Origin of the sequence: Ferrimonas sediminum, from assembly GCF_900100175.1 — a bacterium.
GTDB classification, from domain to species: Bacteria; Pseudomonadota; Gammaproteobacteria; order Enterobacterales; family Shewanellaceae; genus Ferrimonas; species Ferrimonas sediminum.
On record NZ_FNEM01000002.1, the window covers coordinates 345,052 to 402,722 of the forward strand.

Consider the following 57,671-nt stretch of genomic DNA (forward strand, 5'->3'; position numbering starts at 1 on the left):
TCCCCGGTTCAACGGGTGGAAGGCTAGTGGCGCAGGCCGGTGCCTTTATGAATCAAATAGTAGGCCAGGGAGAAGAATCCGCTGATGAACGTCAGAATCACCGCAAAGGCGGCGCCCAGACCGATGTCGCTGGCCCCCAGGAAGCCGTAACGGAAGGCATTGATCATATAGACTATGGGGTTCAACTTAGAGACGCCCTGCCAGAACTCCGGCAGCAGGCTCATGGAGTAAAAGACCCCGCCCAGGTAGGTCAGCGGCGTCAGCACAAAGGTCGGAATGATGCTGATGTCATCGAAACTGTTGGCAAAGATGGCATTCAGCAGCCCCGCCAGGGAGAACAGCATCGACGACAACACCACCACCGAGATCACCACCAGCGGATGTTGAATCTGCAGGTCGACAAACAGCATCGCCACCACGGTCACGATCATCCCGACGCACAGGCCTCTGGCCATGCCGCCACCGATGTAACCGAGAATGATCAGCACATTGGGCACCGGCGCTACCAGCAACTCCTCGATGTTGCGCTGAAACTTGGCGCTGTAGAAGGAGCTGGCCACATTGGAGTAAGAGTTGGTGATCACCGCCATCATGATCAGCCCGGGCATGATGAACTCCATGTAACTGAAGCCCCCCATCTGACCGATCCGCGACCCCACCAGGTTACCGAAAATCAAAAAATACAGGGTCATGGTGATGGCCGGTGGCACCAGAGTCTGAATCCAGATTCGGGCAAACCGGTTTACTTCTTTACGCAGCAGACTGCTGAAGGCAATGGTATAGGGATGACTCACGCCTGTTCCTCCTTGCGGCCATTTTCCACCAGGGAGACAAACAGTTCCTCCAGCCGGTTGGCCTTGTTTCTCATGGACAGCACCTGCACGCCGTGGTCACTGAGTTGGGCGAACACCGCATTGAGGCTGTCCTTCTTCTCGACGTCTACCTCCAGGGTGTGGCCATCCAGACGACGATGAACAAACCCGGACAGCGTCAGATCCGGGCTGCCAGGCTTCAGGTCCAGGATAAAGGTCTCGACACTCAGCTTGGACAACAACTGCTTCATGGAGGTGCACTCCACCAGTTCGCCCTTGTCGATGATGCCGATGTTGCGACACAGCATCTCCGCCTCTTCCAGATAATGGGTGGTCAGAATGATGGTCACCCCCTGCTGGTTGATGCGGCGTAAAAACTCCCACATGGAGCGGCGAATCTCGATGTCGACCCCGGCGGTGGGCTCATCCAAAATCAGCAGCTTCGGTTCGTGCATCAGCGCCCGGGCAATCATCAGCCGCCGTTTCATGCCTCCGGACAGGGTACGGGCTGTGGCGTCGCGCTTATCCCATAACTCCAGCTGTGACAGGTACACCCGGGCACGCTCGGCCGCCACCGCCCGCGGCACGCCATAGTAGCCGGCCTGATTCATCACAATCTGGTGCACGGTCTCAAACTGGTTGAAGTTGAACTCCTGGGGCACCAGGCCGATCTGGCGCTTGGCGGCCTCCAGCTCCCGGCTCAGGGGATGACCAAACACACTGACTTCGCCAGCACTCTTGTTCACCAGCGAGCTGATGATGCCAATGGTCGTGGACTTACCGGCGCCATTGGGCCCGAGCAGGGCAAAGAAATCCCCGGCTTCCACGGTCAGATTGATCCCCTTGAGGGCTTCCACACCGCCGGCGTAGGTTTTGCGCAGCTCGGTGATCTGCAACGCGCTCTGTGGCTGGGTCATGCTGGTCTCCAAAAAACGTAGCCCGCTATTATAAACCCCTTAGGTCTGGATAAACATGGAAAAATAACCTGCCCGCGGGTAGGGATTCCGGTCCCGTCCCCCGGCGGTCTCACCGGTCTTCGGCCACAAAAAAAGCGCCCGGGGGCGCTTTTCTGAGAGGCGGTGCGAGTTATTCGCCGTCGCTGGGCACAACCTTGGCGATGTAAGGCAGTTGGCGGTAGGACTCGGCGTAGTCCAAGCCGTAACCCACCACGAACTCATCGGGAATCGCCACACCGGTGTATTTCACGTCCACGTCCACCACCCGGCGGGTGGGCTTATCCAGGAAAGAGGCGATGGCCAGGGAGGCGGGCTCGCGGGAGTTCAGCAGCGCCAATACCTTGGACAGGGTACGGCCGGTATCGATGATGTCTTCCACCAGCAGCACATGACGGCCTTTGATGGACTGGGCCAGATCCATGACGATCTTCACGTCACCGCTGGACTCGGTGCTGCTGCCGTAGGAGGAGGCGGTCATAAAGTCCATCTGCACATTGCCATCGAGACGGCGCACCAGATCAGACATCACGATGACAGAGCCTTTCAGCAACCCCACCACCAGCAGCGAATCGACGCCGGCGTAATCACGGTTGATCTGCTCGGCCATGGTATCCAGGGCCTGGTTAATCTCCTGTTCGGAGATCATCACTTCAAGGGTATGCTTCATGGTTATACTCAATTATTTTAATCTGTAGGGTTACCGTAGCCCCAGCGGGGCAACAGTTGATGTTCTATGTTCAGGTGATCCAGTATTCTGGCCACCATAAAATCCACCAAATCGTCGATGGACCGGGGCTGATTATAGAACCCCGGCGCCGCCGGCATGATGGTGGCGCCCACCTGGCTGAGCTTTAACATATGCTCGAGGTGAATGGCATGAAACGGTGTCTCTCTGGGCACCAACAACAGTTGTCCCCGCTCCTTGAGTACCACGTCCGCCGCCCGCTCGATCAGATTGTTGCTCATTCCGGTCGCCACGGCGGCCAGAGTGCCGGTCGAACAGGGGCAGATGATCATCTGCCTGGGTGCCGCCGAGCCCGAGGCCACCGGAGAAAACCACTCCTCCTTGCCAAACACCCTCAGCTGGGCCTCATCGACACCAAAATGCTGGCGAAGCTTATCGGCACAGGCCTTAGGGTTGGCAGGCAACAGGAAATCCTGCTCCTCGGCAAACACCACCCGTGCCGCCGATGACACCATCAGAAACACGGTTCGGCCGGATTTTAGCAGACACTCCAGCAAGCGCAGCCCATAGGGCGCCCCGGAGGCGCCGGTAAAAGCCAAAGTGATAGCTTGATCACAGTTTGTCATTTCGATGCCTCCAGTGCATCCAGCAAGCGGGTATGGATGCCGCCGAAGCCGCCATTGCTCATCACCACGATGGTGTCGCCCGCCCGGGCCTGCGCCACCACCGCCGACACCAACTCCTCCAGCGTATCCGCCAGGCTCACCGGCACCGGTGCACTCGCCATCGACGCCGCCAGATCCCAACTTAACCCGGCCGGTTGATGCACAAAGGCGGCATCGGCGTCCGCCAGTGACGCCGCCAGGGTATGCTGATGAACGCCGGCTTTCATGGTGTTGGATCGTGGCTCCAGCACCGCCAGCACCCGCCCGCCCTGATTGCGGGCCTGCAACGCCTTCAGCGAGGTGGCGATGGCGGTGGGGTGGTGGGCGAAGTCATCGAACACCTGAATGCCCCCGGCCTCTCCTCTCAGCTCCATGCGCCGCTTGGGGCCGGCGAACCGGCTCAGGGAGTCGATGCCGTCGAACGGACGCACACCCACATGGCGGGCTGCCGCCAGCGCTGCCAGCGCATTGCTGATGTTGTGATCCCCGATCAGGGGCCAACGGACCCTGCCCTGCGGTTCTCCGTCGAGGTGAACCTCGAACTCACTGCCATCGTCACGGAGCTTTGTCGCCGACCAGCCCTGGTCACCGATCAATACCTGCTCGCTCCAGCAGCCCTGAGCCACCACCTCGGCCAGATACGGCTCTGACTCGGGCCAGATCACCTGGCCGCTGCCCGGCACCGTGCGCAGCAGGTGATGGAACTGCTTCTGAATATCGGCAATGGAATCGAAGATATCGGCGTGATCGAACTCCAGGTTGTTCATCACCAGAGTCCGGGGGTGGTAGTGAACAAACTTGGATCGCTTGTCGAAAAAGGCGGTATCGTACTCATCCGCTTCCACCACAAAAAACGGCGTCTCCCCCAGGCGGGCCGACACCCCGAATTCACGGGGAACGCCACCGATAAGGAAGCCTGGCGCCAGGCCGTTGTCCTGCAACAGCCAGGCGAGCATGGAGGCGGTGGTGGTCTTGCCGTGGGTGCCCGCCACGGCCAGTACCCAGCGTTGATCCAACACCTGCTCCGCCAGAAACTGCGGGCCACTGGTATAACGCAGGCCTCTGTCCAGCACCGCTTCGACACAGGGGTTGCCCCGACTCATGGCGTTGCCGATAACCACCAGATCCGGCGCCGGCTCGAGCTGCGCCGGGTCAAACCCCTCGATCAACTCGATGCCCTGCTGCTCCAGCTGGGTGCTCATGGGAGGAAATACATTGGCGTCACTGCCGGTGACGGTATGGCCCAGGCTGCGGGCCAGCAGGGCGATGCCACCCATGAAGGTGCCACAGATACCAAGAATATGAACGTGCATCACGGATTCCATAATCAAAACTGCCGTCAGTGTACCAACCCGCCGCCACCAGCCGCAAAACAATCAGTTATAGCAACCAAGATGGAAAAACATCGAAACGTCTAGACGTCTAAATTGACATGACCGAACGGATGGGACACAATGCCGCCATAGACCGCTCGACATGAGGTCGAGTCAGCACCGCACACCAGGATGGCCGTGGGTAACAAGAGTAGTAAAAAACAATGAGTCAGACCGAAACCCTAACCACCCCTGCAATCCGCTCCCGCTCTGCCGTGGCCCTGCTGCCACTGCTGCTGTTCCTGGCCACCTTTGTCGGCGCCGGTGTATATCACCAGAGCCTGGGCACCGAGTTTGCCTTCTATCAGCTGTCGCCGGTGATCGCCATCCTGCCGGCCATCGTGCTGGCATTTGCCCTGGCACGCCAGGCCCTGGACAAGAGCCTCAACCAGTTCATTGCCGGCATTGGCGACAGCAACATCATCGCCATGTGCCTGATCTACTTGTTGGCCGGCGCCTTTGCCGCCGTGGCTAAAGCAACCGGCGGCGTGGATGCCACCGTGGCATTGGGGCTGACCCTGATCCCCGCCTCGCTGCTGCTGCCCGGTTTCTTCCTGATTGCCGGTTTCATCGCCACCTCCATGGGCACCTCCATGGGCACCATCGGCGCCCTGGCCCCGGTGGCGTATGGCATCTGTCAGCAGACCGGTATCGATCCGGCGTTGATGGCCGGTGCGGTGATCTCCGGTGCCATGTTTGGCGACAACCTGTCGATCATCTCCGACACCACCATCGCCGCCACCCGCACCCAGGGCTGCGAGATGAAAGACAAGTTCCGGGAAAACATCCGCATCTCGGCCCCGGCCGCAGCGCTGACCTTTATCCTGTTTGTGGTGGTTGGCTCGGGCCAGAGTGCAGTGGAAGCCCAGTCGTTCGATCTGATTAAGGTGCTGCCCTACCTCACCATTCTGGTACTGGCAGTCGCCGGTGTGAACGTCTTCCTGGTGCTTCCGGCAGGCATTCTTCTGGCCGGTGTCAGTGCCATCGCCGGCGGCGACTACGCGCCGATGCAGCTGGGTAAAGACATCTATGCCGGCTTCAGCAGCATGCAGGAGATCTTCCTGCTGTCGATGCTGGTGGGCGGCCTGGCGGCACTGATGAAGCACCAGGGTGGCCTCAACTGGCTGGCGGACAACGCTGCGGCCCTGATCGCCCGCTTCTCGAAAAAGGCCCAGTCGCCCCGCGCTGCCGAGTTGGGCATGGCCGGCATCGTCTCTGCCACCAACCTCTGTACCGCCAACAACACGGTGTCCATCATCATCACCGGTTCGGTGGCCAAGGATCTGGCTCAGCGTCACGGCGTCAAAAAGCGTCGCGCCGCCTCCATGCTGGACATCTTCTCCTGCATCAACCAGGGCCTGATCCCCTGGGGTGCCCAGGCACTGCTGGCCGGCGCCACCTTTAAGCTGTCCCCCCTGGTGGTGGTCAGCCACGCCTGGTACTGCATGGTGCTGGCAGCGGTAGCCATTGTCATGGTGAGCCTTCGCAAGGCATAATCAAAGTCATTAATCCCGTTGACAAAAACCAGAGCCCGGGCTCTGGTTTTTGCGTGACCTTTGTGGAGAGCACCGTGACCCCTTCAAACCATGGCCTGAAACACTTCGCCATCGCCGCCGCCATCTATCTGGTCAGCTTTTTTGTGGCCTTCGCCCCCTACGCCTTTATCCAGGACCCTGAGCAGGTGGCCAAGATGATGGGCGGAGCCGGAGGCTGGGCCCTGATCGCCGCTACCCTGTTTGCCATGGTGGCCTTCGTCATGAACCTGCTGGGGGTCTGGGCCAGCCTCAAGACTCTGCTTCAGGGGCCCAGCAGCAAAGCCACCTTTGGCCTGCTGTTGAACATGCTGCCTGTGGTGGTGATCCTGTCATTGCTGTACAGCTACCGGGCCATGATGTTTTGATCGGGATCACACTGATCTTCGATTACTAATCCTATAATTGCATTACTAATGCAACTTTAAGGTTTGGCGCTCATGGACACCTTCACCCTGGTCTTTCTGTACGGTTTCATCGGCATGATGTCGCTGCTGGCCCCGTACCTGCTGCTGGTGTTCCTGTTTGCCGGTCATTGGTGGACCCCCTTTATCGGCATCGCCCTGTTTGTCAGCATTCTGACCTTTCTGCCACCGCCGATGGCGCTGGTGTCCTGTCACCTGGCCGTCGCCGGGCTGGTGCTGACCCTGGCGGTCAAACTGTGGCGCCGCTACCGCTCTGCCGGGCCGACGCCGGGCTAAGGCCATAAAAAAACCCACCGTTTCCGGTGGGTTTTTTATTGAGTCCGGGATTACAGCCTCCGCTTCAGGAAATCCTCGATGGTGGCCATCAGGTGCAGTTGCACCGTCTTGCCTCGCATGGAGTGCTTGGAACCGGGGTAGTCTTTCGACTCATACAGTTTGCCCGCATCCTGCAGGCTCTTATACAGCTTGGTACTGTTCTGATACAGCACATTGTCATCGGCCATGCCGTGGTACACAAACAGCTGCCCTTTCAGCTTATCCACATAGGGGAATACCGACGACAGCCGGTAGCCTTCGGCGTTGCTGGCCGGGTGGGCCAGGTAGCGCTCGGTATAGTGGGTGTCGTACAGGCTCCAGTCGGTCACCGGGGCACCGGAGACGCCGGCGGCAAACGACTCAGGCGCAGTAAACAGGCTCATCAGAGTCATGTAGCCCCCGTAACTGTGACCATAGATGCCGATGCGGTCGGGATCGACCCATGGCAGGCTCGTGAGGTACTCAGCCCCCGCCACCTGATCGGCCACCTCCACCTTGCCCAGGCGCTGATAGATTTCGCTCTCGAACGCCAGTCCGCGGGCAGCCGAGCCACGGTTGTCCAGCTGGAAGACCGCAAACCCCTGCTGAACCAGATACTGGGTAAAGTAATCATGGCGACTCCAGCTGTCCCGGACCGTCTGAGCATGGGGCCCGCCATAGACACGTACCACCACCGGATAGCGCTGACCCGGACGAGTCTTCGGCTTGAACAAGCGATAGTGCAGGGTCATGCCGTTGTCCGCCTTGAGAGTACCGTATTGTGGCTGGGTCCAGTCGCTCCAGTAACGCACCAGTGGATGATCGCCCTCGATGGCATTTTCCGCAATCCAGCCGATGGCCTTGCCGTCGGCCTGATGCAGACTCAGCTGCGGCGGTTGCCGGGTGGAGGAGAAGTGATCCAGATACACGGAGCCGTCGTCACTGAATACCGGCTGGTGGAATCCGGCTCTCTGGCTGAGGCGCTGCACCTCGCCGCCGCTCAGTGGGACTCGATACAGGTGCCGCTCCAGCGGCGTATCACGACGACCACTGAAATAGACCCAGCCGCCCGCTTCGTCGATGGCTTCCACCGCATCCACCGCCCAGTTGCCCTCGGTCAGTTGCCGAACCAGATTGCCCTGTTCATCCATCAGATACAGGTGACGGAAACCGCTGCGCTCCGAGCTCCAGATAAATCCGGGTTGAGTACTGAGAAAGTGCAGATCATCGCTGAGGTTGACCCAGCTGCGGCTGGTCTCAGTCAAAAGCAGAGAACGTCTCTGGCTGGCCTTGCGCCACTGCCACAACTGCAGGGTCTGCTGGTCGCGACTCTGCCATTGCCAGGTCACGGCACTGCCGTCGGCATTCCAGTTCACCCTCGGCAGATAACCGCCGTTATCTCTGGCGCCGGGCAACCACTGAATGGCACCACCGTCGAGGCTGACCACGCCGACACGCACGCTGGCGTTGTCTCTGCCGGCATAGGGGTATCGCTGCTCCGTCAGTTTGATGCCATCGGCAAAAATCTCATTGCGAATCACCTGCTCCACCGGAGATTCGTCCACCTGCAGAAACGCGATGGCGGATTCATCCGGCGACCACCAGTAACCGCTCATGCGATCCATCTCCTCCTGGGCCACAAACTCGGACATGCCGTTTTTCAGCGGCCCCTTGCCATCGACGGTCAACGACTGCTCCTGGCCGGTACGCAGATCGATCACCACCAGGTTCTGCTGGCGAATGAAGGAGACGTAGTTACCCTTGGGGGAGAAACGGGCGTCGGTTTCGAACGCCTCGGTCCGGGTCAGTTGTTGCGGCTTGCCACTTTCCAGCCGATACAGCCAGATGTCGCCGCCAATGGGAAATAGCAGCGCCTTGCCCTGGGTATCCCACTGATACTCCAGCAGCCCTTTACCGTAGATGCGCTGACGCTCACGACGCGCCTTCTCCTCTTCCGACAGCTCGCCCTCTTCGAACAGGGTCGAGTCCACCAGGCGAGTGCGCTGACCGCTGCCCAACTGATACTGCCAGAGGTCGTAGCGGTCCAGATCGTCTTCGCGGGGCGCCAGCCAGGTGACTCGCTGGCCATCTGGAGACAACGCCGGTTTGGAGGGTTGGGAACCCGCCAGTGAGGGCTCACTGACGATGCGGGACAGGGTCAGTGGCTCGGCACTGAGCCACGCCGAGCAACACAGCAGCCCGGTAAATAGAATCCGTCTCATTGTTATTATTCCTGATATGACAATGAGAGGGATTGTCGCTAAAGCCGGCGAAAATCACAAACCCGCCCACTGGGGCGGGTCGACACATCGGCTTTAACTGGCTTTAGAGCAGGCGATTTCCAGCTCTGGCTGCTTGTTCTCCAGCAGCTTAGGCTTGTCTTTCACTCGGGAACCGATGAACTGTCCGCCATTGAAGATCTCAATCTTGTCGGTCACAATTTCACCCTCCACGGTGCCGCTGGCGGCAATGGTCAGGCGCTGGCACTCCAGATTACCGGTAATCTTGCCTTCGACCTGAACCTGTTCGGCGGTAACCTGCCCTTCGATGGTGCCGGCACTTTCCACCACAATCAGGCCGGTAGCCGTCAGCTCTCCGATGATGTGACCGTCAACCACGCAATCGCCTTCCACATGAAGACTGCCTTCCAGGCGGGTTGATTGCGCAAAATAGGTTAAACCTGCGCGACTCTTTTTCGTTTTACCAAACACGGTTAATCACCCTCAATTTCTATGCGAATAGCAACGTTCGCGGCGGTAGCATTGACTCACAATCGAGATTCTCAGCCAGTGAGATCTCTTCCCATAGGCGACTCGTTATAATCAAAACTGTTACCCATCTCAAGCGAATAAAATTCACCCGGTGACCGCCATCAACCCTGAGCCCAGGTCGGTTTTGCCATTATCCCTTCGTAGCACTGCAAAAGGGCGGATTTTTCGCTATCATTGGCGGATAATTTACCCTGCCAATCATTCAGATAGGACCCCTGCATGCAGCGCCTTCGCGAAACGCTTAGCCTACAAGGCTTACCCTCCGAGTTACAACAATTGATCCTGACCCTAGCCGACTGTGGCGTAGAGATCAGCCAGCTGGTTCGAGGCGGCGCCCTGGCGGGCGTACTGGGGGTGGCCGACAGTGAAAACGTTCAGGGTGAGACTCAGAAGAAGCTGGACATCATTGCCAACGACCTGATCAAAGACAAGCTCGGTGCCAACCCACTGGTCAAAGGGATCGCCTCCGAGGAGGAAACCGACGTGGTCGCCGCCAACACCGACGGCCAATACCTGGTGTGCTTCGATCCGCTGGACGGCTCCTCCAACATCGACATCAACTCTCTGGTCGGCACCATCTTCTCGGTCCTGCCGGCCCCTCAGGGCGAGGTCAACGAAGCCGCCTTCATGCAGCCAGGCACCAACCAGCCCTGCGCTTGCTACATCCTCTATGGCCCGGCCACAGTGATGGCGCTGACCACCGGCCAGGGCACCCAGATGTACAGCCTGGATCCCGCCAGCAATGAGTTCGTGCTGGTGGATGAGCAGGTCACGGTACCGGCCCAGACCGGCGAATTTGCCATCAATATGTCCAATCAGCGTTTCTGGCAAGCGCCGATGCAAGACTACATCGCCGATCTGATCAGCGGCAAAGAGGGGCCTCGGGGGCGCAACTTCAACATGCGCTGGATCGCCGCCATGGTGGGCGACGTGCACCGGGTGCTGAGCCGGGGCGGCCTGTTTACCTACCCACAGGACACCAAGAACCCCGATAAACCTTTCAAACTTCGTCTGATGTATGAAGCCAACCCCATGAGCTTCCTGGTGGAGCAGGCCGGCGGCAAGGCGTCCACCGGTTACGAGCGCATTATGGCGATTGAGCCAGAACAGATTCACCAGCGGGTGGCGGTGATTCTCGGCTCCGCCGACGAAGTGGACACCTGCCTTGGCTACCACAGCAAAGGCTGATTTTGAGTAAAACGGCTGTTTAAGGAAAAATTATGAGCCTGAATAACGTACCTGCGGGTAACTCTCTTCCGGATGACATCTACGTAATCATCGAGATTCCGGCAAATCATGACCCCATCAAGTACGAGGTCGACAAGGACAGCGGTGCGCTGTTTGTTGACCGTTTTATGAAATCACCGATGTTCTACCCGGCCAACTACGGCTACGTTAACCACACCCTCAGCCTGGACGGTGACCCGGTCGACGTGCTGGTTCCGACCCCCTACCCACTGGCCCCCGGCTCGGTGATCCGCTGCCGTCCGGTCGGGGTGCTGAACATGACTGACGAGTCGGGCGAAGACGCCAAAATCATCGCCGTGCCTCACAGCAAGCTAACGCAGGAATACGATCACATTCAGGACATCGACGATGTCCCGGCCCTGCTAAAAGCGCAGATCACCCAGTTCTTCGAGCGTTACAAAGAGCTGGAGCCCAACAAGTGGGTCAAGGTCGAGGGATGGGCCGACGCCAAGGCCGCTGCTGAAGAGATCCTCTCCTCCGCCAAGCGTTACCAGGATCTGTAACGCCCGGCATCAGCAAAAAGGGGTGGCCAGTGGCCACCCCTTTCTTTTCTCGGCCTCGCTAGTGGTACCTCAACGCCCTCAGCTTCAGCTGGTAGCGCTGTTTCTCATCCACCGGTGCCAATCGAGCAGCCGCCTGCAGTGCATCCTCACTGTCGTTCAGCTGCCCCAGCTGGAAATAGGCCCTAGATAGCCCGAAATGGAACTCGTGATGATAATCAGCGAGCTTCACCGCTTTGCGGTATTGGCTCAGGGCCTTGGAAAAGTCGCCGCGCTGGTAAGCCAGTTCGGCCATGTCGTAGTAGTAAAACGGGTTATTCAACCGCGCCAACTCAATCTTTTTGTGCACCTGGGCCCACTCAGTGAGACGCCCCTGGCTCGCCAGCAACAGCGCCAGGTTATGCAGGGCATGGCTGTCGTCTCCAGCCAGAGTGGCGGCATACTGGTACACCCGCTCTGCCTGGGACTCCAGCCCCTGGCGGCGGTAGAGCACCCCGAGGGCATTCCAGCCGGCGCTCAATTCCGGATCCTGTGTCAATGCCTGTTTCAGATAGTGGTGAGCCAGATCCGGCGCTCCATCGATCATCGCCTCCGCAGCCAGGTTATTGTAAAAACGTGCAATCATCTCAGACTCGCCGATGCGATCGGTGCGATAGCCCCGAATCTGATAGGTGGGCAGAAAATCGATGGTGGTCGATACCGACCCGCTGATCTCCCAGGCACTGGTGCCAATCTTCGGGGTCAGCCGGATGTTGATGTGATCATTGAGCAGTACCACCCCGCCCTGCCGATCCCACACCGGCGGCGATTTCACCATCTGGTACTCCACCCCCAACCCCAACTCCCTGGCCAGAGCCGCAGTCATCACCACCAGGGACATGCAGTTTCCGGCTCGGCGAGCGTAGGTATCCCGCGCCACCAGGGTGGCGCCGTTGTCGTACTCAAAGCCGTGTTTCAGGCTGACCAATTCCGCCAGCATTCGAATTCGCACCGAGGCACTGTTGCCATGGCGGGAAGCACGACTGACAAAGGCTTTCATCTCCGAGTCCAATTGAAACAGCTGCTCGGGCTTCACCACATCGGTCGCCGGGGCAAAGTATTCATTGGCAAACTCGGGCACAGGGACATTCCGTGACGGTGATTGGGCACAGGCCGTCAGCAGTAACAACAGGGCGGGCAAAACGTGTTTTAAACAGCGCATACTCCAAGCCTAGCTTCTGAGTAAAAAGTGTCCAGCCCTGATTGCGGCCGCTTTGCGCCATATCAATGGCACGCCGATGAAACCTTAATGGCAGCCAGTGGCGAGTTTTGTTTGTTCAAACCCCGCCAAGCCCCTAGGATGGTGCCTCTGTCCATTCACCCCATCAGGCACCACCTTGAATCTGTCCCGCCCTCAACTGTTGCTGGTCATGACCTTTGTCATGTCGCTGGTGTTTGCCGTTTGGCAGGTACTGCTGAATAATTTTGTGGTCGAAGCGGCCGCCTTTACCGGCAAAGAGATTGGCATGCTGCAATCCCTGCGGGAGATCCCCGGGTTTCTGGCCTTCACCTCCATCCTGGTGCTGCTGGTGATCAAGGAACAGCGCTTCGCCCTGGCAGCACTGCTGCTGATGTGCATCGGCGTCGCTGCCACCGGCTGGTTTCCGTCGGCACTGGGGCTGTACTGCACCACGGTGTTAATGTCCATCGGCTTTCACTACTACGAAACCTGCAATCAATCACTGACTCTGCAGTGGCTGCCAAAGCACCAGACCGCCCAGTTTCTGGGGCAAGCCCTGTCCGTAAAGGCCGCCGGCGCCCTGCTGGGCTACGGCAGTATCTGGCTGCTGATGACCGCCCTGGACTGGCCCTACGCCTGGGTCTACAGCACCGTCGGCGGCCTCGGAGCCCTACTGGTGGTAGCCGCCTGGTGGGCCTTTCCCCAGTTTCAGCAACACCATCAGCAGCAACGGAAACTGTTGCTGCGGCGACGCTACAGCCTCTACTATCTACTGACGTTCCTCTCCGGTGCCCGGCGGCAGATCTTCATGGTGTTTGCCGCCTTTATGATGGTGGAGAAGTTTGGCTATAGCGTCAGCGAAATCACCGCGCTATTTCTGATTAACTACCTTTTCAACTTGATGTTTGCCAAAAAAATCGGCGGCTGGATTGGCCAGATTGGTGAGCGGCGCACCCTGATCATTGAGTACCTGGGGCTGATCCTGGTGTTTGTCAGCTACGCCGCCGTGGAGCACCCGACCGTGGCCGCCGGCTTGTACGTCGTTGATCACCTGTTTTTTGCCCTGGCCATCGCCGTAAAAACCTATTTCCAGAAGATCGCCGACCCGGACGAAATCGCCTCAACGGCTGGAATCAGCTTTACCATCAATCACATCGCCGCGGTAATCATTCCGGCACTTTTGGGACTGGTGTGGCTACACTCGCCGGCTCTGGTGTTTTATATTGGGGCAGGAATCGCGCTGTGCTCACTGCTGGCGGCGATGAGTCTGCCGGCGCTGCCGGCGCCGGGAAACGAAACCCGCTGGGGTGCCCTCTTTCCGTCACGGTAACGGGTGCTCCATCAACAGTGTGCAAAATTATGACCGACAACCTCATGAGCATGCCCTCAGGGCGCACCGACAACAGCCGCACGGCCCGTCAGCAAGTGGTCTCTCTGGCTCGCCGCATCGGCCTTAGCGGCGACAGCGATACTGCCAAGAACCTGACCCTGAGAACCGAAAAACGCCTGCAGGACTGGCAGGAGCAGCGACAGGCGAACCTTGAGAGCGTGCTGAGACAGGCGATTCCGCTGGCGGGCAGCACCGTCAGTAACAAGGAGTTGGACCCGGACTGGCAGTTTCAGTTTTGCCAGATGGCGGAACAGATTCACAACGACAAGATGCAGAAGCTGTGGGCCCAGATTCTAACAACCGAACTGAGCCTGCCCGGCAGTTTCAGCCTACGGACCCTGGACACCCTCAAAAGCATGACCCAACGGGAAGCGATGCAGTTTGCCCGCGTCGTCAGCCTGTCGACTCAGATCGGCCAGGACCCCAGCCGCAAAGTGATCACTGGCTACCGCCGTGAAGCGGGCTTCGGAGGCTTCAGCTCCGCCAAGCAGGAAAGCCTGAACCTGTCGGGGCAGGGGCTGCCCTACAGTGCCATTTTGACCCTTCGGGATTTGGGATTGCTGTTTGCCACCGAACTGGAAACTGGCCCGCTGGCGGCAAAACAGCCCCTGCTACTGCGATGCCAGACGCACAACATGCGCTTCTCCCCCAAGAGCGGACGCTTACGCCTGAGGTATTACCGCTTCACCCAGGTGGGCGACGAGCTGGGGCAGTTGATCACCGATGCCGCCAACGAAGAGTATTGTCAGGCGCTAACCAAACTGCTGCTCGATGATTTCATCACCGCCTGACGGCGGAGCAAACCAGTGCAAGGTGTCTGACAGTGCCACCACCTCGCCAATCACCAGCGCCGCCGGCGTCTGTACTTCAGGTCGGGTAACCAGCTGCGCCAGCTGAGCCAGGGTACCTGTGAGCAGCTGCTGTTGCGGCTGGCTGGCCCGGCTAACAATGGCCACCGGGGTCGTCGGACTGCGGCCTCCACGCATCAGGCCTTCGGCAATGGCGTCGGCCCGGTTGATGCCCATGTACACCACCAAGGTGTGGTTTTCCATGGCCAGTTCGGGCCAGTTGTTGATCTCCTCCCCGCCCTTACCGTGGCCGGTGACAAAGGTGACCCCCCTGGACAGGGTGCGGTGGGTCAGAGGCATGGCACCATAAGCCGAACAGGCGGACGCCGCCGTCACTCCGGGTACCACGTAATAGTCGATGCCCGCCAACTTCAGCGCCTGCATCTCCTCGCCGCCGCGACCAAACATCAACGGGTCGCCCCCCTTCAGCCTGACTACCGAACGATCGCCTCGGGCTTTTGCCACCAGCAAACGGTTGATCTCCTCCTGGCTCATGCTGTGCTGACCACAGCGCTTGCCCACCGCAATGCACTCGGCCTGAGGGTTGATCAGGTCCAGAATCGGTTGGCTCACCAGAGCATCAAACAACACCACATCAGCCTGCTGCAGCGCCTGCAGCGCCTTAACGGTCAATAATCCGGGGTCCCCGGGACCGGCTCCGACAATGGCAACCGGGCCACTGCGACCGGGCAAAGTTACTAAGCTCACCATAAACTCCCAGTTCGGTTTCCCACCAGCTTAGGGGAGCCACTAATAACCAACAAGAATCAATTTGGAACTTTTAATAACCCGAACGAATATCAGGACTCTGTCGCCAGCACAACGGTCTGTAAAATCGCCACTTAGCACGATTTCAGTAAACATCGCTTGCACCGCTGGGGAAAATCGCTATCATAGGCCGCCGTTGAGTTCGGTAGCCAATTTGGTTAAGGTCAACGAATTGAAATACTGTCGGTGATTAGCGCAGCCTGGTAGCGCATCTGGTTTGGGACCAGAGGGTCAGAGGTTCGAATCCTCTATCACCGACCAATTTCAGTTTTGTCGGTGATTAGCGCAGCCTTGGTGGCGCATCCCGGTCTTGGAATCAGCGGACCAGAGTCCCCTCTGGAACACAGCCTGACCCAAGTAAAATACTGTCGGTGATTAGCGCAGCCTGGTAGCGCATCTGGTTTGGGACCAGAGGGTCAGAGGTTCGAATCCTCTATCACCGACCACAATCAGAACAAGCCCTGGTCACATGACCGGGGCTTTTTCGTTTCTAAAGCACAACGGTGTTGTGCGGGTCAGAGGCCTAGGCGGCCCCGTTGAATCCTCTATCACCGACCACAATCAGAACAAGCCCTGGTCGCATGACCGGGGCTTTTTCGTTTCTGCGCCGCCAGGAAGCGCCTCACAGGGTGTTTGCAAGGGCGGAACAGCCCGCTGTCCTCGCCACTCAGATTTAACGACAATCGCCTTGGCCATTGACGCCTATTCGGCGGCGCGCTCCCCACGACCGGTTCATCCAACGCACAGCGCTTGCGCAACCAAAACCAATATCCCATGATGTCTGCCTGCAACTTCTCCAAGAGATCAGCATGACCGTATTGATCGATACCGAGCGACTGCAGATGCGCCACTTTACCCTGGCGGATCTGGAAGCCGTATACGCCTTTTCCAGCCATGACGAGGTGACTCGCTATACTGGCGATGCCGGCATGGTGCGCAGTCGCGACGACGCTCGAAGAATCATTGAAGAGGTCTGGTTAGCGGAATACCAACGTTATGGCTATGCCCGCTACGCTCTGGTGCACAAAGGTGACAACCGGGTCATCGGCTTTTGTGGCATGAAGTATGAAACTCACATCGGGGCCACCGATATCGGCTATCGAATGCTGCCTCAATACTGGGGACAGGGTCTGGCCAAAGAAGCGGTTGCCGCCTTACTGCCTTACGCCCGAGACGTGCTGGGGCTGAAGCGCATCATCGGCGACGTGGTCGACATCAACCTGGCCTCAGCGCGACTGCTGCAAAGCGTGGGCTTTAAGCAGATTGACCAGTTCGAAGATCAAGGCTTTACCCTGCTGCGATTTGAACTCAACCTCTAATCGGAGACGGTGGCACAGCAACCATCCCTACTTGCGCTGCTCTAACAACTCGATTCAGCAAGAAAATAATGCATAAGCCACTGTTTATCTGTCTTATTTTTTATAGAATGTGGTCTAATTTCCCCCTAGAAACCTACCGATGATGCCGACCAACTCAGACAACCGCGACCTGTTTGACCCCTTGACCAAGCTGGTGACCCTACTGGCCTGGCTGCTGGGCGGCCTGAGCCTGATCTTCGCCATTTTAGCCACACTGTTTGTCCACACTCATTTTCGTCATCTGTATGGCATCGAGGGGATGATCATTCGCACTACCGAAGCCTTTGGTCAACTGGGAACGTCGGATCTGTTGATCTACACCCTGATGCTGCCACTGGTGCTACTGGAATGGATAATTGACACTCCTAATGGCTGGATGATTGCCGGTGGCGTTGCTCTGGCGGTGGTGTTGTCCTTTGTCATCAGTGCCATCCCTCAGTGGTGGCAATCCCTGCTGAGACTGGTGATTATCACCCTGATCTACGGCTGGGTAGCACTGGCGGTGTTTGCTTTGGCCAGCACCTACATTGTCGACCCCAAAGCCGTGCTGGAGATGATTCGAGCCCTCTGGTATGTGGTGATGTTCTTGGTAGGGCTGCCCATCGCCTTAAAGGTTCTGGGCGTCACCTACCTAGTTTCGGAATCCTCATAAGGCTCCTAACAAGCCTGGCGAACCATCGACCCGCTCATTCAGGCAAAAAAATGCCGCCCTGCTTGGCAAGGCGGCATTGGCTATAAGTATTTGTTTTAACTAAATATCATAATGAAGCCCGCATTCACGACGGAAACCGGCAAAGCGGCTGTCCTCTTCGCTCATGCCCAGCTCCATCGGCCGACTGGTGTGGACATCGCCCACCGACGCGTAGCCCTGGTGCCATAGCGGGTGATACGGCAACTGATGCTGCTCCAGATACTGGTGCACATCCTTGTTGGTCCACTCCAGGATCGGCAGCAACTTGTAGCGTCCGGATCGAATGGCCAGAAACGGCAGCTCGGCCCGGGATTGCGCCTGTTGGCGACGCAGGCCGGCAAACCAGGTACCCACCTGCAGCTGCTCCAGAGCTTGTTGCATCGGCTCGACTTTATTGAGGCGATTGTAGGTATCCAACCCCTCCTGCCCCTGCTCCCACAACTGACCAAAACGGGCCTCCTGCCAGGCCGGCGTCAACGGGCTGCGATACACCTTGAGATTCAGGTCCAGCCGCTCGGTCAGCTCATCAATGAAGCGGTAGGTCTCCGGGAACAGGTAGCCGGTGTCGGTGAGAATCACCGGCGTATCCGGCTTGACCGAGGTCACCAGGTGCAGCATCACCGCCCCCTGAATGCCGAAGCTGGAGGAGAGCGCATGCTGCCCCGGCAACTCCTGCAGTGCCCAGGCCACCCGCTGCTGGGGAGGCATGGTCGCCAACTCGGTATTCACCTGCTCCAGCTGTTGCCGCTGGGCCTCGCTGGGTAGCTGCGCCAGCAAAGCATTCAAACTTTGACTAGGCATAAAAATCCGTCCTCGACACAATCACCTCGGGCACAACCCCGGTGCGAATCACAAAGTCACCGAACCCCTCACCTTCGAGGCGCTCACGGGCCCAGCGGCCGCTGAGGGTATCCAGCTCCGCCAGGATGGCGTCTTCATCCAGGTTTTCCTTGTACAGTTTCGGCACCCGGGTGCCCGCCAGGTTGCCCCCCAGATGCAGGTTGTATTTGCCGGGGCCTTTGCCCACCAACCCCACCTCGGCCAGCATCGCCCGGCCACAGCCATTCGGGCAGCCGGTCACCCGGAAGATGATGGCGTCATCGGCGATGCCATGACCGGCCAAGACCCCTTCAATTCGAGTGACAAAATCGGGCAGAAAGCGCTCGGCTTCGGCCATGGCCAACGGACAGGTAGGCAGAGACACACAGGCCATGGAGCTTTTACGCTGATTGCTGACGCCATCGTCAAACAGGCCATGTTCACGCGCCAACTGTTCGATGGCCGCCTTGTCTTCGCTGGCCACTCCAGCCACCACCAGATTCTGGTTGGCGGTCATACGGAACTCGCCCTTATGCAGCCGGGCAATGCGAGCCATGCCGGACTTAAGAGGTTTCCCCGGGTAATCCAGCAAACGGCCATTTTCAATAAACAGGGTCAGGTTATGCTTACCGTCGATGCCGGCGGTCCAGCCAAAGGCATCGCCACGGCCGGTCAGCTCATAGGGGCGGGTGGGCTCAAACCGGAATCCGGCCCGACGCTCCACTTCAGCCTTGAACACCTCCAGCCCGACCCGGTCCAGGGTGTATTTGGTCTTGGCGTTTTTGCGATTGACCCGGTTACCCAGATCCCGCTGGGTAGTCACCACCGCTTCGGCAATGGCCAGGGTCTTATCCAGCGGCAGATAACCAAACTCATCGGCTTTCCTGGGGTAGGTGGCCTCATCGCCGTGGGTCATGGCCAGGCCACCGCCCACCAGCAGGTTAAAGCCCACCAGTTGACCGTTGTCGGCGATGGCCACAAAGTTCATGTCGTTGGCATGCAGATCCACGTCATTCTGTGGTGGCACCACCACGGTGGTCTTAAACTTTCTCGGCAGGTAGGTCTTACCCAGAATCGGCTCATCCCGCTCAGTGGTCTCCACCTTCTCGCCATCGAGCCAGATCTCGGCGTACGCCCGGGTCCGCGGCAACAGATGCTCGGAGATGGTCCTGGCCCAGTCATAAGCTTGGCTGTGCAACTCCGATTGCTCCGGATTGGAGGTGCATAGCACATTGCGGTTCACGTCGCCGGCAGTAGCGATGGAGTCGATGCCGATCTTGTCCAGGGTCTGGTGCATCAACTTGATGTCACGCTTGAGCACCCCATGAAACTGGAAGGTCTGGCGGGTCGTCAGGCGAATGCTGCCGGCGCCGGTGTGGCTCTCGGCGAACTCATCGATGGCCAGCCACTGTTTTGGGGTGATCACCCCGCCGGGCATCCTCGCCCGAAGCATTACGGTGTGCAGCGGTTCCAGTTTCTGCTCGCTACGCTCCTGGCGAATGTCGCGATCGTCCTGCTGGTACATGCCATGGAAACGGATCAGCTGGAAGTTGTCTGACGTAAAGCCGCCAGTCAGGGGGTCGGTCAAATCCTGGGCGATGGTGCCCCGCAGCAGATCACTTTCGCCCTTGATGCGCTCATTGTCGGCCAGCTTGCCGCTAACCTGCAGTTTGGTAATGTCGGTCATCAGTACACATCCTTCTGATAGCGTTTGCTGCTGCGCAGTTCGCTCAAATAATCCCGGGCGGCGTCAGCACTGAGCCCCCCATGTTGGGCCACGACGTCAGCCAGTGCCTGATCCACGTCCACCGCCATGCGGTTGGCATCGCCGCACAGATACAGATGGGCCCCGCGCTGCAGCCATTGGTACAACTCTTGCCCCTGCTCCCTAATCCGGTCCTGAACGTAAATCTTATGCTGCTGGTCACGGGAAAAGGCCAGGCTGATCCGGGTCAGCAACCCGCTTTTGACGTAGCCCTGCCACTCCACCTGATACAGGAAATCTTCGGTAAAGGTCGGGTTGCCGAAAAACAGCCAGTTGTCCCCCTGGGCGCCTCGGGCATCACGCTCCTGCAGGAAGGCCCGAAACGGGGCGATACCGGTGCCGGGGCCAATCATGATCACCGGAGTAGTGTCATCACTGGGCAGTCGGAAGTTGTCATTGGCCTCCACGTACACCCGCACCCCGTCGCCCTCCTGCAACCGGTGTGCAAAGGCGCCGGACACCGTCCCCTGGCGGGCATGGCCGTCGCGCTCCTCCTCCACCAGCGCCACCGTCAGGTGCACCTCCTCCTCCACCTCAGCCTGACTGGAGGCGATGGAGTACAGTCGTGGCGTCAGTTTTCGCAGCGCCGACAGCAGGGCGGTAGCCTCGACACTGGCGGGGTAACGCTGGGCCAGATCAATCAGTTGATGTTGCTGAATGAAGGTTTTCAGCTGTTCACGGTCGGCAGCCGTCGCCGCCAGCGCCTCGTTGCCACTGAACTCGGCCCAGGCGCCAACCAGCGCCGGGTGCAACAGAGTCAGCTCATAGTGTTCCGTCAGAGCCTGACGCAGCGACAACGTCTGGTCTTTCACCTGAACCTGCTGATCGCCCTCCAGGGCCAATAGGCGCAGCAAGGCTTCCACCAGTTCGGGGTCATTGCCCATCCATACGCCCAGCGCGTCACCGGGCTGATAGGTCAGCCCGGATCCCTCCAGGCTCAGCTCCACATGGCGGGTGTCTTTGACCGAACCACGGCCGGTGATCTTCTGGCTGACCAGCAGAGGCGACTCAAAGGGGGTACTGCGGCTGTAGTTTCCGGCCTGCGCCACTGGGGCAGCGGCCACGGCGGTTCCGGCAGCCGGGGACGCGGCCGCCAGCCGCTCCAGCACCTGTGCCTGCCACTGGGCCGCAGTCTCCTCGAAATCCACGTCACAATCGGCACGGTCCAGCAGTCGCTGAGCCCCGAGCTGTTGCAGGCGCTCATCAAACTCCAGTCCGGTCTGGCAGAAGTTGTCGTAACTGGAATCCCCCAGCGCCAGCACGCTGTAGCTCAGCTGCGGCAGCTTGGGCGCCCGGGTCGAATGCAGAAACTTGTGCAGCGCCATGGCATCGTCCGGCGGGTCGCCTTCGCCATGGGTGCTGACCAGCACCAACAGCTGCTGCTCCTCCTTCAGTTGCCTGGGCTTGTAATCGGCCATCGACACCAGCTTCACCGTCAGCCCCTGGGACTGGGCCTGCTGCGCCAGGGCCGAAGCCAACGAACGGCTGTTGCCGGTCTGACTGCCGTAAAGGATAGTCAGGGGAGACGATGATGCCGGTACCACTTCTGCAGACGGCAGCGCCGCCCCCTGGTTGGCAAAGGCCGCCAGGTAACCGCTGACCCAGGCCAGTTGCACCGGTGACAGGCCTCGAGCCAGCTGTTGCAACTGCGTCAATTGCTCTTGGCTCAGCCCCCCGGCCCCCTGTTGTAACTCCAGTAACTGCATGCTCTGCGCTCTTCTGATTATGGGATTGACACAGAGTAGGCCCAGCCGAAGATATAAAAAAGAATAAAAAAATTCCTTTTATTCCATATAAGAATATAAGAATTCCGGCGAAAAACTGTTCACATTTCACAAAAAATGCATTAAATGTAGATAGAGTAAAATAGTTGCTAAAAATGTGACTAATGGAATGGAAGCCTGAATCGCATTCTGTCAGGGCAACATCAACCCGGCCTCAGCACAGAATGCCAACCACCTGTCACCTCGACAGCGTGATAGCCAGACGATTTCCATTCAATAAGACGATTGTGGCGATTGGATATTTTGACTTAGCATCGGATGTTAATTAGTCCAAAATGCTCAGTGGTTTGCGCTTAAATGCCAACAATTAGTAATCGATAAACCCATCTGCTAGAGGATAGCGTTGTGAAGATCGCAGTGATCAAGGAGCAACTCGCCGGCGAAACCCGCGTCGCTCTGTTACCCGCAAACGTCACCAAGCTCGTTAAGGCGGGCGCCCAGGTAACGATTGAAACCCAGGCCGGATTCCAAGCCGGCTTTACCGATCAAGACTATCTCGACAGTGGAGCGACCATCGGCTCTGATCGCCGTCACACCCTGGATGGCGCCGAATTGATTCTGACCCTCCATGCCAAGGGCGAACAGCTGGACCTGCTGCTGACAGAGTTGCAGTCAGGCCAGACCCTGATTGGCATGATGGATCCACTCGGGCACCCGGACAGCGCCCAAAAAGCCGCCGATAAAGGGATCAACACCCTGGCGCTGGAGCTGATTCCACGCATCACCCGAGCCCAAAGCATGGATGTGCTGTCCTCCAACGCCACCATTGCCGGATACAAGGCGGTGATTCAGGCGGCCGAGTTAACGCCGCGACTGCTGCCGATGATGATGACTGCCGCCGGCACCCTGAAACCGGCACGCACCTTTATTATGGGCGCCGGTGTGGCCGGACTGCAGGCCTGTGCCACCGCCAAACGCCTCGGTGGCGTGGTCGAGGCCTACGACATCCGTCCGGCAGCCCGGGAACAGATTCTCTCCGTCGGCGCCCGCCCGGTGGAGCTGGACATTGAAGACGCCGATACCGAATCCAGCGGTGGCTACGCCAAGGAGCAATCCGCCGAATTCATCGCCAAGCAACAACAAGCCATGGCCAACGTGCTGGCGCAGCAAGACATCGTCATCACCACCGCCGCCATTCCCGGCCGTAAGGCACCGATTCTGATCACCAAGGAGATGGTGGCTCAGATGAAGCCCGGCGCGGTGATCGTCGACCTGGCCGCCGAAGGGGGCGGAAACTGCGAGCTGACTGAACTGGGCAAGGTGATCACCGTCAACGGCGTCATCATCTCGGGTCCCGACAACATCGTCGCCACCACTGCCAACCACGGTAGCCAGATGTTCGGCACCAACCTGGAAAACCTGATTCGCCACCTGATCACCGATGACGGCAATCTGCACTTCGACTTCGAGGACGAGATTGTCCACGACACCGTCACTGCCTATCAGGGCCAGGTGGTCAATGGCCGCATTCGCGAACTGCTCAACCTGCCCGCCATCAACAAGGAGGAGGCGTAAATGGAAACCCTGCTGTTGTTATTAACCCTGTTTGTCATCGCCATTTTCCTTGGCGTCGAACTGATCACCAAGGTGCCACCGACGCTGCACACCCCACTGATGTCCGGCTCCAATGCCATCTCCGGCATCACCCTGGTGGGTGCCCTGCTGTCCGCCGGCAGCGGCTCCGGCCTGCTGGTTAATGTGCTCGGCTTCATCGCCGTGACCCTGGCCACCATCAACGTCATCGGCGGTTACATGGTAACCAACCGCATGCTGGCCATGTTCAAAAGGAAGTAAGACACGATGAATACAGCCATTATCTACCTGGCCTACCTGGTGGCCGCGGTGTTCTTCGTGCTCGGCATCAAGAACCTGACCAAACCCAGAACCGCCGTGCGCGGTAACCGTCTCTCCTCCCTCGGTATGTTCATTGCCGTGGTGGTGACCCTGTTTGACCAGCAGATCCTCAGCTATGAGTGGATCATTGCCGGTATTGTCACCGGCGGTGCTCTGGGGGCCATCATGGCCAAGCGGGTACAGATGACCTCCATGCCGCAAATGGTCGCCGCCCTGAACGGCTTCGGTGGCGGCGCCTCCCTGTTCGTGGCCCTGGCCAATTTCATGGATCCGGCGGCGGCCACTGGCCTGGTAGCCCAGGTATCGGTCGGCGCCACCATACTGATCGGTGCCGTCACTCTGTCCGGCTCCTTTATCGCCTTTGGTAAGCTGCAGGAGATCATCTCCGGCAAATCCATTGCCGTGCCCGGCAACACTCTGGTTAACGGCCTGTTGCTGCTGGTCGCCGTCGGCCTGGTGATCGCCCTGGTGATGGACCCGAGCCCGATGCTGGTGTACGCCCTGGTGGCCGCGGCCCTGTTGCTGGGCATTCTGCTGGTACTGCCCATTGGCGGTGCCGACATGCCGGTGGTGATCGCGCTGCTGAACTCCTATTCCGGCATCGCGGCGGCCACTGCCGGCTTTATCTCCAACAACACCGTGCTGATTGTGTCCGGTGCACTCGTCGGAGCCTCCGGCCTGATTCTGACCCAGATCATGTGTAAAGCGATGAACCGCAGCCTGACCAATGTCCTGTTTGGGGTGATGGCAGAAGCCGGTGAAATCGTCGACGCCGACGAGGTGTATCAAGGCAAGGTCAAGTCCTCCTCCCCGGAAGAGGTGGCGATGATACTGGAAACCGCCGAGCGGGTGGTGATTGTCCCCGGCTTTGGTATGGCCATGGCCCAGGCCCAGCACGCGGTGCGGGAACTGGCTGACGTACTGGAAGGCCGCGGTACCGACGTCAAATACGCCATTCACCCGGTCGCCGGACGGATGCCGGGGCACATGAACGTACTGCTGGCCGAAGCGGAAGTGCCCTACGACCAACTGGTGGAGATGGACGCCATCAACCCTCAGTTTGAGCAGACCGACGTGGCCATTGTGATTGGCGCCAACGACGTCACCAACCCCATGGCCCGCGAAGACAAAGGCAGCCCGATCTACGGCATGCCGATTCTGAACGTCGATAAAGCTCGCACCGTGGTGGTGGTGAAACGTTCCCTGAGCCCGGGGTTTGCCGGCCTGCCGAACCCGCTGTTCGCCAAAGACAACACCCTGATGCTGTTTGGGGACGGCAAAAAAGCGATCATCGATCTCACCAGCAGCCTCAACGAAGCGGACTAGTCCCCGGAGTTGTGATTAGCACGAAGAGGAAAACGGAGCCTGATGGCTCCGTTTTTTTGCCTCGGCCCCACGTCCGTCCCACCGGCAACCCCGCCCTCTCCCGAGGTCTTCCCACCGCCAGCCCGAAACGCGCAGAAGAACGGTGAAAACCTTAAAAAATGTAAGGTCAATCAATAGCTGAGTGACAATCGGCATGAATGGCAAACCGCGAGTTCTCGACTAGGCTAAATTATCGAATCCTACTCACAGTGAGTTAGCGTCCTGTCCATGTGAGATCCAGAATAGAGGCGGTTCCAAGCCCGCCCACCGGATGACGCTTCCAAGCCGCGCCAGCTTTTCCTTGCCAGGATGGCCCGTATGTAGCGACGGCTTTTTAACCTTGGCCAGCGGAGAGCCCCTCCCGCACAGTCCAACATCAGGAGTGACCGATGAAGAGTGTAGTGCGCCTATTCGTTGCCGCGGCAGCGCTTGTCGCCAGCCTGAGCGGCATTGCAAACGGCAGCGATCAGAATCAGATCGTGTTTAAGAACGTCAATGTGTTTGACGGAAAAAGCGAAACGCTGATTGAGAACGTCGACGTCCTGGTCGAAGGCAACCTCATCACCAAGGTGGGGCGGGATACCGGAGCCTCCGCCAACGCCACCCTGGTCGACGGTAAGGGGATGACCCTGATCCCCGGGCTTATCGACATGCACGCCCACTTCTGTATTCAGGAGGGGATGCTGGTCGGCCGCGACGCCTATGACCAGATGGCGATGGGCGCAAGGGCCTATCACTCAATGTTGCAGTACCTGGATCAGGGGTTTACCACTGCCCGGGACACTGGCTGTAATATCCTCGGTCTGGCTAAGGCGATCAACAACGGTCTGCTCGAGGGACCCAGGGTCTATCCATCGGGGGGCTTTCTCAGCCAGACCGGCGGCCATGCCGACACCGGCAGCTTCAATGATGTACCAGGACGGGTGGACGATCTTGAGCGCCACGGCTTCGGCTACATCGTCGATGGTGTTACCGAGGCCCGCCGGGCCGCGCGACAAAACCTGCGCTCCGGGGCTACCCAGATCAAGATCATGGCCGGCGGCGGCGTGGCCAGCGAGTTCGACCCCATCCACACCACCCAGTTCTCCGAGGAGGAGATGAGGGCCATTGTCGAAGTGGCCAAAGATTATGGCACCTATGTGCTGGCCCACGCCTACCACGACCGCTCGGTCAACCGCGCCATCGACGCCGGGGTCAAAGTCATTGAGCACAACTTCCTGGCCTCCGAGAAGACCATCAAGCGGATGAAGCAGGAGGGGGTGGCGCTGTCGGCCCAGGCGGTGATGTCCCTGGAGGCCTTTGCCAAACCGGAGACGATCACCTTCTTTACCCCGGACCAGAAAGCCAAGGCGGCCTCGGTAAACAAAGGGGCCAAACAGATGTTCGAGTGGGCCCGCAAGCACGACCTGCTTATCGTCACCGGTGGCGACATGTTCGGCCCCGCTTACAACCTGCGCCAGGCGGACAACATGGTGTGGATGTCGACGGTGGGCTTCTCCCCCTTCCAGATCATGAAGATGGGCACCTCCAACGCGGCAGAGGTGTTGAGCTGGTCCGGCGGCATGAACCCCTACAAGTACGGCAAGCTGGGCGTGATCGAACCGGGGGCCTACGCTGACCTGATCCTTATCGACGGTAATCCGCTTAAGGAGATCTCCATCCTCAATGACTACACCGACAAGTTCAAGGTGATCATGAAAGATGGCAAGTTCCACAAGAACTCCCTTTGATTCCAAGCACCCGGGCCGCCAGGAGGGCGTCCGGGTCTCCTTAAGAGGGTTTGCGATGCACACCAGTTATCATCCCCATCCGGTTCTCCTGGGCCTGCTGCTGACTCTGGTCATCGCTGAGGCGGCAGCCAGCGACACCAATTTCGGCGGCCCGGACGCCGTCGACAACCAGATCAGCGCCGACAAAGGCGATCAGCAGAAGCCCCTCCGGGAACAGTGGTCTGCCAAAGGGATTGAGTTAGGCCTCGACTACTCGGCGGTGGGCCTGTACGCCGACACCGTGCTGCCGGGCTCCGACAAGGAGGCAATCAGCGGCATGGTTCGGCTCTACGGCTCCTGGCGCCCTCAGGGGCAGCAGGAGAACGGCGGCGGTTCCCTGGTGTGGAAGCTGGAACACCGGCACAGCTACACCGACACCTCGGTGAAAAATTTTGAGTTTGGCGCCGGTGGCCTGGGGCTGGTCACGCCCCCCTTCAATGACGAGAAGGGCAGGCTCACCAACCTCTACTGGAAACAGACCCTGTCCGACGGCGAAGGTACCCTGATTGCCGGCTTTATGGATGTCACCGACTATGTCGATGTCTACGCCGCCGCCAGCCCGTGGACCGGCTTTATGAACTTCGCCTTCAGCACCGGCACCAACACCATCGCCCTGCCCGGAGATGCCACCTTTGGCGCGGCCCTGGGGCACATGCTCACCGACAGTCTGTTTGTCATCGCCGGCATCAGCGATATGGAGGCGGATCCCACCCGCCCCCTGGAAAGCGTCGACAACTTCTTCAATGACAACCATTACTTCAGGAGCATTGAACTCGGCTGGACCTCTTCACAGGAACAGATCTACCTCAACAACATCCACCTGACCCTGTGGCAGTCGGACAAGAGCGACTTTCTCAACCAGGCCAGCGATAAGGGTTTCAACCTCTCCGCCTCGATGATGAAGGGCAACTGGCTGCCCTTTGTCCGCTACGGTAATGCCCAGGATGGCAGCCTGCTGGGTATCAAGGAGTCGCTGAGCCTGGGATTCGTCTACTACGGCATGCTGGCACCCAAAAATCACTTTGGCTTTGCCATCAACTGGGCGGATGCCGGCAGCGACCAGTACACCGCCGAAGCCTTCTACTACATGAAACTGGGCAAAAACCTCGAGCTGACGCCGGATATCCAGCTTATTGTCGATCCCGCGCTCAACCCGGGCCAGGACCAGATCTGGATAGCCGGCATTCGGGCACGGATATTCTGGTAATACCATCAACCCCAAACCACAGTTTGAAAAAGCGAGTGTGGTTTCCCGGTGGCTGGCCCAGGACTTCCCTCAACCGCGGTCGATTGCCCGAGATCCTACAGGGGGATAAGCGGTGGGGATCGTCGAAGATCCCGCTGTACGACCTGGCGGCGAAGCGGTTCGGGGATCACCCTGGATATCGGCCACTCAGCCACAGCAGACTGATTCGCTAAGGCGCAGCGCCTTGAGCCCGGCACCTATCATGCCCGGCCAGCTTGGCGCCGCTTCAATCCTTCGGCAGCCCCTGGGGCAGCTCATCGAAGACCCGGTGAAACTCCTCCCTCTCGGCCGCCAGGGCCTTCTGCTTGACGGCAAAGGCGCGCTTGCACTCCTGAATCCAGGCGGCGCGGCTGGACTCACCACAACGGGCCAGGGCTTCCACCGCCTTGTGGTAGGCGTCGCCCGCCTCCTTGGCGGCCTTGCGACACGCGATCAAGTGCTGGAAGTCCGCCGTATCAATGTCCAATTTGGTCATGCCGTTCCCCCCCCAAATATCAAGCCTCTTGTACTTATAGTCGAGAGGTAACGGAACGTCTAAAGGGTCAGATGTGCCGGATCACCTGACCGGTCTGGTCGCCACTGTCGGTCACCAGTTTCTCCAGGGTCTCGATGCGCCTGCGGTCCTTTTCTGACTGGACCCTGAAAGCCTGCAGCTGCTCCTCAAGCTGCTGCAGACGCCGCGCCACCGGCTCGGATTCCGCCATCCCTGACGCGTCCATCCCGTCCCCGATATCCTCGGCATTCAGCACCTTGTTGATTCCGGAAAAATGCTTGTCATACCGCTGTTTCAGTTTGGACTTGTTGCTGTCGTTCAATACTACTGAACCGACGCCCCACAGGATCAGCCCGGCGAATACCAAAAACAGGATCAAGGATTCCATGGTCCCCCCCCTATCCCAGCCGGGATATCTCCTGTCGCAGATCGAAGCCGGAATCGGTAACGATCTTCTCCAGCACCACCACCCGCTCCTCCAGGGTGCGGCAACGCTCACGGGTCGCGTTCAGCTCCTGCTCCAACTGACTGAACTGATCGATGTGGGCCTTGGAATCACTCCTGTGTTTGCTCTTTATCATGGCAACCAGGCATCCCATAACGATGGCCACAATGGCAACGATGGATCCTGAAGTCAGCATCTGACTCTCCTTATGTTGTTGTTCTATAGGGGCGCTGCCCGGCACCGATTGTCGGGCTCGGCGCAGGGCAGCGTTCGATGTCGTCAAGGTCGGGGGTCTCCCCTCAACCGGCGGAGGTCAGGCCGCCGGTCTCCTCACTGTAGCAAGTTCTGAACCAGTTGCTTAAGTATTTGATTTTATATGGATATAGCTAAAGGTGGGTAGCGAATATCGGCAAATCTCACCGTAAATTAGCGGATTTCGCCATCATCAGCCGATACTGCCGATCCCGGTAGTCGGGGTAATCCACCCCCATCAACAACGCCAGGCTGGGCTCCAGCATCTGCCACCAGCGCGTCACCAGGGGAGCAGGTACATAGGGGTAGCCGCCGCGGCCGGGGCCGAACTGGCGCCGTCCCAGGGTACGGAAGTGGGGCAAATCGGGGGTGGCGATGACGCTTTGGACCAGCACCTGATCGAAGCTCAATCCGGCCAGCTGCGCTCCCCGCTCCGGCGTCTCCAGCCAGGGCAGCAGCACCGGCGTGCTCCAGTGGGCCCAGTCTGGCGCCGATCCCATCAGATTGAAGTTGCGCAGGTGCACCAGGCTCCAGCCCTGATCCAGCTCACCGCGCCGGGCCAGCTGCCACAGGGCATGCAGATCGGCGATCGCCTCCTCGCCCCACAACGCCGGCCCGTAGGGAAAACGGTAGGGGGTGCGCAACGTCTCGGCAAGGGTGAGCAGGTGGCCCTGCTCATGCAGCAGCGCCAACTCGAGCGAATGCACCGACGGCAACTCGTAGACCTGGTAGCCCACCAGCAGGATATGGGGCTGGGCTATGCGCCGCCTGTCGGTGAGGATCAGCGCCTGATCACCCTGGGTCAGGGTCACCGCTCCCTGCCCCGCCAGTTGGCGGGAGAGCGCATGGCCCAGGGTGTGGGGATCACGGCCCCAGTGGGCCGGGAGGATCTGCAGCAGCGACGGCGGCAGTGACCCCGCGCAGGCTGGCAGTTCGGCACGATCGCACACCGGCACCGACGGCATGGCCAACCCTGCCGCCAACAGCAGGGTGGTCAACATCAGTCGCTCCGGGACTGAATCGAGTTGATGATGGCGGTGGTGGAGCAGCCGTCCTCAAAACCCAGAATTTTCACCTCACCGCCGTTGGCCATCACCTCCTGGCCACCGGCAATCTCTTCGATCCGGTAGTCACCGCCTTTGACCAGCACCGACGGCAATACCTCACCAATCAGCCGCTGGGGAGTGTCTTCACCGAAAGGCACCACCCAGTCCACCGCCCCCAGCCCGGCCAGGACTGCCATACGACGATCAACACTGTTGACCGGGCGGCCATCCCCTTTCAGTTTGCGCACCGAGGCGTCGGTATTCACCGCCACGATCAGGCGATCCCCCAACTCCCGCGCCTGCTGCAGATAGCTGACGTGACCGGCATGCAGGATGTCGAAACAGCCGTTGGTCATCACCACGGTTTCGCCGCGGGCCTTGGCGCTGTCGACCGCATACTTTAACTGAGCCTCCGACATCACCCCGTAGCCCCCCTCCTGGTGGTTATGGGCCACCGCCTGGCCCAGCTCCAAGGCCGAGACCGTCGAGGTGCCGAGCTTGCCGACGACCACCGAGGCTGCCGCATTGGCCAGGGCACAAGCCTGATCCAGCGGCGAGCCCGCTGCCAGTGCGGTCGCCAGCGCCGAGATCACCGTATCGCCGGCGCCGGTGACGTCATACACCTCCCGGGCGGCGGCGGGCAGGTGCAATTCCGGCTTGTCGGGCTCCAGCAGAGTCATCCCTTTTTCCGAACGGGTGACCAGCAAGCCATCCAGCTCCAGTTGTTGAATCAGCGCCTGGCCCTTTGCCACCAGATCCGCTTCATCGGCCACCGGTCCCACCACCTGCTCAAATTCGCTCATATTGGGAGTCAACAGTGTCGCCCCCCGATACTTCTCAAAATCGCTGCCCTTAGGATCCACCAGCACCGGTATTCCGGCCTGACGACCCAGTCGCACCAACTCACCGACGTCGGTCAGGGCGCCCTTGGCGTAATCGGACAGCACCAGTGCGCCGACACCGGTAACCAGCGACTCGGTGCGCTCGGCGATCAGGGCCGAACTGATGGGGGCAAAGGACTCTTCAAAGTCCAACCGAATCAGTTGCTGGTTGCGAGACAACACCCGCAGCTTGGTGATGGTGGGCCACTGGGCCACTTCCACCAGAGATTCACGGACCCCCAGGCCTTCGACCCCTTTTCTGAGGGCATCGGCGGCTTCATCTTTCCCCACCAGCCCCACCAGTTGGGCCTGGCCGCCCAATGCGGCGATATTCAGGGCCACGTTGGCGGCCCCCCCGGGACGATCTTCAATCTGCTCCACCTTGACCACAGGCACCGGCGCTTCCGGTGAGATGCGGCCGGTAGGGCCAGTCCAATAACGATCGAGCATCACATCACCGACGACGAGCACTCGTGCTTGATCAAAAGCAGGCAGGGAAACTTTCATAGCGAATCTTAGTTAAATGCAATGCAGCAAAGTGTATCACAGCGCCCCGCAGGGCTGTTAGAATACCCAGCTCACTCTTTTTAATGGGATTACCATGGTCACCGAAGCTCAATTTGATCGTGCGTTTCTGCACCCCAGATTCTGGCCCATGTGGCTCGGCATTGCCGTACTTAAAGTGCTGGTTTTGCTGCCCTTGCCAATCCAGTGGCGGCTGGGCAAAGCCCTTGGCGGCGTATTGAAACGACTGTTGAAGAAACGCGCTCATGTGGCCCGGGTGAATCTGAAGCTGTGTTTTCCAGACAAAAGCGACGCCGAGCGAGAAGCCCTGCTCGATGCCAACTTTGCCGAGACCGGCATGGCGCTGCTGGATTGCGTCAACGGCTGGTGGTGGAGCGATGCCCGCATTCACAAGCACATGACCCTGAAGGGGATGGAGCACATCGATCAGGCCAGAGCCGACGGTCAGGGGGTGATTCTGTTTGCCGCTCACTGCCTGATGCTGGAGCCCGGTGCCCGGCTGTTTGGTCAGCACTGCCCCGGCGTCGGCGTCTACCGTCCCCACAACAACAAGTTTATGGAATACCTGCAGGTAAAAGGCCGGCTGCGCTCCAACAAGGGGCTGATTCCGAAAAAAGAGGTACGGCAGATGGTCAAGGCGCTGCGCGCCGGAGAGGTGATCTGGTACACCGCCGATCAGGACGCCGGCCGCAAAGGCGCGGTGTTTGCCCCCTTCTTCGCCGTGGATCAGGCAGTTACCGTGACCGGAGCCTCGACCCTGGCCAAGCTGGGCAAGGCTAAAGTGATGCCGTTCTTCGTCGAACGCAATGCCGACCACTCCGGCTACACCATCGAGGTATTGCCGCCCCTGGACAACTTCCCCGGTGACAGCGACCAGCAGGACGCCGAGCGTGGCAATAAGATTCTGGAGTCGTTGATCAGCCGCCGCCCCGAGCAATACATGTGGCTGCACCGCCGCTTTAAGACCCGCCCCAACCCGGACGACCCGAAGTTTTACTGAGCCGCGCCAGACACCCGCTCATCAGCGGGTGTCTGTCCATTTTCGCTCTCACTCAGCTCCGTGCAGGCTTTTCCGACAACCACAGGTTGATCACCCCTTTGACCACCACGGTGCCTTGATCATCGTAGGCGGTGACGGTGACAGGCAGATCCCCCGCTTGCCAGGCATCGGCATCGGTCTCGGCCACACAGCGGATGTCTGAGCCGGCCTTGGCGGTATACTCCAGGCTCATCCCCTTGGGAATCCAACGCAGGTGCTTGGGTATCGACGCTTCCGCCACCAGTCCCATGGCGATCTCCAGGCCATTACAGATGGCGATCACATGCACGGTGCCGATGTGGTTCTCGACTTTGCGTTTCTTGGGGATCACGCAACTGGCGCGATTAGGCTCCAGCCCATCCAGGCGGGCAGAGATGGTTTTGAAGTAGGGGGCCTTGTTGGCCACCACCCGCATCAACAGCCAATCACCAAAGGGCAACACCCCCAGTCGCTTGCGTAACTTGAGCAGATAGTTGTCTGACATACTCTTCCTTGTCACTGGTCGGATCAGTTTAGGGGATTATTCCCCCTACTGTGATCAATGTCAAAAAATCGCCTGCCACAGCGTCGCCACCTGCTCACACAACGGCGGCCTGTCCTTCATCGCAATCACCCCACTTTGGCCCGCCAGCACCAGGTGGTGGTTGCTGTCACGAATGTCGGTGTAGGTGCGTACCAACAGGTCGGCCTGCTCGGCACTCAGCAGGCCCTTCTCCAATGCCAGCTCCAGAATCCGGACGTTATCGGACCACCGGGTCAGCTCTGGCATCGCCTCACCATGGGCCAGCACCAGGTATTGAGTAATGAACTCGATGTCGGTGATGCCGCCGGGTCCCTGTTTCAAATCGAACTGATCGGCACCGCCCTTGAGCAGATGATCGCGCATCTTCTGCCGCATCTCGGCCACCTGCTGAGTCAACACCTTGCGTTCCCTGGGCTGACACAGCACCTGCTCACGAATGCCGTTGAACTGCTTCACCAACTCCGCCTCGCCATAGACCATTCGCGCCCGCACCAGGGCCTGATGCTCCCAGGTCCAGGCCTCCTGACGCTGATATTCGGCGTAACTGTTGATGTGGCTCACCAGCAGTCCGGAAGCACCGGAGGGCCGCAGACGCATGTCCACCTCATAGAGGATGCCGGAGAGGGTGCGGGTGGAGAACAGGTGCAGCACCCGCTGCGCCAGCTTAAGGTAGAAGTGGCCATTATCGATGGGCTTGTCGCCGTCGGTGCTGCCCGGCCGGGCATTATGCAGAAACACCAGATCCAGATCCGAGCCATACCCCAACTCCAGCCCTCCCAGCTTGCCGTAGGCCACCACCGCAAAGCCTTTGTCCGGCCCGGCTCCCGCCGGCGCGCCGTGGCGAACCAGCAGCTGTTGCCAGGCCTGGTTAACCACCTGCTCGATGATGGCCTCGGCCAGCCAGGTCAGGTGGTCGCTGACCTTCATCACCGGCAGCACCCCGGTAATGTCGGCGGCGGCGATGTGCAGCTGACTGATCTGCTTGAACTGCCGCAGCGCTTCCATCTGCTGCTCCATGTCCTCTTCGGGCACCCGCAACAGGAACTCCCGCAACTGGGCCGCATAACCATCCTGGGGCAGCACCTGATACAGCTGCATGGGGTCGATCAGTTCATCAAGCAGAATCGGATAGGCCGCCAGCTGTTCGGCGATCCAGGGACTGGCGGCACACAAACGCACCAGTTGCTGCCGCGCGGCGGGGTTTTCCAACAGCAGCTCCAGGTAGGTGGTTCGGGTCAGGATGGTGGCGACCACCGCCACCGTACGCTCAAATAATGGCACCTGCTCAGTTTTACCCGCCAACTCCAGCAGCAGCCTCGGCATCAACTTGTCCAGGGTATCGCGCCCCCGGGGGCCGATGGTGCGACGGGAGAACTCACTGCGAACCCGCATCAGCGGCCCCGCCAGCTCGGCTTCCAGCCCCTGCTCGCTCAAGATGGCGTCCACGTCAGGTTCCGGGTGCTGCCACAGTGCCGGCAGCTCACCCAGCTCCTCCTCATCCTGTTCACCGCCACCGATGGTCTCTTTGAACACTATATGGATGCCATCCATATGGATTTGAATCTGTTCCAGCAGCTGCGGATAATCGCTGTAGCCCATGGTCAGCGCCAATCGCAGCTGATCCTCCGGGTTGTCCGGCAGGGTCTGCGTCTGCTGATCCGCCAACGCCTGCAGCAGGTTTTCCAGTCGTCTCAAAAAACGGTAGCCGTCCTGGAGGCGGCGAAAATCCTGACCGTTGATGCAGTTGCTACGCTGCAGCTCCGCCAGCACCGGCAACAGTTGCTGGCGCCGCAACGCCGGCTCGCGTCCGCCACGGATCAACTGGTGGGTCTGAACCACAAACTCCACCTCCCGAATCCCGCCCCGGCCAAGTTTAATGTTGTTGGTCAGGGCACTGCGTCTGAGCTGGGACTCGATCAACGCCTTCATCCGCCGCAGGGCATCGATGGCGGAAAAATCCAGATAGCGGCGATAGATAAAGGGTCGCAGCAACTTCGCCAGGGCGTCACCCGGCTGGCAGTCTCCCATCACCCGCGCCTTGACCATGGCGTAGCGCTCCCACTCACGCCCCTGTTCCTGATAGTAATCCTCGATGGCATCGAAGCTGACCGCCAGCGGCCCGGCCTCGCCAAAAGGACGCAGCCTCATGTCGACCCGGTAACAGAAGCCGTCACCGTCCACGTCGGCCAGCAACGCGATCAGTTTCTGCCCGAGGCGAATAAAATACTGTTGGTTGTCCAGCTGCCGGTCGCCGTCGGTGCAGCCGTTTTCCGGATAGGTGAAGATAAGATCGATGTCGGATGAGAAGTTGAGCTCGCCGCCCCCCAGTTTGCCCATCCCCAGGATCAACAGGCTTTGCCGCTGGCCCTGGGCATCACAGGGGTAGCCATAGCGGCCGGACAGAAACTGGGCCAGCCAGTCGCGGCTGGCCACAATCAGGGCCTCGGCCAGTTCCGACAGGTGCGCCAGCGATTCGTCCAGGCCGGCGTAACCGAGAATGTCGCGGCTGGCGATCACCATCATCTGCCGCTGCCTGAATCGTCTCAATGCCCGTTTGGCTTCGACTTCAGACTGACACTGGGCCAGAGCCTGAGTCAGCTCCGGCAGATACTGGGGGTGACGCAGGTGCTGTGACAAGGCCGCAAAAAATGGCGCCAGCCACTGGCTGTCGCGGCTCATCTGGGTACCGATGAAATCAGAAACTGCAAACAACAGCAGCAGTTGCTGTCGCTGCGACGGCGGCAGATTCGCCGCCGCTTCGGATTCAAATCGGGCAAAATGATGCCGAGCCTGCTGCTGCAGCGGCGAAGGGAGGTTGTCGAACTCAAACGGCAGGCTCATAATAACTTCCTGTGATGACGGATCTTTCTGCGATTACCTTAGCAGAAACCAGGGAGGAAGGCAGCGGGTGACAATGGCTCAATGGTGGCAACCGGACTGGGGATACCTGGGACTGGAGATCGGCGTCAGCCTGGCGCTGTTTACCCTGTTACGCTTCAGCCAGGGCTGGTGGGAAGGGGTCAGCAGCCAGCAGGAACTGGCCGACAGGGACAACGTCGCCTTTGGCATCAGCACCTCGGGATCTTTGCTGGCGATGGCCATGGTCATCAGCGGCATCCTGCCGCGGACGGGCGCCGCCGGTTACCTCGAGCAGGGGCTGAGTTTGGCCTGCTTCGGCCTCAGCGGCCTGCTGCTGATCCGCATCAGCCTGTGGGTCAACGACCGTTTCGCCATCGATCGCATCGAGAAGAAAGCCCAGATACTGGCGGGCAACCTGGCCATGGCACTGACCGATGCCAGCGCCGCCATCGCCGCGGCCCTGGTGGTGCGCGCCCTGCTTCAGCAGCTAACACCCGCCCCCAGTTTTATGGCGTTCATCAGCTATGCCCTCCTCTACCTTGCCAGCCTGGCGCTGCTGACGGTCATCAGCCACGGCATTCAGTGGCTGCACAACCGCCGAAGCTATGGCCCATTCCAGCAAGCCATCGGCCAGGATCAGCGTTCTGTCGCGTTAAATCACAGTGGCATCATCCTGGCCTCGGCCATGGTGATGGCCAACGCCATTCCCCTGACCGATGGCAACATTCACCGCCCCCTGTTACTGCTGTGGCAATGGCTGAGCACCAGTCTCGTCGGCCTGATGATTCTGGTCCTGTGGCAGCGTCTGCTCAGCGCCTGGGTGATGCTCAAAATCAATCCCGATAAAGAGATTGCCCTGCAGGACAACGGCGGCATCGCCGCCCTGGCCGCCGCTCAATGGATCGGCGTCGCCTGGCTGCTTGATGCCATCATGAATTGAGAGAACTATGAAAAAAGAGTCACTAAGCCCCAGAGAACTGGGAATGATGCTGCTGTCACTGTTGTCGGTGATCATCGTACTGGTCATCGCCTTCAACGACGAAACCAAGGAATCGATACGGCTGCTGATCCTCATCGACTTCGCCATCTGTATGGTGTTCATCAGCAACTTTTTCTGGGGGCTGGTTAAGTCAGATTACAAAGGGCACTACCTTCGCAACCACTGGATCGATCTGGTCGCCTCGTTGCCGATGATCGAACAACTGCGTTATGCGCGGATATTCCAGGTACTGCGGGTCATCCGTCTGGTACGGATGAGCCGTTCACTGCTGAAGCCGTTTCTGCAGCACAAACGGGAAACCACCGTCACCAGCCTGCTGGTGGGCCTGGTAACCGTGCTGACCCTATCCTCGGTGCTGATCCTGCTATTCGAAGACGGCGTCGCCGGCGCCAACATCACTACCGCCGAAGACGCCATCTGGTGGGCCTTGGTGACCATCTCTACCGTTGGTTACGGCGATTTCTACCCAATCACCATGGAGGGGCGCGTCATCGGCGCAGTGGTGATCGTTTGCGGCGTCAGCTTTTTCGGCATCGTTGCCGGTTACCTGGCCTCGGTCTTTGTCTCCCCCGAAGAGGAGGAGAAACTGCACCAGCAAAACCAACAATTACAGCAGCGCTCCGATGAGCTGGAGCGACAACTGAAGCGCCTGCATCAGCAAAATGAGCAGATACTGGCCCGGTTGGAAACTCTTACCCCTGCTCCTGCTCCTGCTCCAGTACCCGTGCCAACAGTGCCAGCTGAACCTGACCATAGCCCGGATTCGCCAGCAAAGTCCTGAGCCTTTGCCCGGGATCCTCGGCGTCCACCAACGCCTGCCCCAATGCTCCCAGGCGCATCGCCAGTGCCGGCTCTGTGGCCATCAGCGCCTGAGTCAGGGTATTGAACTGGGTTATCAGGGCCCGGCGGGCACCGTCGTGCCCGGCCAGCAGGGCCGATTCATTGGCCTGCCAGGCTGACAGCCCCTGTGCCAAACTGAGAGGCGCTTCCGTTTCCAGCGCCATCGGCGGCTGCAGTCCGGCCAGTCGATACCCCCGGGCGGCTTTACTGGCCCGCCCCAGGCGCAGGGCAAACCGCTTAGCCAGTGTCTGGGCCAACGCCAGCGCACTGGCCAGACTCCCCTCTATCAACTCCAGCTCCAGCTCATCGATGGTGTCACTGCGACCATCGGCCAACACCTCTCCCTGGTCCAGGGCCACCTCAAGCCGGGTGCCGTCCGCCAACTGGAGCTCAATGGCATGACGATCAAAATTGGTGGCAAACTGCTGCTGCAACTGACGCTGCAACTCGGCCACATCCGCCCCCTGCCACACCAATGCCGGAAATGTGCTCAAGTCCGGCCAGTCGCCATCCAGGTCAAGGTTATACTCCGGCCGCCGGTGGATGCCGGCAACCGAGGTACCGGCGGTTTTAATGGTTTGTTCACGGGCCCGCCCCTTTTGGCGTACCCTTAGACCAATGTCCATCTGACGCAGAGCCAGGGCAGGCGTATCGAAATATTGGTTGATCAGGTAGTGTCGTGATTCCTTCAGCACCTGGCCATGCTCCGACAGGGCATCGACAAGCTGATGGTGGTTCACTCCGGTCAAAAGAAGCTTTAATTCAGTTTCCATAAGTAGTTAAAATTAGTGAAATCTTCAATTTACTGTCAGCAAGGTGTCACATTGTCATATAAGTGTCACACAACTGTCCTAGGATTCGCCCGACCTTGGAAATCGGCGCTTTTATAGCGCATGGTTCTAAAATGAACCCCCCAAGGTCGACTATTTGATGTTGCTTATATTGGTGCATAGGGTAACATGCGCGCGCCAATGCAATTGAGCTCAATACCCAGAAGGTTATTTGGCTATGCCAGTGAACTCGATCTTAGGTGTCTTTGCAAAGTCACCGATTAAACCGCTTCAAGAGCACATGCAGAAAGTGCATGAAGCGTCCAAAAAGCTGATTCCATTTATGGAAGCAGTAATCGACCAACAGTGGGATGACGCCCGCGCAATGCAAGCGGAAGTAAGCCGCCTGGAGCGCGAAGCCGACTCTCTGAAGCGGGAGATCCGTCTGACCCTGCCCGGGGGCCTGTTCATGCCGGTAGAACGTACCGACATGCTCGAGCTTCTGACTCAGCAGGATAAGATCGCCAATAAGGCCAAAGACATTGCCGGCCGCATTATTGGGCGAGAGATGGTGATGCCTGCAGAACTACAGGAAGATTTAAAAGCCTATCTACAACGCTGCATTGACGCAGTATCTCAAGCCGCCAAGGCCATTAACGAACTGGACGATCTTCTGGAAACCGGCTTCCGTGGCCGTGAAGTGAATCTGGTCGAAGAGATGATTCAGCAACTGGACCGCATCGAAGACGACACCGATCATATGCAGATTATCCTGCGCCGTCGTTTGTTCAGCATTGAGGACACCCTCAATCCTGTGGATGTGATGTTCCTGTACAAAATTCTTGAGTGGGCCGGCGATTTGGCCGACCAGGCAGAGCGTGTAGGCTCGCGTCTGGAGCTTATGCTCGCTCGCGCATGATGCGAAAACAATAGTTAAGGTTTTACCATGGTTGAAGTACTGGTAAATTACGGCCCCTGGTTGATTTTGGTGGCTGCAGTATTCGGTTTTCTGATGGCTTACGGTATTGGCGCCAACGACGTCGCCAATGCGATGGGAACCTCTGTGGGTTCCGGCGCACTGACCATTAAACAAGCCATTATCATTGCAATGATTTTCGAGTTCGCGGGTGCCTATCTGGCTGGTGGCGAAGTGACCTCGACAATCCGTAAGGGGATCATCGATTCCGCCTACTTTGTCGACAGCCCCGAGCTGTTGGTGTACGGCATGATCTCCGCTCTGCTGGCCGCGGGTATCTGGCTGGTTGCGGCCTCTTTCCTCGGTTGGCCAGTGTCCACCACCCACTCCATCATTGGCGCCATCATCGGTTTTGCCTCCGTGGGAGTCGGGGTTGACGCCGTCTCCTGGAGCAAGGTTGCCGGCATCGTCGGCTCCTGGATTGTGACCCCCGCCATCGCTGGTTTCATCGCCTATCTAATTTTCCAAAGTGCCCAAAAGCTGATTTTTGATACCGAAGATCCGCTTAAAAATGCCAAGCGCTGGGTACCGCTCTACATGGGTCTGGCTGGCCTGGTCATCTCTCTGGTGACCATCAAGAAGGGTCTGAAGCACGTCGGTCTGCACTTCGACAACGCCGAAGCCTGGGGCCTGGCACTGCTGGTTTCCGTGATCGTCGCCATCATCGGCAAGTTCTTTATCGGTCGCCTCAAATTCGACCCCAGCGCCAACAAAGACACCCACTTTGCCAATGTAGAGAAGGTGTTTGCGGTACTGATGATCGTTACCGCCTGTGGTATGGCCTTTGCGCACGGCTCCAACGACGTCGCCAACGCCATCGGCCCTCTGGCCGCCGTGGTGTCCATTGTCCATGCGGAAGGCATCATCACTGCCAAGGCCGGTCTTGCCTGGTGGATTCTGCCTCTGGGTGGCGTCGGTATTGTTATCGGTCTGGCGACCCTGGGCAGCCGGGTAATCACCACCATCGGTAAAAACATCACCCACCTGACCCCAAGCCGAGGCTTTGCCGCCGAACTGGCTGCTGCATCCACCGTGGTGATCGCCTCCGGTACCGGCCTGCCAATCTCCACCACCCAAACCCTGGTCGGTGCGGTATTGGGTGTAGGCATGGCCCGCGGTATCGCCGCCCTGAACCTGGGCGTGGTGCGCAACATCGTAGTGTCCTGGGTCATCACCCTGCCTGCCGGTGCAGGCCTGTCGATCGTAATCTTCTACCTGATTCGCGCGATTATGAGTTAATATCAGGTTAGGATAATACCCGCTGTCTTCCACGGGCAGCGGGTTTTTTTGGTTTTGAAAAGGCACAAAAACATGCGCAAGACATTGGCAGGTTCTGCTTTTCTGCTCAGTCTTCTGTTTGCAGTAGGCGCGCCGGTAAAGGCACAAGAGCTCAGTATCTCCGAAGACATCTACGTCTACCTGGTGGCCGGTCCCGGCAACCAGTTCCGCATTCTGGGGTCGGTGCCTGCCGGCACCCCGGTCACCGCCACCGGAAAAACTCAGGGTGACTACGTCCAGATCACCGATGACAAAGGCCGTACCGGTTGGATCAAAGAGGATCAGCTGGCCCGGGGTGAGAGCTTCCGCCTGGCCGTGCCCCGACTCAACCTGGAGGTCAGCAGCCTCCAGCAGCAACTGCAGCAGCAGCAACAGCAAAACAACCAGCTACTGAGCCAGGTTGAGCAGCTGAACAGTCAGCTCGAGGAGAGCCAACGTTCGGCGATGAACACCGAGGCGGATCTGAAAACCACCCTCGACAGCCTCTCCATCGAGAATGAGCAGCTCAAGGCTGAAAACAAGAGCATGAAGAACAGCGAGCGCTGGCAGTGGCTGCAACAGGGTGGCCTGGTGGCCGGTGGCGGCCTGCTGGTGGGCTTGATTCTGGCCTACCTGCCGCGACCTCAGCGTCGACGCAAATCTTCAGGAGGCTGGGTCTGAACCAGGCTGGATTCCCCCTGTAAAAAGGTAACTCAATAGGCTGATTTTAAAATCATTTTCATTGGAGTTACCGATTCAATCCAGGCGCCATATCGTGGCGCCTTTTGTTTGTCCGCCGACCACTGAACAATCCTTAGCCAAAGGCTGTTCCAGGTCACAATTTGGCGATATACTGTGCGCGCCATCAGCGCGGATTGTATACAAAAACAACCCAGTTCACAGCAATCCGTGCCCCCCATGGAATACGAGGGACACGCAATGTTTAAAGCAAGCCAAGTACTGGCGAATGGAATACCCACCGATCTCCCCAGCCTGAGGGAAGCGATCAGTACCAGCCACGGCGCCGATGAGTCGGCCTACCTGCAGGAGCTGCTGCAGCTGGTGCCGCAGGATCAGGAGACCATCGAGCGCATCACCCGCAAGGCCGGGAATCTGGTGACTGAAGTGCGCGGTGTGGAAAAGAAAGGCCTTGCCATCGGTATCGACGCCTTCCTACAGCAATACAGCCTGGACACCCAAGAAGGGATCATCCTGATGTGTCTGGCGGAAGCGCTGCTCCGTATCCCCGATGCCGCCACCGCCGACGCCCTGATTGAGGACAAGCTCTCCGGCGCCGATTGGAGCAGCCACCTGAAGGAATCCGATTCCGTATTGGTGAACGCCTCCACCTGGGGTCTGATGCTCACCGGCAAGGTGGTCACCCTGGACAGAACACTGGACGGTAACCCCAACAACCTGCTGGCCCGACTGGTGAACCGGGTCGGAGAGCCCATCATCCGCAAGGCGATGTACGCCGCCATGAAGATCATGGGCAAGCAATTCGTACTGGGCCGCTCCATCAACGAGGCCCTGAAGAACAGCGAAGACAATCGCGGCATCGGCTATACCCACTCCTACGACATGCTGGGAGAAGGCGCCCTGACCCACGCCGATGCCAAACGCCATTTCCAGGAGTATGTGGACGCCATCCACACCCTAGGCAACCACCAGTACCGCAACGCCGATGCTCCGATTCCCACCATCTCGGTGAAGCTCACGGCCATCCACCCCAAATTCGACGCCGCCCACAGAGAGCGGGTACTGGACGAACTCTATGACTGGATGATTGAACTGATCCAGTTGGGCCGAAAATTCGGTGTCGGCATCACCATGGATGCCGAAGAGGCGGATCGGTTGGAACTGTACGTCGATCTGTTTGAAAAACTGTATCGCAGTGAGGCCGCCAAGGGCTGGGGTAACCTGGGCTCCGTCGTACAGGCTTACGCCAAAACCGCTCTGCCAGTACTGTGCTGGTTTAACACACTGGCCGCCGAACAGGGCGATCGCATCCCGATCCGCCTGGTCAAGGGGGCCTATTGGGACAGTGAGATCAAACACTGTCAGCAGTTGGGGGTCGACAACTATCCGGTGTTCACCCGCAAGTCCGCCACCGATGTGTCCTACCTGGCCTGTGCCCGGTTCCTGCTGTCGAACCTGACCCAGGGCAACATCTATCCCCAGTTCGCCAGCCACAACGCCCACACCGTGGCCGCCATTCTCGATATGGCCGGCGACCGCGACATTGAGTTCCAGCGACTGCATGGCATGGGCCAGGAGTTGTATGACCCGGTTCTGTCCACGCATCACCAGCCAGTGCGCATCTACGCCCCCGTTGGCGCCCACGAAGACCTGCTGCCCTACCTGGTTCGACGTCTGCTGGAAAACGGGGCCAACTCCTCGTTCGTGCATAAGGTCATCGATCCCAACACCCCGGTAGAGAGTCTGATCGAGCACCCGGCCACCACGCTGACGGCCTGTCCGACCCTACACAACAACAAGATTGTCCTGCCACAGGCTATTTTTGGCAGCGAGCGTCAGAACTCGAAAGGAATCAATATGAACATCGCCGCAGAATCCCGCCCCTTCTTCGCTAAACTGGACAGCTTCAAGGACAGCCAGTGGCAAGCCGCTCCACTGGTGGATGGCCAGCCCATACTGTGTGGCGAAGAGCGCAAGGTCACCAGCCCGCAAAATCACGGCCAACAGGTCGGCCAGGTGCACTTTGCCGATGCCGAGACCATAGAAAAAGCCGTTCAGGTCGCCAATGCCGGTTTCCCTATCTGGAGCCGCACCGACGTGGATCTGCGTGCCGGTGCCATCGAAACCCTGGCCGACCTGCTGGAAAGCCACCGGGAAGAGTTGATCGCCCTGTGCACCCGCGAAGCGGGCAAGACCCTTCAGGACGGCATCGACGAAGTGCGGGAAGCGGTGGACTTCTGCCGCTACTACGCGGTTCAGGCCCGCAAGATGCAGGGTGAGCCGACCACACTGCCCGGCCCCACCGGTGAACTTAACGAGCTGTTTGTCCAGGGGCGTGGCACCTTCCTGTGCATCAGCCCGTGGAACTTTCCGCTGGCGATCTTCCTCGGCCAGGTGGTTGCCGCCCTGGTCACCGGCAATACCGTGATTGCCAAGCCGGCCGAACAAACCAACCTGGTGGCCTATCGGGCAGTGCAACTGGCCCATGAAGCCGGCATCCCCACCGCCGCCCTGCAGCTGCTGCCCGGCAGCGGCGCCCTAGTGGGCGGTACCCTCACCAGTGACGATCGCATCGCCGGCGTCTGCTTCACCGGATCCACTCAAACCGCCAAGGTGATCAATCGCTCCCTGGCGGGCCGGGACGGCGCCATCGTGCCCCTGGTGGCGGAAACCGGTGGCCAAAACGCCATGGTGGTGGACTCCACCTCCCTGCCGGAGCAGGTGGTTAAGGACGCCGTACAGTCCGCCTTTACCAGCGCAGGTCAACGCTGCTCGGCGCTGCGGGTGATGTACGTACAGGAGGAGATCGCCGACAAGCTGATCGATCTGCTCAAGGGGGCCATGGCCGAACTGCATGTGGGCAACCCGGCCCTGCACAAGACCGACCTTGGCCCGGTCATCGACGCCACCGCCCAGAGCAACCTCAACGGCCATATCGATCGCATCACCAAAGAGGGCACACTGCTGTTCCAGGCGCCGCTCTCCTCGGAGTGCAAACACGGCCATTTCGTTCAGCCGACCGCGGTTGAGATTCGCCACATCGGCCAGTTGGAGAAGGAGCACTTCGGCCCCATTCTGCACGTGATTCGCTATCAGGCCAGCCAGATCGACCAGGTGATCGAAGAGATCAACAGCACCGGCTTTGGCCTCACTCTCGGGATTCACAGCCGCAACGAGACCCACGCTCAGTCGATCGCCGATCAGGTGAATGTCGGCAACGCCTACATCAACCGTAATCAGGTGGGTGCCGTAGTGGGTGTGCAACCCTTCGGTGGCCAGGGCCTGTCCGGCACCGGACCCAAAGCGGGCGGCCCCCACTACCTGACTCGCTTCGTGACCGAGAAAACCCGCAGTAACAACATCACCGCCATCGGCGGCAATGCCACGCTGCTCACCCTGGGTGACGGTTAACCGGTCAGCGTTCAACAAAAAGCCCGCGCCTTGGCGCGGGCTTTTTACTCTGGTCAACGTCAGTTACCGGCATCCAGCTCCAAAATGACCTTGGTACCGCTTCGATCCAACTCAACCCGACTCTCCCGAATGAACACCCGGTTAGCCTCCAGCCCCAGATCGTCACTCAGCACCCGCTTAACCGCATCGGCACGCGCCGCCGCCAAGGCCGCCAGTTCATCGTCGGCAACCCGGGTCTGAGCAAGCAACTGACGGTACAATTCGGCGCGCCAGCCTGCATCATTGTCGGCATAGCCGGCTTTCAGTGCCTCGGCGGCACCAGTTCCGCGAGTCGCATCATAGGCGGCCCGCAGGGCCTCCTCCAGCGCCGGATCCGGCGCCTGGTCGTTAACGTCGCCGGTGGCTCCCAGGCGAGGATCCAACCGGGCTTTGGCCAGGGCGCGGCCATCGACGGCAGGCATCACCGCTCCCTGTACCGACAACGTCAACTTAGGTCGCTGTGTCAGCGCCGACACCAGCTGTTTCAGCTGCCCCTTCTCAGCCACCGGCACCTGGTGGCTCCCGGCCAGAAACATCACCTCATTGGCGGGCTCTTCTCCCCCCAGCAGGCTGCCCAGTAGCGAGAAGGGTGAGGTGACAATTTTGGTGATAGCATTAAACAGAGCCTTGCCAACCAGCGGACCAATGGCAAAATCCGGCTCGTCGACGTTGCCACTGACCTCCAGCCCCAGATCGATGACGCCATTGGCATCCTGCATCAAAGCGATGGCCAGGGCCACCGGAAGACTGGTGGCCTTATCCGAGTCACTGCGTTTACCCAGCTTCAATTTATCGATCACCACCTGGTTGCTGCCGCGAAGCATTCGATCCTCGAGGGCATAATGCAGCGCCAAATCCAGCTGACCCTGATCGATGTAATACCCGGCATAGGTGCCGGAATAGGCATTCAGTGACGTCAGATCGAGGTTATCAAAGGTCAGGGCCAGGTCGATAAAGCTCTCCACCGCCAGCGGTTGCAGCTCTCCGGTGAGGCTCATGGGAGCGTAACGATCCACCTGCCCCTGAATGTCGACCACCGCCCGGGAGGCGGGATTCGAGCTCAGCCCTTCGATGCTGCCTCCCAGGGTTTCGATGCCAGTGGCGAACTTCGGTGTCAGGCTGTTATCAGCAAAGAACGCGCCGCCATCGTTAAGCTCGATCCGTTTGATCGCAATGGCCATCGGCTCTGAGGTGGCCTCCTGAGTTTGAGCCTCCTCAGGCTGCGAGCTGGCCGGGGTGGTGCCTGAGGGGGCGATCAACGCCTGAATGTTGGTGCTGCCATCCTCTTCGATGATCACCCGGGCATAAGGCTGGTTGACCGCCACCGTGTCGATGGACAGCGCCAGTGGCAGGGTGGTCAACGACATATCCGCCACCTTCAGAGACTGCCACTTCACAAAGTCACGCCCCTGATCCGGATCCTGAGTCACCAGATCCGTTACCGTCAGCTCACCATCGTAACTGAGCGCCAGCGGCGACAGCTCCTCAATGGTCAGGCTCCCCTGTGTGGCCAGCTGTCCCTGGGTCAGAGACAACGGCACCAAAGACTGCCAATAGGGCAGGGTATCGGTCAGGGCGAACTCCGCCAGGCTCAATCGACTGGTCAGGGAAAACGGCTGGGGAACCAACTGACCATCAAAGGTTAACGGGCTACGCTCATTAACGCGACTGGTCACCGACACCTCGATGGCCTGACTCAGATCGGTGCTTATCGGACCCACACCGGCCTGATCCAGATCCAGACGCCAACGGGCAATCTCAGGCTGGGTGGTATCGGTAAACGCCAGCCCCAGATCACGCAGCTGGAGCCGCGCCAGATTCACCTGCCAAGGCGATGGCGGCGCCTCCCCCGGCGGAGGCGGTGTCGAATCTCGGCGCTCGGCCATCAGTCGGGCCCAGTCCAGCCCTTGAGGATCCAGTCGCATGCTGGCCTGGCCACCACTTAGGGTGACACTGTCCAGCCCGACGCGCTGTTCCAGCAGCGACAACTCGACACCCGTCGCTGACAGGGAGTCCAGATTGAGCAAGGGCTGCTGCTCCCGGGTCAGGGCCAGATCGTTCAGTGTCACCCGGCTCGGCGCCAGAGCCAACTCCAGGTCATCCCCTTGTTGAGCCAGGCGCAAGCCAAACTGCGCATCCAACCGCCCCTGCTCCAGTTCAAATTCAAACAGTCTGGCGACAAAGGGCCAGTAACGAGTCAGATCGGCCCGTTTCAGCTGACCATCCAGGTTCAGAGTCAATGGATTTAGACCGGCCACCGCAGTCAGCGACAACGTGCCGCCGCCCTTACCCGTCAAGTCCAATTGCAACCGGTTATCCTGGGCCGCCAGCGCCAGCTCCGTTGCCTGCAGCTGCAGCTGGGTCAACTCGGTGCTGGCCCCATCCTGCTGCTGATACTGGACCCGGCCTTGCGACAGGTGAAAACGGTCTACGGTGACCCCGGGCAGATCAGACGACGACGCAGACGGGCTCGGTTCTGCCGACGGGGTCGCCAGTAGCGGTGCCAAAACCTGCATCAGGTTGGAGTCGCCCCCCTCTCGTTCGACATAATTCACATAGGGCGCAGTGAGAGACACTTCGCGCAGGCAAGCCTGCCAGCTGAACAGTGACCGCCAGGGGTCAAGATCCACAGAGAAATGTTCAAGGCCCGCCAGCGACTGCCCATCGACATCAACCAGTGCCAATCGATGCAGCTGCAACTGCCAGGTCAGAGGGTGAAACTGAGCCTGTTCCAGCGTCAACTGGCCGTTCAGCTGTTCACCGGCCAGTTGGGGTAACTGGCGCTCAATCACTCTGGGCAGAACCCAACCGCTCAGTAACAGATACAGGCCGAACAGCGCCAATACCACAGTAATGCGTTTGATCCAGGGTCGCGCCCACACAGTTTTAATATCCACACAGCTCCCTAGTCGAAAACGACAACCTTAACGGCCAGTTTGAACGGCGGGAATCTTAATCATAGACCGCCGATGCTCGTTCTCTGGCTGAGAGTTTTGAATTGGTCACAGGGCGCCCATCAGTCGCGCCGCCATGGCCTTTGAGTCATGGCGACCATTATACTCGTAGCAATTGGATAAGCTGCTGTGGCAACGATATTTATCTTCTATTTTTTTCCTGGCCGGAAAAACAAAAAGGAGCCCGTAGGCTCCTTCGATGTCACCCTGAAGATTAGAGTTGCCCCAATGCCGGAACGCTGAACGCCTGACCCTCTTTCTCCAGAATTACCTCATTGGGGCGAATCTCTTTCAGCGTCACCCCCGGGGCCACCGCATCCCCCTCCTGCAGCTCACGACCATTGGCCCTCAGCCAGCGGTTGTCGGCATCGGAAGAGTACACGTGGGCGGTGATGTTGATGTCTGGCAGCCCCTTCTGAAACGCCCAGGGCAGAGTGCCCAGCTTGGGAGCGTCGACCGAGCCCTGGCTTGCCGTTTCGGCGGCTTTCGGCGCCATCAGGGCTTCGGCGCTGAGCGCCGAATCATCCGCCTCAGCGTCAACTGCCTGCTGAGCCGGCTCCGAAGCCGGCTCAGCCAAATCCAGATCGGCCACAGCCCGCTCAAACGCCGCCAGCAACTTGGCATTAGCCGGTTCGCTGGCCTCTACCGACGTTGAAGACGTGACCTCTGGCTGAGCCGAAGCGACAACCTCGTTGCTGGCCTTAACTGCCTGCTGGCCGGGCTCAGCAGTCATAACCTGCTGCTCAGGTTTGTACAGATACTGCATCGGCTCTGACTCAGGTTCTGGCTCCGGTGCCACTTCGAAAGCCACCGGGATCGGCATGACCAGCTGTTTGACCCGCACCACCTCCGCCGTAACCACCGCAGTGGGGGCCTCGGCCTGAGGCGCCGGCTGCAGGGCAAGGGCGGCATACATCGCCGTCGCGCCGACCAGGGCCCCCGCCACAGGCCAGGCAAAGTGCCAGGGCAGGGACGACTTCGGGGCCAGGGGCACCGCCACGGTGGCATCAAGCTGGCCTTGCTGCTGCTTTTCCCGACCCACTGCATCCAATAAATACGACATTAGCCCTGGCCTCCATCACTCAGACGCGGGCCATGGGAATTCCCCAGCACGCTGATCAACTCCAGAGTCTGCCGCCCGGCCACTCCGTCCACATCCAGGCCATAGAGGCGCTGAAAACGCTCCACTGCCTGCCGGATTCCATCATCGTAGTGATCAACAATCCGGGCCTGGCGCTGCTGCAGCCGGCTCAGACTGTTTTCCAACCATTGCACCTGACCTTCAGGACTGCCCTGGCTGATAAGGCGTGGCAGCGAGCCGGATGCCTGCCACAGCAGGGTGTAATGGCCATCAAAATGACGAATAAACCACTCCTGGGACACTTCCACCCATTGGTCGCCAAACTGCAGGGTTAACTGCTGCGAGTTCCGACCCAGCAACGCGCCGTAATAGGGTGAGCCATCGTCATCACGCAAGCCGACCACCGCCGGGTAGTCCATCTTAAACAGCTGCTGCCAGCTGCTGACGCCCGTCAGACAAGCCAGCCTCTGGGTTCGGGCATAATCGCAGGGCGCGTTGGCCGGCACCGGCATCTGCCAGTGATGGAACAGCGCCTGATAGGCCTGCAGATCCTGTTGGAAGCGCGCCAGATCCGGCGCAGGCTCGACCGCGTCAGCTGGCTGGTGCACCACCATCGGTTCGGGTCGGGGCGTCAGGGCGTACACCACCGCGGCACTGGCCAGAGCCGACACCGCGGTGGCCGCCAGCCAGGGCCAGCGACCGCGAGCCTTGGCCTTGATCCCCAGCACCTCCGCTGCGGCGGCCTCCACTTCACGTCGTCCGAGGTGGATCTTCTGGTGGGCAAAGCCCCCCATCAACGCCCGCTCACACAACAGGTTGATCACCCGGGGCACACCGCCACTGTATTGATGCAGGGCACGAATGGCCCCGGGCTTAAACAGCGGCTGGGGCCGCCCCGCCACCTGCAGCCGATGCTGCACATAGAAGGCGACCTCTTCCCGGGTCAGGGGCAACAGGTGATAACGGGCGGTAATCCGCTGGGCCAACTGACGCAGCTCCCGTCGCTGCAACAGCTCCTGCAGCTCAGGCTGGCCGATCAGGATCACCTGCAACAGTTTTCGAGTGTCGGTTTCGAGGTTGGTCAGCAACCGCAACTGCTCCAGTACCTCGGGTTTCAGGTGCTGAGCCTCATCGATGATCATCACCGTATTGCGGCCGGCCTGATGATTGGCCAGCAGGAAAGCACTGATCTTATCGGTCAACTGCTTCAGTGTCGGGTTGGGATCGTAGCCGATTTTCAGTTCATCACACAGGGTGGCCAGCAGCTCCAGTTCGGTCAGAGCCGGATTCAGAATGAAGGCGGTATCGGTATTGTCCGGCAACTGGCCCAGCAGACTGCGCGAAACCGTGGTTTTACCGGTTCCGACCTCACCGGTTAGCAGCACAAAGCCGCCGTGCTCACCGAGACCATAGGTCAGGTGGGCCAAGGCTTCTCGGTGACGGCCGCTGAGAAACAGAAACGCCGGGTTGGGGGCGATGGAGAACGGGCTTTCCGTTAGCCCGTAAAATCCCTTATACATAGCAGGTGTGCGCTCTCGAACGAATTTGCCCCAAGGTACGACCTGGCTTCTGGCTTGTCAAAGCCCGGAAGTCATATAATGACCGAGCTAATACTATTGGGAGCAACCGGTGCAAATTTACTTAGTGGGCGGAGCCGTCCGGGATCAATTACTGGGTCTGGAGATCAAAGACCGGGATCATGTGGTGGTGGGCGCCACCCCGGCGCAGATGCTGGCACAGGGGTTTCAGCAGGTGGGCAAAAGCTTTCCGGTCTTCCTGCACCCGGACAGCCATCAGGAGTACGCCCTGGCTCGCACCGAGCGAAAAGCCGGCCATGGCTACACCGGCTTCGAAGTGTGCGCCGATCCGACCGTCACCCTGGAAGCGGATCTGTTGCGCCGGGATCTGACCATCAATGCCATTGCCCAGGCACAGGATGGCAGCCTCACCGACCCCTACGGTGGCCAGCGGGACCTGGAAAAACGTCTGCTGCGCCACGTCTCCGACGCCTTCGTCGAAGACCCGCTGCGGGTGCTGCGGGTGGCCCGTTTTGCCGCCCGCTTCCACAGCCTGGGCTTTACCGTGGCCGACGACACCCTGGCGCTGATGCGGCAGCTGGCCGACTCCGGCGAGTTGGCGCACCTTACGCCGGAACGGGTCTGGAGTGAAACCGAGCGAGCCCTGTGCGGCCCCACCCCCAGAGTCTATTTCGAGGTGTTGCACGCCTGCGGCGCCCTGAAGGTACTGATGCCGGAGCTGGCTGCCCTTGACGGCGTGCCCCAGCCAGCAGCCCACCACCCGGAGATCGACAGCCTGGAGCATACGCTGCTGACCGTGACCCGGGCGGCAGCGCTGTCACCGTCACTGAACATCCGCTTTGCCGCCCTGGTGCATGATCTGGGCAAGGCGCTGACCCCCAGCGAGCAGTGGCCCCAGCACATTCGCCACGAGCAACTGGGACGACAACCGCTGTCGGCGCTGTGCCAGCGCCTCAAGGTACCCAACGCCTGCGCCGAACTGGCGGAGATTGCCTGCGTGCAGCACCTCAATGTCCACCGGGCCGAGGCGCTGAAACCCCAGACCCTGCTAAAACTGTTTGACCGGGTCGATGCCTGGCGTAAACCGAAGCGGTTCGCGGATCTGCTGCTGGTTTGCCAGGCCGATTCCCAGGGACGACAAGGGTTTGAGCAACGCCCCTACCCTCAGGCGGACTATCTGAGCCAGGCTCTGGCGGTGGCCAACCAGGTTCAGGTGCGCCCCATTGTCGAGGCTGGCTTCAAAGGCCCGGCCATCAAAACCGAACTGGCCCGCCAGCGCATCGAGGCCCTGAGCCGCTATAAAGTCCGCGCGGAGTGAGCCACGGGCCGGTGGCTGCCTTGTGCGCCATCGACCTGTTATGATTCCCGACTTTGCTGATCCTGATGTCATCCCCGTCGCCACCACGCCCCGGGGCCATATACTGAGATCAGCCTCCCTTACCTGGATCCCTGTTATGCCCCACTCTCTGTTGCAGCAGCACTTCGGTTTCACCCAGTTTCGCCCTGGCCAGGAAACGGTCATCGGTCACCTGCTCAGCGGGCAAAGCAGCGCCGCTATTTTCCCTACCGGCTCCGGCAAGTCCCTGTGCTATCAACTGCCGGCACTGGCGTTGCCGCACCTGACCCTGGTGATCTCGCCCCTGCTGGCGCTGATGCAGGACCAATTGGCTTTCCTGCGATCCAAGGGCATCGCTGCCGCCAGCATCGACTCCAGCCAGAGTTATGACCAGGCCCAGCAGGTGATGCAGCAGGTGCGCCAGGGGGAGATCAAGATTCTGATGATCTCGGTGGAGCGACTCAAAAACGAGCGCTTTCGCCGTTTCATCAGCCAGGTTCCGCTGTCACTGCTGGTGGTGGATGAGGCGCACTGCATCTCGGAGTGGGGCCACAACTTCCGCCCGGACTACCTGAAGCTGCCGGACTACCGCCGCTGGCTGAAGATCCCCCAGGTACTGCTGCTCACCGCTACCGCCACCCCCAGGGTGATAGAGGACATGGCGGCCCGGTTTGAGATTCCGCCGCAACAGATCGTGACCACCGGCTTTTACCGCCCCAACCTGGACCTGAATGTGGTGGCGCTGGCACCGGCCGAGCGCCAAGCCTACCTGCTGGAATACCTGCTCCCCAGGCAGGGGCAGCCAACCATTGTCTATGTCACCCAGCAGGGCAGCGCCGATGATCTGGCCCGCTACCTGTCGCAGCACGGGGTGCCCGCACGTGCCTACCACGCCGGCATGGATCATCAGCAACGCCAGTCGCTGCAACGAAGTTTCATGGCGGGAAGTTGCAACACCATCGTCGCCACCATCGCCTTTGGCATGGGCGTCGACAAGGCCGACATTCGGCAGGTGGTACACTTCGATCTGCCCAAGTCCATCGAGAATTACTCGCAGGAGATCGGCCGCGCCGGCCGCGACGGCGCCCGTTCCGAGTGCCTGCTGATGGCCAACACCGCCAACCGCTCGGTGCTGGAGAACTTTGTCTACGGCGACACCCCGGAGCTGGCCGGCATTCAGGAGGTGGTGAATCAGATTGCCGCCGCCGGGCCTCAGTGGGAACTGCTGGCCACCGCCCTGGCCAACGACAGCAACGTGCGGGCGCTACCGCTACGCACCCTGTTGGTGTATCTGGAGATGGCCGGCATAGTGCAGCCCCAGTACAGCTATTTTGCCGAGGTCAAATTCAAGCTGCTGGCCGATGAAGCCACACTGTTGAACCGCTTCGATGGTGAACGACGCCAGTTTTTGCAGGCGCTGCTGACCCACTCCAACAAGGCCCGAACCTGGTACCAACCGGACTTCGACGCCCTCCACCAAAGCTATGGCTCCGATCGCAACCGCGCCATGGTGGCCCTGGAGTACCTGGCGGATCAGCAACTGCTGGAACTGCAAAGCAAACAGATGACCGAAGTCTACCGAGTGACTCAGCCGCTGCCGCCATTGCCGCCACTGGTGCAGCAGTTGCACCAGCAGTTTCTCGACAAGCAGCAGAGTGAAATCGACCGCATCGCCCAGATGCTGACGCTGCTGCAGGAGCCCCACTGCCTGAGTCGGGCTTTAGCGCAGTACTTCGGTGACCCGGACGCACCGCAACAGTGCGGCCACTGCTCGGCCTGTCGCGGTCAGGCGGCGACCCTGCCAGTAACCGAGGTGGCCAACGAAGTGCCCATGACTCAATACCAACAGTGGCTGAGGCCACTGGCCGAGGCGGTGGAGGGACGGTATCAGACGCCGCTGACCGCCGAGCTGGCCTGCCGCTTTCTGGCCGGCATCCCCACCCCCTGGCTCAGCAAACTGCGGGCCCGCTCCCTGGCCGGATTTGGCGCCCAGACCCAGGTGCCCTTTGCCAGGCTGCTGGAACATTGCCGCCAGGCGCTGGCGTGAACCACGGTCAGTGCTCTCATTCAGAATACATAAAAAGTAAAAAAATTCCTCAAAACCAGTGGATAATTCCCTATTAAAACAGGCAACTGCGACCGATTGTCGCAGTTTGCCCCGGCGCGATTGCCGCCCTGGGGCTGAGGCAAAATAATGCCCGTCATCCAAACACCACTAGCTTTAATGCTCAGGAAGAGAGATGAAATTTGCCTTGTTACCCAGTGCCGTTGCGGTCGCCGGCCTGCTGTCCTGGCCCACCCTGGCCGACCACACTGATACTCAAGATGATGGCCAGTGTGACCACCAACGCTGCGACGAACGGATGGTGATCACCGCCGAACCCATGCAGACCCCTCTGACCATCGTCACCGATCCCAAGCAGCCCAGGCAGCCTCTGCCGGCGTTCGACGGCTCAGGCTTTCTGCGCACCATTCCCGGCTTTGCCGTTACCCGTAAGGGCGGCTCCGGCGGCGACATCAGCCTTCGTGGACTGGGGGGCTCGCGCATCAATGTGGTCAACGACGGCCAGCAGGTCGGCGGCACCTGCGGCGGCCGCATGGATCCCCCCACCAACTACATCTCGCCGGAAACCTATGAGCAGGTCACCGTCATCAAGGGCCCACAAACCGTCAAATACGGCCCGGTTGGCAGTGCCGGAACCGTGCTGTTCGAGCGCACCCATTACGGCCTGGCCGAAGCGGGCACCGAAGGCCGGGCCAGCCTCACCGCCGGCAGTTTTGATCGCAAAGACTACCTGATGGAGCTCACCGCCGGCACCACGGAGCACTACTGGAGCCTCGACATCAACGGCTCCCAGAGCGACGACTTCAAAGATGGCGACGGCACCACCATGCAATCGGAGTATGACCGCCAGAGTGTGCATACCGCCGTGGGCTGGACGCCGGACGAGGATACCGTGGTGGAGCTGGGCTACGGCTACTCCCAGGGCAGTGCCGAATACGCCGATCGCGCCAACAAAGCCCGCCAGATCGACAATGAAAATCTGACCCTGTTGGCCAGGACCACCCTCGACTGGGGTTGGATTCAGGGCGTAGAGTGGCTGGTGTACGGCAATGAAAATGACCACATCATGGACCAGTTCGATCGCCCGATCACCGATCCGGACAACCTGCCCATGGGCATGAACCCCAAGCGCACCAACTACGGTGGCCACCTGTGGCTGGAGCTGATGCCCAGCGTCAACTGGGGGGCCACCATCGGCCTGGATCTGCTCGACAGCACCCAGGAGACGCGCGCGGGCAAGAGTCTGGACGAACTGGAAAGCGCCGCCTTCGAGGAGGTCTTCAACAAACAAAACCTGGGGCTGTTTATCGAATCCGATGTCGCCTGGGGCCAGGGCACCCTGTTTACCGGCCTGCGATACGATCGCTGGCGTACCCGCCTCAGCGGCAACTGGGCCGGTCCGGGCAAAGACAACGACCGGGATGACAACCTGTTCAGCGGCTTTGCCCGTTACGAATATGAACGCGGTAGCCACCAGTGGTATGCCGGCGCCGGCCACGCCGAGCGCCTGCCCGACTACTGGGAGGTGATGAAAGCCGGCACACGGCTAACCCTGGATCCGGAAACCACCAACCAGCTGGACATCGGCTGGATCCATCAGGGTGCGGTAGAGCTGTCCCTGTCGCTGTTCTACGCCGACATCCAGGACTACATCCTCATCGACACCCAGACCATGCCCAACGCCCGCAATATCGACGCTACCCTATGGGGCGGCGAGGCGGGACTCACCTACCGGTTTGCCGAGCGCTGGAGCTGGGTCACCACCCTGGCCTACAGCCACGGCGACAACGACACCGATGACACCCCTCTGGGCCAGGTCTCCCCTCTGGAGGGCAAACTGGCCCTGAACTACGACAGTGACTCCTGGAGTTTCGGTGCCCTGTGGCGACTGGTGGCCGCCCAGGATCGGGTCACCGTAGGCCAGGGCAACATCGTCGGCCAGGATCTGGGCGAGACGGCCGGCTTTGGTGTGCTGTCACTGAACGGCGCCTGGAAACCCACTGCCGCGGTCGCCGTCAGCATGGGCATCGACAACCTGTTCGACAAAACCTACGCCGAGCACGTCAGTAAATCGGGCGCCGGCAACGACCTGCTTCCGCCGCAGGAGCGCACGCTGCAGGTCAACGAACCCGGCCGTAACCTGTGGGTCAAACTGGATTACCAGTTCTGATTCGAAAGAGCGGGCAGCCTTTACGCCTGAAAACCAGCAAAAAAAACGGCCGTTAAGGCCGTTTTTTTTGTTAGCTGGCTTCAGACAAAGAAGGCAAACAGCACTCCAGCCAGCGCCAACCGGTAGATCACAAACGGCAACATACCCATGCGGCTGATGATCTTCAGAAAGAAATGGATGCACAGGTAGGCAGAGATAAAGGCCACCACCAGCGCGGCACTGAGAGAGGTCCAGTCCACCGGCTCCGGGTTGCTGACCAGTCCCAGCGCCTCATAACCCCCGGCGAGAGCGCCCACAGGAATGGCCAGCAGGAACGAGAACCGGGCCGCGGCCATCCGGCTGAGCCCCAGGAACAGCGCTGCGGTAATGGTGGCACCAGAGCGGGAGGTGCCGGGGATCAGGGCCAACGCCTGGGCCAGGCCAATCACCAGCACGATCTGCCAGGTGATATCGGCAATCTCCCGCTTCTCGCTCGGCTTACTGTCGGCCCACCACAGCAGCAAACCGAACACCAAAGTGGTGGAGGCCAGTACCCAGGAGGCGCGCAGTTCGGTGGAGATAAAATCGTTAAACAGGATGCCCGCCAGGCCGACGGGAATGGTACCCAGAATGATCAACCAGGCCAGACGACTGTATTCACAGTGCTGACCGGCCAGCGAGCGAAACCAGGCCATCAGCAACTTGCTGACGTCATCGCGAAAGTAGATCACCACCGCCGCCCAGGTTCCCAGGTTGATGATGGCGTCAAAGGCCAGCCCCTGATCCGGCCACCCCAGCACCTGGGAAGGCAGAATCAGATGCGCCGAACTGGAGATCGGCAAAAACTCGGTGACGCCTTGAATCAGCGCCAGCCAGAAGGCTTGAATCAGGTCCATTTACTGTTGTTCTCCCGCACACGGCCAGTGCAAGGACACCGGCCACAGCTTCTGTGTAGTCTTATCGAATTTCTGCCACAGCTGTGACAGGCTTGCACCACTCCCTGGCAATTTCATGGTCGGGGCCAACTCCGACAGAGGCCATAGCACGAAGGCGTTGTAGTGAATCTCGGGTCTGGGCAACACCACAGGCTGCTGACAACACAGATCGTCATACAGCAGCAGATCGAGATCGACGCTGCGACTGGAAAACTTCCTGGCGTTCAGCGGCCGGCCGTGAGCCAGCTCGATGGCTTTCAGCCGGGCAACGGTGTCGGCCACGGATCCATTCGAATCGCAGGCCACCACAAAGTTCAGAAAGTTGTCACCGGTAAAGCCGACCGCTTCGCTTTCGAACACCCGGCTCAGCTGCAGCGGTCCGAACTGACGCTGCAGATCGTCCAGGGCGGGCGGCAGGGCA

49 protein-coding genes and 2 tRNA genes (1 of these 51 running past the window's edge) are annotated in these 57,671 nt (G+C 59.8%); 26 read left to right on the top strand and 25 right to left on the bottom strand.

Annotated elements, in window-relative coordinates:
- Nucleotides 1-23: 23 nt before the first annotated feature.
- The 5 genes from BLT77_RS03825 to mpl all read right to left on the bottom strand — a co-directional run bounded on the left by BLT77_RS03825 (nt 24) and on the right by mpl (nt 4,431).
- On the bottom strand, nt 24-794 hold the full coding sequence (locus BLT77_RS03825; protein ID WP_090362345.1) for an ABC transporter permease: 771 nt from the start codon (nt 792-794) through the stop codon (nt 24-26).
- Complete coding sequence (locus tag BLT77_RS03830; RefSeq protein WP_090362348.1) at nt 791-1,729, bottom strand: ABC transporter ATP-binding protein; 939 nt, start codon at nt 1,727-1,729, stop codon at nt 791-793. Before BLT77_RS03830 ends, BLT77_RS03825 begins: the two co-directional genes overlap by 4 nt.
- A 169-nt stretch (nt 1,730-1,898) precedes the next feature.
- Nucleotides 1,899-2,435: a hypoxanthine phosphoribosyltransferase gene (hpt, locus tag BLT77_RS03835; RefSeq protein ID WP_090362351.1), complete on the bottom strand. Its 537-nt coding sequence runs from the start codon at nt 2,433-2,435 to the stop codon at nt 1,899-1,901.
- 17 nt (nt 2,436-2,452) lie between these two features.
- A complete protein-coding gene (locus BLT77_RS03840) occupies nt 2,453-3,079 on the bottom strand; it encodes a flavin prenyltransferase UbiX (RefSeq protein WP_090362355.1) in 627 nt (208 codons plus the stop codon).
- Nucleotides 3,076-4,431 (bottom strand): UDP-N-acetylmuramate:L-alanyl-gamma-D-glutamyl-meso-diaminopimelate ligase, encoded by a 1,356-nt coding sequence (gene mpl, locus BLT77_RS03845; RefSeq protein WP_090362361.1) that lies wholly within the window; start codon nt 4,429-4,431, stop codon nt 3,076-3,078. Before mpl ends, BLT77_RS03840 begins: the two co-directional genes overlap by 4 nt.
- Nucleotides 4,432-4,655: 224 nt before the next feature.
- On the opposite strand from mpl, the gene BLT77_RS03850 reads away from it, so the two are divergent.
- The 3 genes from BLT77_RS03850 to BLT77_RS03860 all read left to right on the top strand — a co-directional run bounded on the left by BLT77_RS03850 (nt 4,656) and on the right by BLT77_RS03860 (nt 6,724).
- Complete coding sequence (locus BLT77_RS03850; protein ID WP_090362364.1) at nt 4,656-5,987, top strand: Na+/H+ antiporter NhaC family protein; 1,332 nt, start codon at nt 4,656-4,658, stop codon at nt 5,985-5,987.
- Nucleotides 5,988-6,061: 74 nt separating this feature from the next.
- Nucleotides 6,062-6,391 (top strand): hypothetical protein, encoded by a 330-nt coding sequence (locus tag BLT77_RS03855; RefSeq protein ID WP_143026549.1) that lies wholly within the window; start codon nt 6,062-6,064, stop codon nt 6,389-6,391.
- Nucleotides 6,392-6,463: 72 nt separating this feature from the next.
- Nucleotides 6,464-6,724 carry a hypothetical protein gene (locus tag BLT77_RS03860; RefSeq protein ID WP_090362369.1) on the top strand — a complete coding sequence of 87 codons (261 nt, stop codon included), beginning with the start codon at nt 6,464-6,466 and terminating at the stop codon, nt 6,722-6,724.
- 50 nt (nt 6,725-6,774) lie between these two features.
- Here the strand turns inward: BLT77_RS03860 and BLT77_RS03865 are convergent, their stop codons facing one another.
- Together BLT77_RS03865 and BLT77_RS03870 are read right to left on the bottom strand one after the other, a co-directional pair.
- A complete protein-coding gene (locus BLT77_RS03865) occupies nt 6,775-8,964 on the bottom strand; it encodes a S9 family peptidase (protein ID WP_090362372.1) in 2,190 nt (729 codons plus the stop codon).
- Between the two features lie 93 nt (nt 8,965-9,057).
- Complete coding sequence (locus BLT77_RS03870) at nt 9,058-9,453, bottom strand: bactofilin family protein (protein ID WP_090362375.1); 396 nt, start codon at nt 9,451-9,453, stop codon at nt 9,058-9,060.
- Nucleotides 9,454-9,732: 279 nt separating this feature from the next.
- Between BLT77_RS03870 and BLT77_RS03875 the strand changes: the two genes are divergently transcribed.
- Both BLT77_RS03875 and ppa read left to right on the top strand, forming a co-directional pair.
- Nucleotides 9,733-10,701: a class 1 fructose-bisphosphatase gene (locus BLT77_RS03875; RefSeq protein ID WP_090362377.1), complete on the top strand. Its 969-nt coding sequence runs from the start codon at nt 9,733-9,735 to the stop codon at nt 10,699-10,701.
- 32 nt (nt 10,702-10,733) lie between these two features.
- Nucleotides 10,734-11,264, top strand: coding sequence for an inorganic diphosphatase (gene ppa / locus BLT77_RS03880; RefSeq protein ID WP_090362380.1), 531 nt, complete (start codon nt 10,734-10,736; stop codon nt 11,262-11,264).
- Nucleotides 11,265-11,322: 58 nt separating this feature from the next.
- On the opposite strand, the gene BLT77_RS03885 is transcribed toward ppa, so the two are convergent.
- Nucleotides 11,323-12,462, bottom strand: coding sequence for a tetratricopeptide repeat protein (locus BLT77_RS03885; protein ID WP_090362382.1), 1,140 nt, complete (start codon nt 12,460-12,462; stop codon nt 11,323-11,325).
- Between the two features lie 208 nt (nt 12,463-12,670).
- On the opposite strand from BLT77_RS03885, the gene BLT77_RS03890 reads away from it, so the two are divergent.
- On the top strand, nt 12,671-13,810 hold the full coding sequence (locus tag BLT77_RS03890) for an MFS transporter (RefSeq protein ID WP_090362674.1): 1,140 nt from the start codon (nt 12,671-12,673) through the stop codon (nt 13,808-13,810).
- A gap of 29 nt (nt 13,811-13,839) precedes the next feature.
- Nucleotides 13,840-14,661: a TIGR03899 family protein gene (locus BLT77_RS03895; RefSeq protein WP_090362385.1), complete on the top strand. Its 822-nt coding sequence runs from the start codon at nt 13,840-13,842 to the stop codon at nt 14,659-14,661.
- Here BLT77_RS03895 and cobA read toward each other — a convergent pair.
- The gene (gene cobA, locus BLT77_RS03900) at nt 14,623-15,426 is read right to left on the bottom strand and encodes a uroporphyrinogen-III C-methyltransferase (RefSeq protein WP_090362679.1); all 804 of its coding nucleotides are present in this window, start codon (nt 15,424-15,426) and stop codon (nt 14,623-14,625) included. The genes BLT77_RS03895 and cobA overlap by 39 nt on opposite strands.
- Nucleotides 15,427-15,670: 244 nt before the next feature.
- Here cobA and BLT77_RS03905 point away from each other — a divergent pair.
- The 4 genes from BLT77_RS03905 (at nt 15,671) to BLT77_RS03920 (ending at nt 17,496) form a co-directional block, all read left to right on the top strand.
- Nucleotides 15,671-15,747, top strand: a tRNA-Pro gene (locus BLT77_RS03905).
- Between the two features lie 108 nt (nt 15,748-15,855).
- Nucleotides 15,856-15,932 (top strand) — tRNA-Pro (locus tag BLT77_RS03910).
- A 363-nt stretch (nt 15,933-16,295) separates the two neighbouring features.
- Nucleotides 16,296-16,805, top strand: coding sequence for a GNAT family N-acetyltransferase (locus BLT77_RS03915; RefSeq protein ID WP_090362388.1), 510 nt, complete (start codon nt 16,296-16,298; stop codon nt 16,803-16,805).
- A 139-nt stretch (nt 16,806-16,944) separates the two neighbouring features.
- Nucleotides 16,945-17,496 carry a hypothetical protein gene (locus BLT77_RS03920; RefSeq protein WP_090362391.1) on the top strand — a complete coding sequence of 184 codons (552 nt, stop codon included), beginning with the start codon at nt 16,945-16,947 and terminating at the stop codon, nt 17,494-17,496.
- Nucleotides 17,497-17,595: 99 nt separating this feature from the next.
- Here BLT77_RS03920 and BLT77_RS03925 read toward each other — a convergent pair whose 3' ends face one another.
- The 3 genes from BLT77_RS03925 to BLT77_RS03935 are packed head-to-tail and all read right to left on the bottom strand — an operon-like array spanning nt 17,596 to nt 21,825.
- On the bottom strand, nt 17,596-18,336 hold the full coding sequence (locus BLT77_RS03925) for a phosphoadenylyl-sulfate reductase (protein ID WP_090362394.1): 741 nt from the start codon (nt 18,334-18,336) through the stop codon (nt 17,596-17,598).
- Nucleotides 18,329-20,041, bottom strand: coding sequence for an assimilatory sulfite reductase (NADPH) hemoprotein subunit (gene cysI, locus BLT77_RS03930; protein WP_090362397.1), 1,713 nt, complete (start codon nt 20,039-20,041; stop codon nt 18,329-18,331). The genes BLT77_RS03925 and cysI overlap by 8 nt, the downstream gene beginning before the upstream one ends.
- The gene (locus tag BLT77_RS03935) at nt 20,041-21,825 is read right to left on the bottom strand and encodes an assimilatory sulfite reductase (NADPH) flavoprotein subunit (protein ID WP_090362400.1); all 1,785 of its coding nucleotides are present in this window, start codon (nt 21,823-21,825) and stop codon (nt 20,041-20,043) included. The genes cysI and BLT77_RS03935 overlap by 1 nt, the downstream gene beginning before the upstream one ends.
- A gap of 423 nt (nt 21,826-22,248) precedes the next feature.
- On the opposite strand from BLT77_RS03935, the gene BLT77_RS03940 reads away from it, so the two are divergent.
- From BLT77_RS03940 to BLT77_RS03960, 5 genes are all read left to right on the top strand, one after another.
- Nucleotides 22,249-23,418: an NAD(P) transhydrogenase subunit alpha gene (locus tag BLT77_RS03940; RefSeq protein WP_090362403.1), complete on the top strand. Its 1,170-nt coding sequence runs from the start codon at nt 22,249-22,251 to the stop codon at nt 23,416-23,418.
- Complete coding sequence (locus BLT77_RS03945) at nt 23,419-23,697, top strand: NAD(P) transhydrogenase subunit alpha part 2 (RefSeq protein ID WP_090362406.1); 279 nt, start codon at nt 23,419-23,421, stop codon at nt 23,695-23,697.
- A gap of 6 nt (nt 23,698-23,703) precedes the next feature.
- Nucleotides 23,704-25,083, top strand: a complete 1,380-nt coding sequence (locus tag BLT77_RS03950; protein WP_090362409.1) for an NAD(P)(+) transhydrogenase (Re/Si-specific) subunit beta — start codon at nt 23,704-23,706, stop codon at nt 25,081-25,083.
- Nucleotides 25,084-25,511: 428 nt separating this feature from the next.
- Nucleotides 25,512-26,852 (top strand): metal-dependent hydrolase family protein, encoded by a 1,341-nt coding sequence (locus BLT77_RS03955; RefSeq protein ID WP_090362412.1) that lies wholly within the window; start codon nt 25,512-25,514, stop codon nt 26,850-26,852.
- Nucleotides 26,824-28,098, top strand: coding sequence for a carbohydrate porin (locus tag BLT77_RS03960; RefSeq protein WP_245709858.1), 1,275 nt, complete (start codon nt 26,824-26,826; stop codon nt 28,096-28,098). Before BLT77_RS03955 ends, BLT77_RS03960 begins: the two co-directional genes overlap by 29 nt.
- 265 nt (nt 28,099-28,363) lie before the next feature.
- Here BLT77_RS03960 and BLT77_RS03965 read toward each other — a convergent pair whose 3' ends face one another.
- From BLT77_RS03965 to hldE, 5 genes are all read right to left on the bottom strand, one after another.
- Nucleotides 28,364-28,612: a hypothetical protein gene (locus tag BLT77_RS03965; protein WP_090362418.1), complete on the bottom strand. Its 249-nt coding sequence runs from the start codon at nt 28,610-28,612 to the stop codon at nt 28,364-28,366.
- Between the two features lie 67 nt (nt 28,613-28,679).
- The gene (locus BLT77_RS03970; protein ID WP_090362421.1) at nt 28,680-29,018 is read right to left on the bottom strand and encodes a hypothetical protein; all 339 of its coding nucleotides are present in this window, start codon (nt 29,016-29,018) and stop codon (nt 28,680-28,682) included.
- A gap of 10 nt (nt 29,019-29,028) precedes the next feature.
- On the bottom strand, nt 29,029-29,271 hold the full coding sequence (locus BLT77_RS03975) for a hypothetical protein (protein ID WP_090362425.1): 243 nt from the start codon (nt 29,269-29,271) through the stop codon (nt 29,029-29,031).
- A 220-nt stretch (nt 29,272-29,491) separates the two neighbouring features.
- Entirely contained in the window at nt 29,492-30,328 is an 837-nt protein-coding gene (locus tag BLT77_RS03980) for a hypothetical protein (protein ID WP_090362428.1), read from the bottom strand.
- Nucleotides 30,328-31,761, bottom strand: a complete 1,434-nt coding sequence (hldE, locus tag BLT77_RS03985; RefSeq protein WP_090362431.1) for a bifunctional D-glycero-beta-D-manno-heptose-7-phosphate kinase/D-glycero-beta-D-manno-heptose 1-phosphate adenylyltransferase HldE — start codon at nt 31,759-31,761, stop codon at nt 30,328-30,330. The genes BLT77_RS03980 and hldE overlap by 1 nt, the downstream gene beginning before the upstream one ends.
- Nucleotides 31,762-31,855: 94 nt before the next feature.
- Here hldE and lpxL point away from each other — a divergent pair, with 94 nt between their 5' ends.
- Nucleotides 31,856-32,779, top strand: coding sequence for an LpxL/LpxP family Kdo(2)-lipid IV(A) lauroyl/palmitoleoyl acyltransferase (gene lpxL / locus BLT77_RS03990; protein ID WP_090362433.1), 924 nt, complete (start codon nt 31,856-31,858; stop codon nt 32,777-32,779).
- A gap of 52 nt (nt 32,780-32,831) precedes the next feature.
- Here lpxL and BLT77_RS03995 read toward each other — a convergent pair whose 3' ends face one another.
- Nucleotides 32,832-33,302 carry a hotdog fold domain-containing protein gene (locus tag BLT77_RS03995; RefSeq protein WP_090362435.1) on the bottom strand — a complete coding sequence of 157 codons (471 nt, stop codon included), beginning with the start codon at nt 33,300-33,302 and terminating at the stop codon, nt 32,832-32,834.
- A gap of 60 nt (nt 33,303-33,362) precedes the next feature.
- Nucleotides 33,363-36,182 (bottom strand): bifunctional [glutamate--ammonia ligase]-adenylyl-L-tyrosine phosphorylase/[glutamate--ammonia-ligase] adenylyltransferase, encoded by a 2,820-nt coding sequence (gene glnE / locus BLT77_RS04000; RefSeq protein WP_090362436.1) that lies wholly within the window; start codon nt 36,180-36,182, stop codon nt 33,363-33,365.
- Between the two features lie 73 nt (nt 36,183-36,255).
- Here glnE and BLT77_RS04005 point away from each other — a divergent pair, with 73 nt between their 5' ends.
- Together BLT77_RS04005 and BLT77_RS04010 are read left to right on the top strand one after the other, a co-directional pair.
- The gene (locus tag BLT77_RS04005) at nt 36,256-37,140 is read left to right on the top strand and encodes a DUF350 domain-containing protein (RefSeq protein ID WP_090362438.1); all 885 of its coding nucleotides are present in this window, start codon (nt 36,256-36,258) and stop codon (nt 37,138-37,140) included.
- A gap of 7 nt (nt 37,141-37,147) precedes the next feature.
- Nucleotides 37,148-37,981, top strand: a complete 834-nt coding sequence (locus tag BLT77_RS04010; RefSeq protein WP_090362441.1) for a potassium channel family protein — start codon at nt 37,148-37,150, stop codon at nt 37,979-37,981.
- Here BLT77_RS04010 and BLT77_RS04015 read toward each other — a convergent pair.
- Complete coding sequence (locus tag BLT77_RS04015; RefSeq protein ID WP_090362444.1) at nt 37,893-38,813, bottom strand: CYTH domain-containing protein; 921 nt, start codon at nt 38,811-38,813, stop codon at nt 37,893-37,895. The two genes, BLT77_RS04010 and BLT77_RS04015, sit on opposite strands and share 89 nt — an antisense overlap.
- 235 nt (nt 38,814-39,048) lie before the next feature.
- Between BLT77_RS04015 and BLT77_RS04020 the strand changes: the two genes are divergently transcribed.
- The 4 genes from BLT77_RS04020 (at nt 39,049) to putA (ending at nt 45,153) form a co-directional block, all read left to right on the top strand.
- A complete protein-coding gene (locus BLT77_RS04020; protein WP_090362447.1) occupies nt 39,049-39,729 on the top strand; it encodes a TIGR00153 family protein in 681 nt (226 codons plus the stop codon).
- Between the two features lie 27 nt (nt 39,730-39,756).
- The gene (locus tag BLT77_RS04025) at nt 39,757-41,025 is read left to right on the top strand and encodes an inorganic phosphate transporter (protein ID WP_090362450.1); all 1,269 of its coding nucleotides are present in this window, start codon (nt 39,757-39,759) and stop codon (nt 41,023-41,025) included.
- Nucleotides 41,026-41,097: 72 nt separating this feature from the next.
- Entirely contained in the window at nt 41,098-41,724 is a 627-nt protein-coding gene (locus tag BLT77_RS04030; protein WP_090362454.1) for a TIGR04211 family SH3 domain-containing protein, read from the top strand.
- A gap of 258 nt (nt 41,725-41,982) precedes the next feature.
- The gene (gene putA / locus BLT77_RS04035) at nt 41,983-45,153 is read left to right on the top strand and encodes a bifunctional proline dehydrogenase/L-glutamate gamma-semialdehyde dehydrogenase PutA (RefSeq protein ID WP_090362456.1); all 3,171 of its coding nucleotides are present in this window, start codon (nt 41,983-41,985) and stop codon (nt 45,151-45,153) included.
- A gap of 59 nt (nt 45,154-45,212) precedes the next feature.
- Here putA and BLT77_RS04040 read toward each other — a convergent pair whose 3' ends face one another.
- The 3 genes from BLT77_RS04040 to BLT77_RS04050 all read right to left on the bottom strand — a co-directional run bounded on the left by BLT77_RS04040 (nt 45,213) and on the right by BLT77_RS04050 (nt 50,747).
- Nucleotides 45,213-48,089: a DUF748 domain-containing protein gene (locus BLT77_RS04040; protein WP_090362461.1), complete on the bottom strand. Its 2,877-nt coding sequence runs from the start codon at nt 48,087-48,089 to the stop codon at nt 45,213-45,215.
- A 271-nt stretch (nt 48,090-48,360) separates the two neighbouring features.
- A complete protein-coding gene (locus BLT77_RS04045; protein ID WP_090362464.1) occupies nt 48,361-49,209 on the bottom strand; it encodes a general secretion pathway protein GspB in 849 nt (282 codons plus the stop codon).
- A complete protein-coding gene (locus tag BLT77_RS04050; RefSeq protein WP_090362467.1) occupies nt 49,209-50,747 on the bottom strand; it encodes an ExeA family protein in 1,539 nt (512 codons plus the stop codon). Before BLT77_RS04050 ends, BLT77_RS04045 begins: the two co-directional genes overlap by 1 nt.
- 109 nt (nt 50,748-50,856) lie before the next feature.
- On the opposite strand from BLT77_RS04050, the gene BLT77_RS04055 reads away from it, so the two are divergent.
- The 3 genes from BLT77_RS04055 (at nt 50,857) to BLT77_RS04065 (ending at nt 56,336) form a co-directional block, all read left to right on the top strand.
- Nucleotides 50,857-52,083, top strand: coding sequence for a multifunctional CCA addition/repair protein (locus BLT77_RS04055; protein WP_090362469.1), 1,227 nt, complete (start codon nt 50,857-50,859; stop codon nt 52,081-52,083).
- A gap of 136 nt (nt 52,084-52,219) precedes the next feature.
- Nucleotides 52,220-54,148, top strand: coding sequence for a RecQ family ATP-dependent DNA helicase (locus BLT77_RS04060; RefSeq protein WP_090362472.1), 1,929 nt, complete (start codon nt 52,220-52,222; stop codon nt 54,146-54,148).
- Between the two features lie 193 nt (nt 54,149-54,341).
- On the top strand, nt 54,342-56,336 hold the full coding sequence (locus BLT77_RS04065) for a TonB-dependent copper receptor (protein ID WP_090362477.1): 1,995 nt from the start codon (nt 54,342-54,344) through the stop codon (nt 56,334-56,336).
- Nucleotides 56,337-56,416: 80 nt separating this feature from the next.
- Here the strand turns inward: BLT77_RS04065 and BLT77_RS04070 are convergent, their stop codons facing one another.
- Nucleotides 56,417-57,211: an undecaprenyl-diphosphate phosphatase gene (locus BLT77_RS04070; RefSeq protein ID WP_090362480.1), complete on the bottom strand. Its 795-nt coding sequence runs from the start codon at nt 57,209-57,211 to the stop codon at nt 56,417-56,419.
- A protein-coding gene (folK, locus tag BLT77_RS04075) for a 2-amino-4-hydroxy-6-hydroxymethyldihydropteridine diphosphokinase (RefSeq protein ID WP_090362484.1) crosses the window boundary here: on the bottom strand, nt 57,212-57,671 show its 3' portion. Its footprint extends 47 nt past the window's final position; the window shows 460 of its 507 coding nt (coding positions 48-507); the start codon falls outside the window, past its right edge; its stop codon occupies nt 57,212-57,214. It lies immediately after the preceding gene.

Excerpts from the sequence above, each read along its gene's own strand:
- BLT77_RS03830 (WP_090362348.1), bottom strand. The coding sequence starts at position 1,729 with ATGACCCAGCCACAGAGCGCGTTGCAGATCACCGAGCTGCGCAAAACC.
- hpt (WP_090362351.1), bottom strand. The coding sequence starts at position 2,435 with ATGAAGCATACCCTTGAAGTGATGATCTCCGAACAGGAGATTAACCAG.
- BLT77_RS03840 (WP_090362355.1), bottom strand. The coding sequence starts at position 3,079 with ATGACAAACTGTGATCAAGCTATCACTTTGGCTTTTACCGGCGCCTCC.
- mpl (WP_090362361.1), bottom strand. The coding sequence starts at position 4,431 with ATGCACGTTCATATTCTTGGTATCTGTGGCACCTTCATGGGTGGCATC.
- BLT77_RS03850 (WP_090362364.1), top strand. The coding sequence starts at position 4,656 with ATGAGTCAGACCGAAACCCTAACCACCCCTGCAATCCGCTCCCGCTCT.
- BLT77_RS03860 (WP_090362369.1), top strand. The coding sequence starts at position 6,464 with ATGGACACCTTCACCCTGGTCTTTCTGTACGGTTTCATCGGCATGATG.
- BLT77_RS03865 (WP_090362372.1), bottom strand. The coding sequence starts at position 8,964 with ATGAGACGGATTCTATTTACCGGGCTGCTGTGTTGCTCGGCGTGGCTC.
- BLT77_RS03875 (WP_090362377.1), top strand. The coding sequence starts at position 9,733 with ATGCAGCGCCTTCGCGAAACGCTTAGCCTACAAGGCTTACCCTCCGAG.
- ppa (WP_090362380.1), top strand. The coding sequence starts at position 10,734 with ATGAGCCTGAATAACGTACCTGCGGGTAACTCTCTTCCGGATGACATC.
- BLT77_RS03885 (WP_090362382.1), bottom strand. The coding sequence starts at position 12,462 with ATGCGCTGTTTAAAACACGTTTTGCCCGCCCTGTTGTTACTGCTGACG.
- BLT77_RS03890 (WP_090362674.1), top strand. The coding sequence starts at position 12,671 with ATGACCTTTGTCATGTCGCTGGTGTTTGCCGTTTGGCAGGTACTGCTG.
- BLT77_RS03895 (WP_090362385.1), top strand. The coding sequence starts at position 13,840 with ATGACCGACAACCTCATGAGCATGCCCTCAGGGCGCACCGACAACAGC.
- BLT77_RS03915 (WP_090362388.1), top strand. The coding sequence starts at position 16,296 with ATGACCGTATTGATCGATACCGAGCGACTGCAGATGCGCCACTTTACC.
- BLT77_RS03920 (WP_090362391.1), top strand. The coding sequence starts at position 16,945 with ATGATGCCGACCAACTCAGACAACCGCGACCTGTTTGACCCCTTGACC.
- BLT77_RS03925 (WP_090362394.1), bottom strand. The coding sequence starts at position 18,336 with ATGCCTAGTCAAAGTTTGAATGCTTTGCTGGCGCAGCTACCCAGCGAG.
- cysI (WP_090362397.1), bottom strand. The coding sequence starts at position 20,041 with ATGACCGACATTACCAAACTGCAGGTTAGCGGCAAGCTGGCCGACAAT.
- BLT77_RS03935 (WP_090362400.1), bottom strand. The coding sequence starts at position 21,825 with ATGCAGTTACTGGAGTTACAACAGGGGGCCGGGGGGCTGAGCCAAGAG.
- BLT77_RS03945 (WP_090362406.1), top strand. The coding sequence starts at position 23,419 with ATGGAAACCCTGCTGTTGTTATTAACCCTGTTTGTCATCGCCATTTTC.
- BLT77_RS03950 (WP_090362409.1), top strand. The coding sequence starts at position 23,704 with ATGAATACAGCCATTATCTACCTGGCCTACCTGGTGGCCGCGGTGTTC.
- BLT77_RS03955 (WP_090362412.1), top strand. The coding sequence starts at position 25,512 with ATGAAGAGTGTAGTGCGCCTATTCGTTGCCGCGGCAGCGCTTGTCGCC.
- BLT77_RS03960 (WP_245709858.1), top strand. The coding sequence starts at position 26,824 with ATGGCAAGTTCCACAAGAACTCCCTTTGATTCCAAGCACCCGGGCCGC.
- BLT77_RS03965 (WP_090362418.1), bottom strand. The coding sequence starts at position 28,612 with ATGACCAAATTGGACATTGATACGGCGGACTTCCAGCACTTGATCGCG.
- BLT77_RS03970 (WP_090362421.1), bottom strand. The coding sequence starts at position 29,018 with ATGGAATCCTTGATCCTGTTTTTGGTATTCGCCGGGCTGATCCTGTGG.
- BLT77_RS03975 (WP_090362425.1), bottom strand. The coding sequence starts at position 29,271 with ATGCTGACTTCAGGATCCATCGTTGCCATTGTGGCCATCGTTATGGGA.
- BLT77_RS03980 (WP_090362428.1), bottom strand. The coding sequence starts at position 30,328 with ATGTTGACCACCCTGCTGTTGGCGGCAGGGTTGGCCATGCCGTCGGTG.
- hldE (WP_090362431.1), bottom strand. The coding sequence starts at position 31,761 with ATGAAAGTTTCCCTGCCTGCTTTTGATCAAGCACGAGTGCTCGTCGTC.
- lpxL (WP_090362433.1), top strand. The coding sequence starts at position 31,856 with ATGGTCACCGAAGCTCAATTTGATCGTGCGTTTCTGCACCCCAGATTC.
- BLT77_RS03995 (WP_090362435.1), bottom strand. The coding sequence starts at position 33,302 with ATGTCAGACAACTATCTGCTCAAGTTACGCAAGCGACTGGGGGTGTTG.
- glnE (WP_090362436.1), bottom strand. The coding sequence starts at position 36,182 with ATGAGCCTGCCGTTTGAGTTCGACAACCTCCCTTCGCCGCTGCAGCAG.
- BLT77_RS04005 (WP_090362438.1), top strand. The coding sequence starts at position 36,256 with ATGGCTCAATGGTGGCAACCGGACTGGGGATACCTGGGACTGGAGATC.
- BLT77_RS04010 (WP_090362441.1), top strand. The coding sequence starts at position 37,148 with ATGAAAAAAGAGTCACTAAGCCCCAGAGAACTGGGAATGATGCTGCTG.
- BLT77_RS04015 (WP_090362444.1), bottom strand. The coding sequence starts at position 38,813 with ATGGAAACTGAATTAAAGCTTCTTTTGACCGGAGTGAACCACCATCAG.
- BLT77_RS04020 (WP_090362447.1), top strand. The coding sequence starts at position 39,049 with ATGCCAGTGAACTCGATCTTAGGTGTCTTTGCAAAGTCACCGATTAAA.
- BLT77_RS04025 (WP_090362450.1), top strand. The coding sequence starts at position 39,757 with ATGGTTGAAGTACTGGTAAATTACGGCCCCTGGTTGATTTTGGTGGCT.
- BLT77_RS04030 (WP_090362454.1), top strand. The coding sequence starts at position 41,098 with ATGCGCAAGACATTGGCAGGTTCTGCTTTTCTGCTCAGTCTTCTGTTT.
- putA (WP_090362456.1), top strand. The coding sequence starts at position 41,983 with ATGTTTAAAGCAAGCCAAGTACTGGCGAATGGAATACCCACCGATCTC.
- BLT77_RS04045 (WP_090362464.1), bottom strand. The coding sequence starts at position 49,209 with ATGTCGTATTTATTGGATGCAGTGGGTCGGGAAAAGCAGCAGCAAGGC.
- BLT77_RS04050 (WP_090362467.1), bottom strand. The coding sequence starts at position 50,747 with ATGTATAAGGGATTTTACGGGCTAACGGAAAGCCCGTTCTCCATCGCC.
- BLT77_RS04060 (WP_090362472.1), top strand. The coding sequence starts at position 52,220 with ATGCCCCACTCTCTGTTGCAGCAGCACTTCGGTTTCACCCAGTTTCGC.
- BLT77_RS04065 (WP_090362477.1), top strand. The coding sequence starts at position 54,342 with ATGAAATTTGCCTTGTTACCCAGTGCCGTTGCGGTCGCCGGCCTGCTG.
- BLT77_RS04070 (WP_090362480.1), bottom strand. The coding sequence starts at position 57,211 with ATGGACCTGATTCAAGCCTTCTGGCTGGCGCTGATTCAAGGCGTCACC.